Below are 57,671 nucleotides of genomic sequence, written 5' to 3' on the forward strand. Positions count from 1 at the left end.
CGAACACAGAAGTTAAGCCCACCAGCGCCGATGGTACTGCGAAAGCGGGAGAGTAGGTCGCCGCCAGTCTTTTTTTTAAAGCTCCTTTATCTGATGATAAAGGAGCTTTTTTTGTTATATACTTTTTTACTTTATAAAAAGTAAAATAAAACTTCAATACTTAAAAGTACTAATGGTCATCATTCCGTATTTAAAAATGCGAGATCCTGAATTTTATTTCTGGGAATGACCGTACGGTTAAAAATTCGGTACTGCAAAATCAATTGAACATTAGAAAGTCATCAACTGTTATATTTGTTCATAACGAACGGGTAGCTGGAAGAAACGATTTGCTTTTAGCATTATATAGTAAGCTTGAAGTCAAAAACCTGGCTGCCGAATATTGGCTTAACCAAAATAGTATGACTGCCTGGTTTTTCTTAGCCCGGATCGCAGTGGCATCCTTTTTTGTTCACTGGAAAATGCAAAGACAACAAAAAAGATACAGCGAAGAACCGGAAACAGCTCCTGATTATTAAAAGGAATGACTGAAAGATTAAAAGTTCAGCTTTATAAAATCAAAATTAGAAATTAAAAACCTTCAGGAATTAAATATTTGTTCATAACCGTTAGCTGGAAGAAATTGAAAGATGAAGTGTAAAAGTTCGAATGAGATTAATATGTTTTTTAATAATAAGAATGTGAACCAGAAAATATAATTTCTACCTGTAACTTAGAGGATCTCTCTAAACAAAAACAGAAATTAAATGAATTACAAACGTTAAACGGCTTAGGCTTCTGTTGCTTTAGTGTCCCTTCTTACAGATCCTTAGTTATTCAATAGTAAAGTGAAAAAATTGATATAAGAAATAAAAATCCCGGCACTCAGATTTTTTAAGTGTCGGGATTTTTTAATGTAAAAGCAATTTACTTCAATGAAAACTTCACTTTCGTTTTGATCGCATCTGAAGAATTTCCGATTTGTGCTTCAAAATCGCCTGGCTCTGCAACCCAATCATGTTTATTTGCATCATAAAAACTTAAAGCAGTTTTATCAATCGTAATGCTTACTTCCTTTTCTTCGCCCGGATTTAAAAATACTTTTTCAAACCCCTTTAATTCCTTCGTTGGTCTCGGAACAGATGACTTTAGATCGCTGATATACAATTGTACTACTTCTGCTCCCGCTTTTTTACCCGTGTTTTTTACCGTAACCGTAAATGTAATTTTATCGTCCTGACCAATAATTATTTTATCGGCTTTAGCCTTCCCGAATTCAAAAGTTGTATAACTTAAACCATGACCGAAACTGAATAAAGGTTTAATTTTTTTCGTGTCATGCCAACGATAGCCAACAAAAATACCTTCATTGTAAGTAATATTGATCGGGTTTTTCTGATCTTTACCTTTTCCGGCAGCCAGTTCTTGCTTGTTTCCAGGGTATTCTCCCATTGCATGAGCGGCATTATCTTCAAGTTTTACAGGGAAAGAGAACGGCAGTTTTCCTGAAGGATTTGCATCACCTGCCAGAATAGAAGCAATAGAATTTCCTGCTTCCGAACCTAAATACCAAGCCTGAAGAACTGAAGGGACATCTTTGATCCACGGCATTGCAACTGCATTTCCAGAAACCAAAACTACCGCAAAGTTTTTATTAGCTTTTGCCAAAGCAGCAATCACACTATCCTGATTGTATGGTAATCCATAACTTTTTCTGTCATTTCCTTCACTGTCCTGAAAGTCAGATTTATTTAAGCCACCAACGAAAATTACGTAATCAGATTTTTTTGCCAATTCAACAGCCTCATTCAGCAATTCATTGGCAGAGCGGTTGTCTTTTAAATCCTGACCAGATTTTACACCATTATATTCTCCGCCGGTATCACCTACATAACCTCTTGCAAATTGCACATCTGCCTGTTTTCCGAATCTGGTTTTGATTCCGTCTAGAGGTAAAGTTTCATATTTTGCTTTTAAAGAAGATGAGCCACCACCAACGGTCATTATTTTGATCGCATTCTCACCAATGACAGCAATTTTTTTAGCTTTATTTAAATCAATTGGAAGTACATTTCCCTGATTTTTTAAGAGAACAATTCCTTCTTCACCGATTTCTTTAGCAACCGCTTTATGTTCTTCAGAAGCCACATTTCCGAAAGGTTTTTTCGTATTCATCGTGGTTTTATAAGCCAGATTCAAAAGTCGTGTTACTTTATCATCCAGTTCTTTTGTTCCTACTTTTCCTGATTTAATTAAATTTAAATAAGGCTGAGCAAGATAATAGTTGTCATAGGCGTTTTTTGTTCCGGCAGAAAGTCCGTTGGTCCAGCTCCCGAATTCAAGATCCAGCCCGTTATGGATGGCTTGCTCGGTATTGTTCACTGCGCCCCAATCGGAAACTACGACACCTTTGTAACCCCATTCTTTTTTCAGAATATCATTTAATAAATATTGGTTTTGACTTGCATATTGACCTTTATACATATCATAAGCTCCCATGATTGTCCACGAGTCTCCTTCTGTGACTGCTGCTTTGAATGGCGGAAGGTAAATTTCGTATAAAGTTCTTTCATCAATATTGACATTGCTCGTATGACGAAACATTTCCTGGTTGTTGAGTGCATAATGTTTTACGGAAGTGGCAACACCGTTTGACTGTACCCCTTTGATGTAAGGGACAACCATTTTTGAAGTCAAATAAGGATCTTCACCCATGTACTCGAAGTTTCTTCCGTTGAGGGGAGTTCTGTAGATGTTGACTCCGGGTCCGAGGAGAATATCCTTTTTCCTGTATCGTGCTTCTTCCCCCAAAGCTTTACCGTAATTCCATGACATTTTTTTATTCCAAGTTGCAGATAAAGCGGTCAAAGCAGGATAAGCAATGATGGAATCGTTCGTCCAACCGGCTTGATTCCATTCGTCCCACATTACCTCCGGTCGCACTCCGTGAGGTCCGTCTGTGGTCCAGAATTCTGGAATTCCCAATCTTGGGACTCCGGGAGAACTGAATTTTGACTGTGCATGAAGCATTGCCACTTTTTCCTCCAAAGTCATTCTCGAAAGTGCGTCTTGCACACGTTGCTCTACGGGTTTTGATTCATCAAGATAAATTGGTAGAGTAGTATTTTGAGCCATAGAATGAGCAGATATTAGTGTGAACAAACCTACAATGGCAGTTTTCTTTAGCATAAAAACCTTTTTATTGATTATAAACAAAAGTAGTAAAATTATTTATTATCTCATATTGAGAAAATAAATTTTGGTTATTAAATGGTTATCATGTGCAATTCAATAACTCATTTATTTATACTTAAAATGTTTACTTTTTATTCTAGTGACAATGCAAATTTATTTCAAACAGCCAAAATTTAGTTGAATTTTAAAACGACTTAGAGAGGACTGATTTTTTGCAACTCATTTTAGAACTACCCGTTTTTTCTTCGAAATCTACCCATCCAGTTTTCTACTTTGCTATTAAAATCCTTTTACAGCACCTCCTTTAAAGATTTCATCTGCTTTTTTTGCAACTTCTTCAGACTGATAAGCTTTGAGAAAATTCTTCACTTTTTCGTCATTTTTATTATCTTCTCTTGAAACCACGACATTCATGTAAGGTGAGTTTTTATCTTCTTTAAAAAGTCCATATTGATTGGCATCAAGTCCGGCTTGCGCTGCAAAATTATTGTTGATGATAGCAATCACCACTTCCTTATCATCCAAAACTCTTGGCAATTGTGGTGCTTCTATTTCCAGAATCTTCAGTTGTTTAGGATTTTCTGTAATATCGGTAACTTTTGGTAGTAATCCGACACCATCTTTTAATTTTAATAATCCATTTTTCTGAAGAAGAAGCAAAGATCTTCCCCCATTCGTTGGATCATTGGGTATTACAATTGTGCTTCCATTCAGTAACTGCGCAATGCTTTTAATTTTCTTTGAATAAGCGATAATTGGATAAACAAAAGTATTTCCGATAACGGCCAATTTATATCCACGTTGCTTCGATTGTTCCGTTAAATAAGGAACGTGCTGAAAAGCATTTGCATCAATATCACCATTATTCAGAGCTTCATTGGGAATTACATAGTCGTTGAAAGAAATCAGTTCAACTTCAAGATTATATTTTTCTTTGGCTACTTTTTTCGCTGTTTCGGCAATTTCCTGTTCAGGACCTGAAGTGATTCCCACTTTAATGTAATTCGGGTCATCTTTTTTGGGTGAATTACATGCGCTCAATGATAACAAACCTGCTGCTACAAAACTTAGAATTTTTATTTTTTTCATTGTAAATTATTTTTTAAAACTGTATACTATTTAACTGTGAAACTATTTAGACTCAACGGTGATCAAACCTCTTCGCCAATCGATCCCCTGCAAACTGAATGATAAACACCAAAGCGACAAGAAGACCAAGAACCAAATTCATAATCACAGCATCATAACCGATATATCCGTACTGATAACCGATTTGTCCCAATCCGCCTGCACCGACTGCTCCTCCCATTGCAGAATATCCCACCAAAGTAATCAGCGTAATACTTGCATTGTTGATGAGCGATGGCAATGCTTCCGGTAATAAAACTTCTCTGATGATTTGAAACGGACTTGCTCCCAAAGCTCTTGCAGTCTCAATCAAACCCTGCGGAATCTCAAGCAGACTGTTTTCAACCAATCTTGCGATAAATGGAGCTACACCGATACTTAAAGGAACCAGAGCGGCATTCACCCCGATTGAAGTTCCTGCTAAAGATCGTGTAAACGGAATCATCCACACAATCAAGATGATAAAAGGAATGGATCTGAAAATATTGACCAAAACAGAGAAAATCCTGTTGTAAATAACATTTTCTAAAAGCTGACCCTTTTTCGTCAGAAATAAAAGAATCCCGACCGGTAACCCTAAAACAAATCCGAAAAATCCGGATGCAAAAGTCATAAATATCGTCTCCCAAAGTCCTTTAGATAAAAGGGAAATCACGTTTTCATTAAGCATATCCTCTTAAAGTATTTTGAATTTTATTCTGGTTAAAATAATAGATCGCTTTTTGATTTTCTTCATATTTTCCTTTTAAATGAAGCAGCAGTGTTCCGATGTTTGCGCTTCCCAAATATTCTACATCAGCTTTCAAAAGCTGATATGGGATTTTATATTCGTCGTATATTTTTGAAAGCAGCTGTTCAACGCTGATGTCTTCGTTAAGTTCAATTTCAACCAACGGAAATAGGCCGTCCTGCGGTTCTTTCTGAAGTGTTCTTGTGAATTCCTGAGGTATTGTCATATTTCCTGAGTTTATAAATTGTTTGATGATCGGATGATCTCTGTTTGAGATAATTTCCTTTAGTGTTCCTTTTACGACCAGCTTTCCTTTGTCGATGACGGAAACGTGGTTGCAGATGGCTTTAATAACATCCATTTCGTGGGTAATCAGCAGAATGGTGATTCCCAGACGGTGATTGATATCTTTTAAAAGTTCCAAAATGGATTTTGTTGTAGCGGGATCGAGTGCGCTTGTCGCTTCGTCACAAAGTAGTAAATACGGATCATTGGCTAAAGCTCTCGCAATGGCCACCCTTTGTTTTTGTCCGCCCGAAAGACTTTTAGGATAATCATTCGCTTTGTCTTCCAGTCCGACGATTTCTAAAAGTTTATTGACTTTTTCGCGGATCTGATCTTTTTTAAGCTGATCCAATTCCAGAGGAAGAGCTACATTCTCAAAAACTGTTCTTGAAGAAAGCAGATTAAAATGCTGGAAAATCATCCCGATTTTTTTGCGCTCTTTTGCCAGTTGTTTCGAATTTAATTTTGTGAAATCTGTCCCATTAATGATGATTTGTCCCTGATCTGGTCTTTCCAACAAATTGACGGTTCGGATCAATGTACTTTTTCCGGCTCCGGAAAACCCGATGATTCCTACAATGTCGCCTTGTTCAATAGTAAGGCTCACATCATCCAAAGCCTTAAAAGACTGTTTCTTCTGATGGAATGTTTTTGATATGTTTTTAATTTCTATCATTATTTATTTTATTACATGGGTTGATAAGGTCTGCTGATTCTGCTAAACTGTCTGACTGTTCTTCTGATTTTTGCTTTTGACCGTTTAGAAAGTTTAAAATATTTGGTAACGTTTGTTAAAAGAACTCCGATCAGTATGATAAGCAATCCATACAATTGATTTCCGTTAATGGTCTGATTAGCAATAATAAATCCTGCAATAACAGTAACAATCGGATTGATATAAGTATGCGTACTGACAATGGCTGCAGGTTTTACCGATAAAAGCCAGATGTACGAAATATAAGCGATGATAGATCCAAAGAAAATCAAAAACAGCAAACCCAACCAAGCCGAAACCGGAACTGCTGTGATTGAAAAACCTGCCCATTCATTTCTGAAAAGTGCGACTAAAAATGAAGCAAGACCTGCAACGATCAACTGTTGAGAAATATTCATAAAAGTTGAATGATCAGCCGGATTTTTCTTTGAATATAAAGATCCCAAAACCCACGCAACCGAACTTAATGCGAGAACAATAAAGGCGATTATTCTCAATGAAGCATCTATATTTGCAGTGTGCGTATTCACACTTCCGTTTAAAAATAAAATCAGTCCGGCAAATCCTAACAGTAACCCAATCGAAATAAATTTGTCTGAAAAGTAATAGTTCCAGTTCTTTTTATCGATGGCAATGAACCAAAACGGTCCGGTTGCAATTGCGATTGCAGCTTCCGATGCAGTAACGTATTGCTCACCCCAAGCAACAAGACCTGTTCCTCCGGTCAGAATCAGAATGCCTGTGACTGCATTTTTCCGCCAGTTTTTCAGGGAATTGGTTTTTTCACCTTTTACGGTTAAATAAACGATGAGTAAAATTCCGGCAGCAAAGAATCTGAATCCCGAAAGTATAAAGGGCGGAAATCCTGTCAGCCCGAATGAGATAGCGAGAAAAGTAATTCCCCAGATGATATAAATATTAGCAAAGGCTACAGGAACCAGCCATTTGTTTTTAAAATCAGTTGTTTTCATATTGTTTTTATTTACTGGTTTTTTCAAATAAAAAAGGCTCTACAACGTGGTAAAGCCTTTAAAAAATATGTCATAATAAAAGTAAGGTCATCCACTAAAATTCATATATAAAGGCATACAGCAATACATCATCATGTGCATGATGTTGATCTTCTTCATTGAATTGTATCTGAATTTTGTTTTCATTTTCATTTCCAAACCTGATTACGGTTGCAAATATAGAACATATATTTTTATTAGTCTACTTTTTTAGTAGACTTTTTAATGATTCATATTTAAGCATTTGATTTTTAGATATTTATTTTTTAATTAAAATAATATTTCTGTTTTTATTTAAATTAAATTACTTTTAAAAAATGAAAATTCAGATCATCAGCGATTTGCATCAGGAATTTGGCTTTACTGATTTGTCTTTTGATAACGCAGATGTTGTTGTGTTGGCAGGAGATGTCAATTTAGGAACGAAAGGAATTGAGTGGATTAAAACTAAAATCCCTGATAAACCTGTTATTTATGTTCTTGGAAATCATGAATATTACAAAGGTTCTTATCCGAAAACTTTAAACAAAATTAAAGAAGCAGCAAAAGGTTCTAATGTATTTTTGCTCGAAGATTCTTTTGTGGATATTGAAGATATACGATTTCATGGAGCTACTTTATGGACGGATTTTTCGTTGTTCGGAAGTCCGATGGCTTATGGAAGTCTTTGTCAAACTCAGATGAATGATTATAAACTGATTAGAAGAGATCCTTCTTATTCCAAAATGCGGAGTATTGATACTTTTAAAATCCATCAGTTCTCAAGGCAATGGCTGAAAGAAAGTCTGGAAAACTCAAAAGGAAAGAAAAATGTTATTGTTACTCATCACGCACCGAGTTTACAGTCAGTTCCCGAACACTTTAAAAATGATCCTGTAACTTCTGCATATGCTTCAAACTTAGAAAATTTTATCGAAGAACATCAGCCAATCTATTGGATTCATGGGCATATTCATACGCCTTGCAAATATAAAATTGGTGAAACAGAAATTATCTGCAATCCTCATGGCTATGTTACTGAAAAATATAATGGCTATGAGAAAGAACTGATTGTTGAACTGTAATCTTTAAAGTTTATACTCAATATTTTTGATATTCCTAAACTGATAAATCCAAAAAAAATCCCGAATTTTGCACCCCTTTCCATAACCCGATTATTCATGAAGCTTTGTATTGCCGAAAAACCCAGTGTTGCCAGAGATATTGCCAAAGTATTGGGCGCAACCATGCCAAAACAGGGTTATATGGAAGGAAATGGCTATTGCGTGACATGGACGTTTGGACATCTTTGCACTCTTAAAGAGCCGCACGATTACGGTCCGCAATACAAATCATGGAATCTGTTTTTGCTGCCAATCATTCCAAAAAATTTCGGGATTAAATTAATTCCAAACAAAGGCGTTGAATATCAGTTTAAAGTGATTGAGAGACTGGTTGCCGAATGTGATGAAGTCATCAATTGCGGGGATGCGGGACAGGAGGGAGAGCTGATCCAGCGTTGGGTTTTACAGAAAGCAAAATGCGACAAGCCGGTACAGCGCCTTTGGATTTCTTCCCTTACCGAAGAAGCAATCAAAGAAGGTTTTGAGAAATTAAAACCCGCTGAAGATTACAAAAACCTCTACCTCGCAGGAAATGCAAGAGCGATTGGAGACTGGTTGTTGGGAATCAATGCAACCCGACTTTTTACTAAAAAATTTGGCGGAAATAAAGCAGTTTTGTCTATCGGAAGAGTACAGACTCCGACTTTGGCGATGCTCGTTCAGCGTCAGAAAGAAATTGATGCGTTCTCAACCGAAGAATATTGGGAGCTCAAAACCAAGTATCGTGACGTTATTTTCAACGCGGCAATTGACCGATTAAAAACGCTTGACCGCGCAGAAAAGGGTTTGGAATATTTAAAAGTCAACCCTTTTGAAATCCTTTCGTTTGAAATAAAGGAAGGAAAAGAGAAAAATCCAAGACTTTTCGATTTGACCGGACTTCAGGTGGAAGCCAACAAAAAATACGGATATTCTGCAGACAGCACGTTAAAATATATCCAAAGTCTTTACGAGAAAAAGCACGTCACTTATCCTCGTGTTGATACGACCTATCTATCCGAAAGTTTATATCCGAAAATCGGTGGAATTCTTCAAAGCATGGTTATTTACAAAGATTTGATTTCTCCTTTATTGGAAAAGCCGATTCCAAAGTCTAAAGCGGTTTTTGATGATGCTAAAGTTACTGATCACCATGCGATTATTCCAACTGAAATTCCGCCGACTCAGAATTTAATCAGAGAAGAAAAACTGATTTATGATCTGATTGCGAAGCGTTTTATTGCCGTTTTTTATCCTGAATGTAAAATTTCAAATACAATAGTGGAAGCGCAGGTAGGAACAATTCCGTTTAAAACAAGTGGAAGACAGATTCTTGAGCCGGGTTGGAGAGCGGTTTACGCTAAAGATGCAAAAGAAGAATCTTCAGAAAAAGATAAAGACGAGGAACAAAACATTCCTGAATTTAAAGTGGGAGAAACAGGACCGCACGAACCCATGATTCATCAGGGAAAAACTTCACCGCCAAAGCCTTACACCGAAGCAACTTTACTTCGTGCCATGGAAACTGCCGGAAAACAGGTCGATGATGAAGAACTTCGTGAAATGTTGAAGAATAACGGAATTGGAAGACCTTCAACCCGTGCCAACATTATCGAAACACTTTTCAAAAGAAAATATATTGAGAAGAAAAGAAAAAATCTCATCGCCACACAAACCGGAATTCAGTTGATCGACACTATTGAAGATGAATTGCTGAAAAGCCCTGAACTGACAGGAGAGTGGGAACTTAAACTTCGTAAAATTGAAAGCGGGGAGTATGAAGCCAATCAGTTCAAAGATGAATTGATCCAGATGATCAGGGAACTTACCAAAAAAGTAGTTGACGGAAAAGCAAAAGCCTTCACTTTGCACGAAGAGAAAGAAGAAGTTAAAGAAAAGAAAAAACGTGAACCAGCCGTAAAAAAAGAACTACAATCCTGGGAAGAAACAAAATGCCCCAAATGTAAAGAACATCATCTGATGAAAGGGAAAACCGCAGTCGGATGTTCCGATTTTAAAAACTGTGGCTTCAAAGTTTCATTTGATATTTTCGGAAAAAAACTTTCCGATAAACAACTGATGGATTTGGTTTTAAAAGGTAAAACTTCAAAATTAAAAGGTTTTACCACGCATCCGGAAAGTTTAAGCGAAGGTATAATCTCATTGTCTCCAGAATTTATTATCAACCTGAATTCATAAAGTTTTTTTCGTTCGCAGGAATTTCGGCAATCCATTAATTAAGCTTAGATTCATCCGGAATGATAAAATGCTGTTATAGCCATCAAAAAGTTCTAATTCTAAAGGATTATTAATTGATAATATGTTTTTCTACATTTGCCGTTTCAGCACATAGTTTGTCATTCCGGAGGAATCTCAACAACGCATAAAAAACAGTTTATATTCCTCCGGAATGACAAACTATGTGGAGATTTAAGAATTATCAATAATTATTTCAAATATAACCTCATTCTCGCTTCATATTCAGGTTTTGTCTTGAGAAATTTCCAAATCTTTTTATCATCGGGATTGCTCACCCTGTAAAAAATAATTTTATCCGCAGAATATTTAAAATAAGGATGATTTTTCAGCCATTCTTCAGGGGCATCAACCAATGAATACCGTTCCACTTTTGAATTGTCGAGCGGAGCAATACTTAGTAATTTCTGAACCAGTTCTTTGTCAATATTATAGGTTTCTAAAATCTGCTCCTTTGTTATAAAACCACCTAGCTTTTTTCTAAATCCTATCATTGAACCTGCACTTTTTTCATCTAAACCAAATTCCAAAAGCTGTCGGAACGTAATAGAATTCATGTCAATTTTTGAGAAATCTGTCTTTTCCTGTTTTACTTCAGGTTTTTTAGATTCAGCGCTTTTCATGGTTGCCGGATTTAATCTGATGTAAGGTTTCAATTCCGCAAATTTTTCGGGAGAAATCACAAAGCAATTCTGAATATCTTCTAAAGTTTTAAAACTTCCTTTTAGGTTTCTGTCACGATAATTTACGATCACATTGGCTTGTTTTTCTGTAAACCCTAAAGCCATCCAACCATTGACATCCAAAACATTCGGATCGAAAGTTGTTTGCGGAGTTTTGTTTTTAAACGAATTAGATTTTCCAGCATACGCAATAAAATCAGCAGGAGTTTTTGCTGGTAAAAGTAGATATGGTGCAAGTTTTTGATAATTTTCATCATTAATGATAAAACATTCTTTGAATTTTTCTTTGCTGACAAAGCTTCCGCCTAAGTAATTTTTATATTTTAAAATTGCAGCTGACTGCTTCTCAGAAAAGCCCATCTTTTCCCAATCATTTTGAGAAAGTTTATCAGGATTAAATTTCCCTGAAATATTCAGAGAAGTTTTTTCAAATTGTTTGAAATTATAATGACTTGATTTTGCATCTTTATTGCTTTCCGGGAGTAAAATAAAATCCTGCAGTTGAGTAAATTTTTCATCAGAAACTGCATAACATTTTTTAAACTGTTCTTTTGAAAGAAATTTTCCGCCTACAATTTGTTTGTATTTGAGAATGGTTGCGGTTTGTTTTTCGGAAAAGCCTAATTTCAGCCATTGATTTTCATCGAGATCATTTGGGTTAAATTCCGCTAAAACGTTTGTAGGTAAGCTCTCAGAAATGAATTGTACTTCAGGGAAATTTTCTTTTTCCTTATCGGTATATTTCTGAAAACCAAAAAGAATAAGCAACAGTAAACCAAGAACTGCTATCTTTTGATAGTAATTTTTTTTCATCATTTTGTAAAATTAAAAATAAAATTTAATTATGAAAATGATTTTCCGAAAAAATTAAACTTATTTTGTTCTCTTGTTATGAATGAAGAGCTGTACAAGAGAACCTGCGGATAAACCAATAAGAGCACTCATCACAATAGTATTGGCTTCAAAAATAAAACCCATAGTCAGCAGAGCTATTGTGACACCAATCATGATAATAAGGTATTTCCGTTCGATTTTTATCATTGAAATTATATTGATTCACTATCTTTTTCAACCAAAGAATCTTTCAGTTTAAGCAATTCTGCTTTCACAAATTCTAATCGGTCGATGAGAGAAATTGTTTCAGAAATTTTTGAGTTTGTAGTCAGTGCAACACGGGCACCGTCCAAAGTATAGCCTTTTTCTTTCACCAAATGATAAATGATCTTCAGATTTTTGATGTCTTCCGGCGTGAAATAACGGTTTCCCTTTTTATTTTTTTTAGGTTTTATGATGGGGAATTCCTGTTCCCAATATCGTATCAATGAAGCGTTTACATCGAATGCTTTGGCAACTTCTCCTATCGAATAATACAGTTTGTCGGGTAAATTTGTCTTCATTATAGCTGATCCTGAAAATTCAAAGATAAATATTTTTTAAACTACTTCGCAAATCGTAAATTGTCGGCTTTAAATAAAAAGAATGAAAAGGATATTGAATTTAGGTCTTGTTGGTTTGGTTTTGGCATTCCTCAGTTGCAAATCACAAAATTACAATGCTATGTTTGATAATACCGAACCAAAATTAGTTTCAGACCAATTTACTTTTACAGAAGGACCGGCAGCTGACAAAGCCGGAAATGTCTACTTCACCGACCAGCCGAACGATAAAATTTATGTCTGGGACTGGAAAACCAATAAAATCACAGAATTTCTCGATAAAACCGGACGTGCCAACGGAACTTATTTTGACGAAAATGACCATCTGATTACCTGCTCAGATAAAGAAGGCGAAATCTGGAAAATTTCAAAAGATAAATCTGTAGAAGTTTTGTCTAAAGGTTTTGAAGGGAAAAGATTAAACGGTCCGAACGATCTTTGGTTAGATGGAAATGGCGGAATTTATTTTACAGATCCTTTGTATGAAAGAGATTACTGGGAAAATTTTAAAGTGGAAATTCCTGAGAAAAATCTGTATTACAGAAATAAAGACGGCAAAATTTCAAAATTAGAAACTTTTGTGCAGCCGAACGGAATCATTGGAAGTACAAAATTAAAGAAACTCTACGTCTCAGATATTAATGCCGGAAAAACTTATGTCTACGATATTTTAGGTGACGGAAAACTTTCGGAAAAGAAATTATTTTGCGAAATGGGATCAGACGGAATGACACTTGATAAAGAAGGAAACCTGTATATAACAGGCAATGGTGTTACAGTTTTTAATAATAAAGGAGAAAAGATTCACCATATCAAAATTCCGGAAGATTGGACTGGTAATGTAACTTTTGGCGGAGAAAATAAGAATGTTTTATTTATTACCGCTTCAAAATCAGTCTATACTTTGACGACTAAGACAAAAGGATTGAGGTAGATTGAGGGTAAAGCAAAGGTTAAGGTTGAAGTTTTCAGCCTTAACCTTTACCTTAATTTTAATAAGCAACCTCCATTTTCACTTTCTTGCCCTTCAATTTTTCAGTGCTCAGTTTTTTCAATAACTCTCTAACTTTAGTTCTTGAAACGGCAACGTAGGAAGTCGTATCTTTTACTTCAATCAAACCTAAATCTTCTTTCTGCAATTCACCCTTCTTCAATAAATATCCTACGATATCTACTTTATTCACCTTATCTTTTTTTCCGGCGCTGATGTATAAAGTCTGAAATGGCGGATTAGCGGGAACTTTAGAAAATTCTTTTACAGATTCTTCAGGCGTATCTTTTTTGATGAATGGGAATTTTTCTTCTTCAGTCATCACCAGATAAGCAAAACCTTTGGCATTCATTCTTGCAGTACGTCCGTTTCTGTGAATAAATGCATCTTCTGTTGTCGGCAATTGATAATGAACAATCGATTCTACTTCAGGAACGTCTAATCCACGTGCAGCAAGATCTGTTGTGATCAAAACTCTCGCTGTATCATTTCTGAATTTCAGCAAAGCACGTTCTCTTTCGTCCTGTTCCATACCTCCGTGGAAAGTTTCTCTTGCGATGCCTTTATCTAAAAGCAGATCAGCAATACGATCAACGGTTTCTCGGTGATTACAGAAAATCAGCGTTCTTTTATTTCCTATTTTACAAATCAGATGAAATAATGTATCAAGTTTTTCCTCAGAAATCGTCATCACTTTTCTTAACTGAATATCAGGTTTATTTTCACCTAATTTTAAGAAATCAACTATTTTTTCATCTTTCAGACCCGTAAACTTCGGAATTTCATCCATAGAAGTTGCTGAAGTCAGGATTCTCTGAAAAAGGTTGTACATATTCTCAATAATGTATTCCATATCATCATGAAAACCAAGTTCTAAAGCTTTGTCGAATTCATCAAGTACAAGGTTTTTAATCGTTTTTACATCAAGATTTTTATTTCTCATATGATAGGCAATCCTTCCCGGAGTTCCGATGAGTACTGCAGGAGCTTCCTTAAGATTATTCATCTCAATCTTTTTATCGTGACCGCCGTAGCAAACCGTAACTTTGAAATCAGTTCCCATTGATTTGAAAACCTGCTCAATCTGTAAAGCCAGTTCTCTTGCCGGAACCAGAATTAACGCCTGAATTCCTGTAGATTCTTTCTTAAGATTTCTTAGAACAGGAAACAAAAAAGCTAATGTTTTCCCAGATCCTGTAGGCGAAAGTAATACAACATCTGTGTTGTTTTCCGTAGTTTTGTATGTAGATTTCTGCATCTGATTCATATCCTGAATCTGCAGTTTTTTATAAATAGATTCTAATTCCATTTTGCAAAGGTAAGGGATTTTGGAAATTCAACCTATTTTAATGAGATCTTGACTTTTGATTTATTGCTTTGGTAATATTAAAACCGTGGGCAAAAAATTTTATTTTAAACACAATAAGGCATAGAATTAAGTTGCCTTTCCTGGACTAATTTTTATCGGTTTAATATTTTCATAAGGTTCTTTTTCATGTGCGAATTGTAAATTATCAAAAGCAATTGCAGATTTACCTTTATTTATTTCTGTATTTACTATTTTTTCTAAAAATCCAATTCCCATTAATGAAACACCATGATAATCAAAAAGAATAGTATCATTTTTTTCGAAAAGTGCTTTTATAGCAAGAGCCTTTTTATTGTTAAAACTTAAATGCTCATACTTTTTATCTGGACTCAATTTCAGTTCTTCAATAATCTTTATTGCATTTACTTTATTGATTTTCATTACATTAATTAAGTATTTGTTGACTGTCAACGGATTGAAAAATGCCATAAAAGTGTTTTGCTGGTAATTTTTTGCCCAAGGTAAATTAGCTTTTTCTTTCTGGAATCGTTTGATTAATTCTATAGTCAAGTCAAAACCTAACGAGTCATTTTCGTCATTAAAATTAGGAATATATATTCTTATTATGTTCCCACTTCTAAGTTCAAATTCAGGGATTTTAATTCCATTAATTGTAAAATTTTTACTGTGAAAGGTATTTTTTTGCATTTTTATTATTCAATATTGAATCTAAACAATTAAACATAGCTAAAGTATTTATTGCAGTTGAGGTGTAAAAGTGATTATAATGAAAATTCAAAATATTTTAAAGAAATTTGCATAACCAATAACCAATAACCAATAACCAATAACCAATAACCAATAACCAATATTCTATGACTCCCGAGAAAAGAAAACTCATGACCGACAGTTTCAGCCGCTCAGAAACGTTGAAATTTTATAACGCAGAACTTCTTGAAGTAGAAACCGATTTTGTCTCTATCAAAATTCCAAAAATGGAAATGATGACCCGAACCGCCGGAATGTTCAATGGCGCAATGATCGCTTCATTGGTTGATGTTTCGTCTGGTTACGCAGCAGTGAGCCATTATCCGGAAGACTGTTATGTGGTAACTGTCGAGTTAAAAGTGAATTATCTGCGTCCTGCGATTGGCGATGCGTTGGTTTCTAAAGCTTATGTGGTGAAGGGTGGAAGTAAAATTAGCGTGATCAGAACAGAAATTTATACAGTAAACGAAGATCATACTTCAGAAAGCCATGTTGCAACTTCGTTGGTTACAATGATGAAGATAAAATAATTGGATGCAATCGGGATTAATACATTTTCTTATGAATTGGAATGAGTTTTGTTAAATAAGGATAACATAAAAATAAAATACTATGAACTTAATTATTCGACTATTGATCACTGCTGTTGTGGCGTTTTTACTCACAAAAATTTTGCCGGGCGTAGAATTCGCCGGTTTTGGATCAGCAATTATTTTTGCAATTGTTTTAGGATTACTCAATTTATTTGTAAAACCGATTCTCAGTCTTTTCGGATTACCGCTTACCATTATTACTTTAGGGTTATTTGCTTTGGTTATCAACGCAGCAATCGTTCTTATCGCAGATTATTTTATTGACGGAATGGTTGTCAACGGTTTCTGGTGGGCATTTATATTTAGTATTCTGCTTACAATTGTTACTTCGTTGGCGAATTCTATGTTTTCAGATGAAAATTAAATATAAACCATTTATATTAATCTAATCGTCAGTTTCAGCTGGCGATTTTTTATTTGGTGATATTTGGAAAAAGATTTTCATGGCTTACTACATCAAATCTTTGATTTGTATTTAAACAAAACTGTTAATTCTTTCGTTGATTTTTATTTAAAATATTAACTTTGGCAACCTTGGATTTAATAAGAATGTATAAGTTTTTGTTTGATTTATATGTTCACTAAATGAATTTTTTTATGAAACTTAAATATAGTCTGCTTGCTTTGGCAACTCCGTTTTTAATGAATGCACAACAATTAATGACACCTGAAATTCTCTGGACTCTTAAAAAAGTCGGAGTACAGGCAGTTTCACCGGATCAGTCTTCACTTATTTATAAAGTCGGACAGGTTGATCTTAAAACAGAAAAAACAAAGAACGAAAACTATTTCCTGAATGTTCTTAATAATCAGTCTTCTAAAATTGATTTAGGCAAAAAAGCATTGATTCAATGGGATAAAAACGGAATTTACGCTCAGGAAGGCGACAATATTTTTCTCTCAAAAGATAACGGAAAAAGTTGGACTGAATTTTATGCAATCGGTGAAGCCGATAATATTGTAATTTCTCCCGACGGCAAAAAAATAGCTTTCAGTAAACAGGTTTCAGTAGAAAAACTGATGGGGAAAGATAAATATGCTGATACTCCAAAAACTACTGCACAAGTATACACAGATCTGAATCACAGACATTGGGATTATTTTAACGAAGGAAAATACAATCATGTTTTTGTAGTGGATATCTCAGATAAAGTTGATTCTGCAAAAGATCTTCTGGAAGGAAAAACCTGGGATTCTCCTCAAAGACCTTTCGGTGGAGCAGAAGATTTCATCTGGAGTCCTGATTCTTCTCAACTTTTATATGTTACAAAACCCAAAAGCGGAAAAGAATATGCAACAAGTACAAATACAGATATTTTTGCTTACGATTTAGCTTCAGGAACAACTAAAAACTTAACTGAAACAAACAAAGGTTATGATGTAAATCCAAAATTCAGTCCCGATGGAAAATCTCTGGCTTGGCAGAGTATGGAAAGAGACGGATATGAAGCCGATAAAAACGACATCAAACTGATGGATTGGAAATCTGGGAAAACTTCAAATCTTACAAAAGCTTGGGACGAAAGTGTTTCTGGTGATGTCTTCTGGAGTGGAGATTCTAAATCAATTTATTTCACAGCAGCTTTCAGAGGAACGAAACAAGTGTTTTCTTTAGATGCAAAATCCTCAAAAGTTCAGCAGATTACAAAAGGTGATTTTGATGTTAATGAAATTTTTGCTGACCAGAAAACGGCACTTTTGGTTTCAAAAACAGATATTAATCATGCTTCAGAACTCTATTCTGTAAATCTTAAAAACGGAGAGTTGAAGCCGGTTACAGAAGCCAATAAAGAGATGTATTCTAAGTTAGCTCAAGGTAAATCTGAATTAAAAATGGTAAAAACTTCAGATGGAAAAGAAATGGGAGTTTGGTTTCATTATCCGCCCAACTTTGATCCGAATAAAAAATATCCAACTTTAGTTTATTGTCAGGGAGGTCCGCAATCTGCTTTAACTCAATTTTTCAGCACAAGATGGAATTTTGCTTTAATGGCAGCAAACGGATACATCGTTGTTGCGCCAAACCGTCGCGGAATGCCGGGTTGGGGAACAAAATGGAACGAAGAAATTTCAAAAGACTGGGGCGGGCAACCCATCAGAGATTATTTGGCGGCAACAGATTTTGCTAAAACTTTACCCTATGTTGATGGTGACAGAGTTGCAGCTGTAGGCGCAAGTTATGGTGGTTACAGCGTATTTATGTTGGCAGGAGTTCACAACAACAGATTCAAAACATTCATCGCTCACGACGGATTATTTGACATGAAATCTTGGTACTTAACTACGGAAGAACTTTGGTTTGCCAATTGGGATTTGGGTTCGCCTTGGGAAAAGCCACTTCCAAAAGCATACACAGAATTTAATCCAAGCAATTTTGTTGACAAATGGAATAAACCGATCATGATCGTGCAAGGGGGAATTGATTTCCGTGTGCCTTATGAGCAGGGTCAGGAAGCTTTCCAGGCTGCAAAATTAAGAGGATTAAAATCAAAATTAGTCTATTTCCCGAATGAAAATCACTGGGTTCTTCATCCTCAAAACGGATTGGTTTGGCAAAGAGAATTCTTTGACTGGCTCAAAGAAACTTTATAAAAAACTTCCTCTCATAATTAATCTTCTTTGGAGGGTGGCGGAAATTCAAAGAATTTTTGACGGGTGGTTTAATATTTCAAAGTTTACACATTTAAAAAAAACAACACAAATACAAGCGGGCTTTAGCCCGTTTTTTGTTTAAATACATCAGGGTTTAACCAAAATTATAAATTTGAGTCATGCAAAACAGAATTTCTTCATTCCCTCCAGTCATAGATAAAAACTCTAGAATCTTAATTTTAGGTTCGATTCCCGGCGTGAAATCTTTAGAAAAACAACAATATTATGCACATCCTCAAAACAAATTCTGGAAAATTATTTTTGAACTGTTTCACGAAGAGTTTACAGAAGATTACAATGAAAGAATTCAAATTTTAAAGAAGCATCATGTTGCACTTTGGGATGTCATCGATTCGTGCGAAAGAAAAGGAAGCTTAGATTCTGAAATTAGGAATGAAGAAGCCAATCAGATTGCAGAACTTTTAGAAGAATATCCAAATATCAAAGCAATTTTCTGCAATGGCGGAAAGTCTTATAAAAACTTGCAGAAAATTTTAGGTAAAAATTTCAGAATTCCGATTTATTTATTGCCATCAACAAGTCCTCTTCACACCGTTTCTTTTGAAAAGAAATTAGAAGAATGGAAAAAGATTTTAGAATATATAAATGAAAATCAAGTATAATTTTTACTAATAATCTTTGCCATTCCGCAGGAATCTAATACTGTTTGAAATTCAATATTCTGTGGATTGCTCGAAACGACAAAGATTCTTTTTGTTTTACATTATTTACAATAAAAAGTGATGATGCTAATTTGCTTTATATAGCTTAAATCTACTTTTCCACAACATATACTTCCTCATATGGCTGTATCAAAACCCATCCATTACCTGAAAACTTCATTTGAAATTCTTCACCACTTCCTCTTCCGATTAAACTTTTGAAAGAAACATTTGTTTTCAGTTCCGGACTTAAATTTCCAGACCATGCAACGGTAGCGTTCGGATCTGTAAATACAGGAGCGTCGGGAGTTACCATTAAAGTCAGTGGTTCACCGTGAGTAGTGATTGCGATATGACCTGTTCCTGAAAGTTTTACCTGGAAAAGTCCTCCAGACATCATTCCGGCAATGCTTTTCAACATTGTAATGTCACTTTTAACACTTTGTTCGTGCGCTAGAACATCATTTCCATTCACGAAAAGAGTTTCGTTGTTTAAATATAAGATTCTAACCTTTTTCCCTGAATCGGCAACGTATAATTTGCCGGTTCCTTCTGCTTTCATCAGTTTTGCACCTTCTCCGCTTATGGCCTTTTTCAAAAGATTTCCCAGTCCGCCGGAAAGCATTCCCTGTCTTTCAAAATTGATACTTCCTACATAACCGACCATACTTCCGGTTTTTGTCCAGACTGCCTGATTATTGAGATTGATTTCTAAAAGTGCCGGTTTTTCCAGCTCAAAATAGTCTCTTTCAAGAGGATTTTCTTTGGTTTCTTTTACGAATTCTTCTAAAGAATATTTGCTCATAGGTGTAATTTTAATCTGACTAAAATACTCTTTTTTTGCTGTATAATTTCATTAAATAAAAAAATGTGGCACTTTATATTCCCTGCCAGTACCGATTGTAAAATAAAGACTTGACAAAGGGGTATTGAATGTTGTATATTTGCAGTCCGAAAAATTACATCCGTAATTTTTGTATAATTTTTAAACCGTAATTTAAAAAATGAAGACATCCGATTTTAATTTTGATCTCCCTGAAGAATTATTGGCAGAGCATCCATCAGAACATAGAGATGAAGCAAGACTAATGGTTCTTGACAGAAAAACTCAGACCATTGAACATAAATTATTTAAAGACGTTGTAGATTATTTTGATGAAAAAGACCTGTTCATTTTCAACAATACAAAAGTTTTCCCTGCACGTCTCTACGGAAATAAAGAAAAAACAGGAGCCAAAATCGAGGTTTTCCTTTTAAGAGAGCTTGATAAAGAAACCCGCGTTTGGGATGTTTTGGTAGATCCGGCAAGAAAAATCAGAATTGGTAACAAGTTGTTTTTTACTGAAGACGAATCTTTGGTTGCAGAGGTGATCGACAATACAACATCAAGAGGCAGAACTTTAAGATTTTTATTCGATGGTTCTTACGAAGAATTCAGAACCAAACTGAAAGAATTGGGAGAAACTCCACTTCCAAAATATATCAAAAGAGATGTAGAGCCGGAAGATGCTGAAAGATATCAGACGATTTATGCTAAAGTTGAAGGGGCTGTAGCTGCACCTACTGCGGGTCTGCATTTCTCAAGACATCTGATGAAAAGATTGGAGATCAAAGGAATTGATTTTGCTGAGGTAACGCTTCACGTAGGTTTGGGAACATTCAACCCGATTGAAGTAGAGGATCTTTCTAAGCATAAAATGGAATCTGAAGAGATCATCATTGATGAGAAAAATGCTGAGATTATCAACAGAGCGGTTCAGGAAAACAGAAAAGTTTGTGCTGTAGGAACGACCACGATGCGGGCAATTGAAACTTCGGTTTCTTCAAACAGAAAAATTTCTGCATTTCAGGGTTGGACAAATAAATTCATTTATCCACCTCATGATTTCGGGGTTGCAAATACGATGATTACCAATTTTCACACTCCAAAATCTACACTGCTAATGATGATTGCAGCGTTTGCAGGAAAAGATTTTATCATGCATGCATACGAAGAAGCCGTTAAAGAAAAGTATAAATTCTATTCTTACGGAGATGCAATGCTTATTTTGTAATTAATTTTAAAATTATAGATTATAAATTTTAGATTGAATCCTGATTTTTAAAGGGTTATAATCTAAAATTTATAATTTAAAATCTATAATAAACAATACTTTGAAAGACATCCGTACATTATCACTCGATCAGCTTAAAGACTATTTTGCTTCTTTAGGAGAAAAACCGTTCCGTGCGAAGCAGGTTTACGACTGGCTGTGGAGTAAAAATCTGCATTCGATTGAGGAGATGACGAATCTTTCAAAGCAGCTTCGGGACAAGATTTCCGAAGAATATACCATCAATCCGGTTTCCGTAGATCAGCTGCAGAAAAGCTCAGACGGAACCATTAAAAACGGGGTTAAGCTTCACGATGGTTTAATGGTTGAATCTGTTTTAATTCCGACAGAAACCAGAACAACAGCTTGTGTTTCTTCGCAGGTCGGTTGCTCATTAAATTGCGAATTCTGCGCTACAGCAAGACTTAAAAGGATGAGAAATCTTGAAGTCGCTGAAATCGTAGATCAGGTTGCATTGATTGATAGCCAGAGCAAAATGTATTTCAACAGACCGTTGACCAACATTGTTTTTATGGGCATGGGTGAGCCGATGATGAATTACAAAAACGTGGTGGAAGCCATAAAAAAAATCACTCAGCCGGAAGGTTTGGGAATGTCGCCAAGAAGAATTACCGTTTCTACATCCGGAATTCCGAAGATGATCAAAATGTTGGCAGATGACGAATTGCGTGTGAAATTAGCATTGTCTTTACACTCGGCGATTGAATCTAAGCGTAACGAAATCATGCCGTTCTCAGATAAGTTTCCATTGACGGATATTATGGAATCACTTCAATACTGGTACAAAAAAACAGGTTCTGTAGTTACTTTTGAATATTGCGTTTGGAAAGGTATCAATGATGGAGATGAAGATATTAAAGCTTTAATTAAATATTGCAAACAGATTCCTTCTAAAGTAAACTTGATTCAGTACAACCCAATCGGTGACGGGAAATATGACCAGTGCAACAAACAGGCGGAAGAAAATTACGTTCGTCAGTTAGAAAACGCAGGAATTACCGTAATGATCAGAAAAAGTCGTGGTGGCGATATTGATGCCGCTTGCGGACAGTTAGCGAATAAAAACGCTGAATAAGTATATAAAGATCAATGCGTCATAATGGCTTGATCAATCTTAACGATCAGTTTACACTTAAAATACTATTTTTGCAGAATGAAAAAAACCATTCTGCTTTTAATCATTTGTTTTTCTCAAATTGCTTTTTCTCAGCAGGCAGAAATTTTTAAGCTTAAAAAATTCAGAGTTTCAGTTTTAAACGATTCGATCCAAGAAACTTCTGGGCTGAACTTTTTTGACGGAAAATTATATACTTTCAATGATAGCGGAAATTCTGCAGAATTATATGAAATTGATAAAATTTCAGGAAAAATTCTCAGAGTGTTAAAAACAAGTGCAGAAAACAAAGATTGGGAGGCTTTAGCCAATGACGGACAAAATTTTTACATCGGAGATTTTGGTAATAATTCAGGAACCCGAAAAGATTTAAAAATCTATAAAATTCCTTTTCAAAATAACGAATTGCAGAATAATTTAATGAAAGTCATTTCTTTTTATTATCCTGAACAAAATGATTTTACTTCAAAAAATATTTCTACAGATTACGATTTGGAATCGATGATGTATTTAAACGGAAAAATTCACATTTTCACCAAAGAATGGGCTTCAAAATCGACAACGCATTATACAATTGATCCTGAAAATTATGAAAATCAGGCTGCTCAGAAAATAGAATCTTACAAAACGGGTTTTGTGGTTACAGATGCTTATTATCATGAAAAGAAACTTTATGTTGTAGGGTATACCAAGAAAACTGAGGTTTTTTTAGATGTTTTTAATGAAACAGATCCAGGAATTTTTTTCAAAGAAAATCCAAAACATCTTTATTTAGGAAGTGCATTGACCATTGGACAGATCGAAGGAATTGCCGTTGACGAAAAAGGAATTTATATTTCAGGAGAAAAATTCTATTCACCGATCAAGAAAACCAACCCGTTTTTTTATTTTATCCCTAAAGAAAAGCTCAAACTTTAATTCTGTTAAAATTGGCTGAAAAACCTGTGATAAAACTTTCTTTTATCTACATGGATATAATTTTGGATTTTCCATCTGACCTTTTAAAAAAAATTAGAAATAAACAGATGAAAAAAATTATCTTTGTGAGAATTAATAAATACTCACCCATCATTCTCAGATAGTGGCCAATATTGTAGAAGAAATCAAACGACCGATCAATGAGGAAATGAAACTTTTCGAACAGAAGTTTTATGAATCCATGCAGAGCAAAGTCGCTTTACTCGATAAAGTTACCCGTTTTATTGTTACCACAAAAGGGAAGCAGATGCGTCCGATGTTTGTATTTCTTTGTGCAAAACTGATCGGGAGTGTCAATGAAAAAACCTATCGTGGTGCTTCAATGATTGAGTTGATTCACACGGCAACTTTGGTGCATGATGATGTTGTGGATGAGAGTTTTAAAAGACGTAATTTCTTTTCTATTAATGCTTTATGGAAAAATAAAATTGCTGTTTTGGTAGGTGATTTCTTACTTTCAAAAGCGGTTTTACTTTCTACAGACCATAAAGATTACGATTTGCTTTCCGTGATTTCAAGAACCATCAGAGAAATGTCTGAGGGTGAACTTCTTCAATTGGAAAAAGCCAGAAAACTGGATATTACCGAAGATGTGTATTACGAAATCATCCGCCAGAAAACAGCTACTTTAATTGCTGCTTGTTGTGAAATCGGAGCTTTATCAAATGGAGCCGATGAAAACTTAGCCAAGAAAATGATGGAGTTTGGAACGTACACGGGAATGGCTTTTCAGATCAAAGATGATTTATTCGATTATTTAAGTTCAAACGTGATCGGAAAACCGGTTGGAATTGATATTAAAGAACAGAAAATGACGCTGCCTTTAATTCATACTTTAAAAATTGCCAGCGAAACTGAAAGAAAATACTTTTTCAACACCATAAAACGTTACAACAATGATCAAAAACGTGTAAAAGAACTTATTGCTTTCGTGAAAAGTTCAGGCGGTTTAGATTATGCAATTCAGATGATGAAAGATTTTCAGCAGAAGGCAAAAAATATTCTTGATGAATTTCCTGATTCTGAAGTGCGAAAATCTCTGCACATGATGTTGGATTATGTGATCGAAAGAAAATTTTAATTACAAATTCTGCATCAAAATTTCAATGTTAATTTAAAGAAAACAAAAAAACAGGAATTTTAATCCATTATTGTCGTTGTTATAATAATCACAGCTACAATAATACAAAATAAAGCGATTAAAAATAAATAATCCGCAATACTCTCGTATCTATTCCCCAGACTTTCTTTTCTGGATCGTATCGACATAAAGGAAAATAAACTGCTGCATGCAAAAAACACACATGCAATCCCCGCAAACTCGTCTAAAAATGTATGATGGCTTGTTTTGGTGATTTTTAATGAGGTGATAATGATCATCGAAAATCCCAAAAGATTAGACGATGCATTGAGAATATGTGTAGATTTTTTTTCCATATTACAGAGTTTTATTCAAAGTAAATACATTTTTTTTCATTATCAAATTTTTAAAAAACATTCTTGAAAATTAAAATTAATATAAAAAGTGTATATTAGCAAAATACTTCAGAATTAAAAAATATTTAATATTTGGCTATGCAGACAACCTATATTGAAACTCAGCAGATTTCTTTTCAAGACTTTAAAAATCAGATACTTGAAGATTATAAATTAGGAAGAATCTCTCGTGAAATGTCTTATCTGGGCAGAAGAGAAGTGCTTACCGGAAAAGCGAAGTTCGGAATTTTTGGAGACGGAAAAGAGTTGCCGCAATTAGCAATGGCGAAAGTTTTTAAAGACGGAGATTTCCGTTCAGGATACTACAGAGATCAGACTTTTGCATTGGCTATCGATGCTTTATCGGTTGAAAGTTTCTTTGCACAGTTATATGCGGATACAAGTGTTGAAAGAGAACCTGCATCTGCCGGAAGACAGATGAACGGTCACTTTGCCACAAGAAGTTTAAATGAAGACGGAAGCTGGAAAGATTTGATGGCGCAGAAAAATATTTCTTCTGATATTTCTCCGACTGCCGGACAAATGCCGAGATTATTGGGCTTAGCACAAGCTTCAAAAATATATAAAACCGTAAAATTTGATGGTTCAGAAAAATTCTCCAACGAAGGAAACGAAATTGCTTTCGGAACAATTGGTGATGCCTCAACTGCTGAAGGTCATTTCTGGGAAACTTTAAACGCTGCTTGTGCACTACAGGTTCCGATGATTGTTTCAATCTGGGATGATGGTTACGGAATTTCGGTTCCTACCATGAAGCAGAGAGCAAAAGCTGATATTGCTGAAATGTTAAGCGGATTCCAAAGGAAAGAAGGTGAAAATCAGGGTTGTGAAATTATTCAGGTGAAAGCCTGGGATTATCCGGCTTTGTTGGATGCTTATGCAAAAGCTGAACATTTTGCGAGAACAGAATCTGTTCCTGTGGTTGTTCATGTGATTGAAGTAACCCAGCCTCAAGGTCACTCAACTTCAGGTTCTCACGAAAGATATAAAAATGAAGACCGTTTGTCTTGGGAAGCAGATTTTGACGGATTACTGAAATTTAGAGAATGGATTTTAAACTATTCAATCGAAATTGAAGGTAACGAAGAGATCATTGCAAGTGTTGAAGAATTGGATGCAATCGATGAAGAAGCAAAGAAAAAAGTGAAAGCTGGACAAAAATCAGCTTGGGAAAACTATCAGAAAACGCTTACTGAGTTGGCTTTTTCAGTTTTACCTTTAGTTGAAAACCTGAAAGGACAGAATTCTGAAATTGAAGTGTATGTTAATCAATATAATAAGTTGGTTTCAAAAGCTAAAAAAGATGTTTTCCATTTGGTGAGAAAATCTTTGTTGGCAACAAGAGGAACAGATTCTGCTGAGAGAACTCAATTGATGCAGAAATACAATGATATTTTTGAGGTTGAAAAAGACAATTATTCTTCTCACTTATATTCTCAGTCTCAGTGGAAAGCTGAAAATATTAAAGAAATCAAACCTGTCTATTCTGAAACTTCCGAAGATGTCGACGGAAGAGTAGTGGTGCGAAACAATTTTGATAAAATATTTGAAAAATATCCTCAAACTTTAGTCTTTGGTGAAGATGCCGGAAATATCGGTGACGTAAACCAAGGATTGGAAGGAATGCAGGAAAAATACGGTGATATTCGTGTTGCTGATACCGGAATTCGTGAGGCGACCATTCTTGGTCAGGGAATCGGAATGGCGATGAGAGGTTTAAGACCCATCGCTGAAATTCAGTATTTAGATTATATTTTGTATTGTTTACAGGGAATGAGCGATGATCTGGCGACAGTTCAGTACAGAACAAAAGGCGGTCAGAAAGCTCCTGTAATCATCAGAACGAGAGGTCACAGATTAGAAGGAGTGTGGCATTCAGGTTCGCCAATGGCGGGGATTTTAAATCTTTCTAAAGGTATTTTGGTTTTAGTTCCAAGAAACCTGACAAAAGCTGCCGGATTCTATAATACTATGCTTCAAAGTGACGATCCAGCTGTTATTGTTGAATGTCTGAACGGATACCGATTAAAAGAAAAACAACCGGATAACTTAGGTGAATTTACGGTTCCTGTCGGAAAAATTGAAGTGACCAAAGAAGGAAAAGACGTGACTTTGGTGACTTACGGTTCGACCTGGAGAATTGTGATGGAAGCAGCAGAAGAATTAGAAAAACTAGGGATTTCTGCAGAAGTTATTGACGTTCAGTCATTAATTCCTTTCGACTTAACGCATGAAATTGCTGAGAGCGTGAAGAAAACCAACAGATTGGTCGTAATCGACGAAGATGTGCAAGGCGGAACTTCAGCGTTTATTCTTCAGCAGATTTTAGAGAAACAAAAAGCGTTCAGATATTTAGATTCTGATCCATTGACGATTGCTGCAAATGATCACAGACCTGCATATGCAAGTGACGGAGATTATTTCTCTAAGCCATCTTCAGATGATATGGTAGAAAGAATTTATGCCTTATTTAATGAAACAAATCCTGAGAAATATCCAGCGATATTTTAATTGAGATTTTAGATAAATTTTGAAACCGCTTTCTTTTTGGAAGCGGTTTTTTTAGATTTTTTTTGAAAACTATAACTCTGTTTAAAATATAATTAATAAATACAGTTTGTCATTCCGTAGGAATCTAAATATATATTTTAAAACGAAAACTTAGATTCCTACGGAATGACAAAAAACTGTTAAACTTGAACTGGAAATTACAAAAAAACCACTTCAAGAAAAAATCTCAAAGCGGTCTATTAACAAGCTTAAAAATATCTAAAATTGTCAGAATAATGACAATAATGATTTCCTACAAAATTGTTTTCTAATGTTTTTTGGAATGGCATTTTATGAACCAAAATTGCAGTTGATTTGTACTATAAGGTTTTGTTACATACAAATAACCTTCAAAATCGTTGGTAATACCCCAAGAATTTTTCACCATATAATATTCTTTTTCGGTTTGATCTTTTTGTCAATCCTACCATACAATTTGCACTCCGTGGTTATCGGTAGTTGTATGGTTGTTTAAAAGTATGTAGTGTTCAGTGTTTTTAGAGTGAGTGATTGGATGATTTTATTTATCGGAAAATAATCAATGAACAATATTCCTTATTTTTAGAGAAAGTTTACAAATGTTTCCAACCTTTCTGAAATTTCGTGCATCTATAAGAGTATAAAGCCTGACTATGGAAAGAGAATTACTGTTAGAATGCCAACGGAACGACCGCAATGCTCAGCGGAAGGTCTACGAGAAAATGGGCGGCAAACTGTACACAGTCTGCAAACGCTATCTGAAAAACGACGAAGATATTGAAGAAGTATTGGCAGATACTTTTTATAAAATTTTCACAAAGCTGAATCAACTGCAGAACCACGATATTTTTGAAGCATGGGCAAAAAAAATTGCTGTCAACGAATGTTTGCAGAAATTGAGAAGCATGAAAGTTCTCGACATTTCTTTAGAAGAAGAGCTGATAGAATCAACGGGTTCACCAACCGACAGCATTTCTTTCGAAAAAGACATTCTGAAGCTGCTCAATTTTCTTCCGGAAGGCTGCAGAGCAATTTTCAATCTTTTTGCGATTGAAGGTTATCCGCATAAAGAGATTGCCACAATGCTTTCTATAAGCGAAGGAACTTCAAAATCTCAGCTCAATTTCGCGAGAAAAAAACTTCAGGAACTGCTGGTAAATCACAACATTTAAACTTTTACACAATGGAAAACAATCACGATATAGATAAAAAATTCAATGATGCTTCTCAGTCAGTAGAAGAACCTGCGACTTTTCCGGGTTTTGACAAAGTCTGGGCAAAAGTGGAAGAGAAATTAGATAAGAAAGAAGAGAAGAAAAGAGTTGTTCCTGTTTGGTTCCCTTATGGAATTGCAGCGAGTTTAATTATTGGTTTGGGAGCGTTTTATTTTATTAATAAAAAAGAAGTTGTAGATATTTCAAAACCTCAGATTGCTCAAAATACGGTTTCACCAAAAGTGAGTCCTAAAGTTCAGGTAATTGATAGTACTGTGAAATCTAATATTGAGAAGGAAATCAATTTGGTAATTTCAAACGAACAACAAAAGAAAGAAAATTTAACTTATAATGAATCGAAAATTTTCATTGGCAATAAAATTAGCGGTTTCCGAAAAGATCTTATTTTAAAACAAACTCCTGTCAGTAATTATTTTAAAGAATTTAATGATGGTAAAATTTCACCTCAATTTATTGACACTATTTTGAAAGAAAAAGATATTGAAGAAGTTGTAGTAGTGAATTTAGGGTATGCAAAAATGAAGAAAGAAGATGTTAGAGATATTAGAATTTCCAAATCTCATAAAAGTGAAAATACTTCAACAAGTATTGTTCAACAAGCGTTGGTTGGTAAACTTGCAGGTGTAGATATCTCGTTTGGTTCAGGTCAGCCTGGTTCCTCCAATTTCAAAGATGATGTACGTGGGACTTCTACAATTAATAATAGCAATGCACCATTGTATGTTTTGGATGGAGTCCCTATTTCAGCTAGTGCTTTTCAACTATTAGATCCAAATTCATTTAAAGAAATAGCAATTATTAGGGATTTTGCTACAGCTACTCAGTATGGAGCTTCTGGAAGTTCGGGAGTCATATTATTAAAAACCAAAAAACTTTCAAGAAAAGAAAGAAAACCCCTTAAGCAAATTCAAAAAATTCAGGACAGGATTTCAAAATCAAAACAAATTCAGCAATACAATTCTGAAGAATACGATGCATTTGTAGAAAACCCTTTTGAACTGACGAAAAACCAATCTGTTTCAACATTTTCAATTGATGTCGACAAGGCAGCGTATTCCAATATCCGAAGAATGATTAACAATGGTGAAGTTGTGAATAAGAATGCAGTGAGAATCGAGGAAATGATCAATTATTTTAAATATGATTATCCACAACCGAAAAATGAACAACCATTTTCCATAAACACAGAATACAATGATGCACCGTGGAATCCTAAACACAAATTACTGAAAATAGGTCTTCGGGGAAAAAATATTCCGATGGATAAATTACCAAGTTCAAATTTTGTTTTTCTGATTGATGTTTCGGGTTCAATGGATGCTGCGAATAAATTACCATTATTAAAATCATCTTTCAAAGTTCTTTTGGATCAATTAAGACCACAAGATAAAGTAGGAATTGTAGTTTATGCAGGAAATGCTGGAATGGTTTTGTCTCCGACTTCAGCGAAAGAAAAAGATAAAATTATCGACGCATTAGACAAACTTCAGGCAGGTGGAAGTACAGCCGGAGGACAAGGAATCGAACTGGCGTACAAACTTGCTCAGGAAAATTTTATTAATGGTGGAAATAACCGTGTGATCATTGCAACCGATGGTGATTTTAATGTGGGAGCTTCTTCAACAGGTGATCTTCAGACATTAATCGAAGAAAAAAGAAAATCAGGAGTTTTCCTAACGTGCTTAGGTTTTGGAATGGGCAATTTCAAAGACAACCGCATGGAAACTTTGGCCAATAAGGGCAACGGAAATTATGCCTACATTGACAATATGCAGGAAGCCAACAAGTTTCTCGGAAAAGAGTTTGCCGGAAGTATGTATGCAATTGCGAAAGATGTGAAAATTCAGATTGAGTTTAATCCAAAATTTGTAAAATCTTACCGTCTGATTGGTTATGAAAATAGAAAATTGAAGAATGAAGATTTCACTAACGATAAAATTGATGCCGGAGAATTAGGAAGCGGACATACCGTTACAGCTTTGTACGAAGTGATTCCAAGTGATGTAAATTCTGAGTATTTACCTAAAGAAACCGATTTGAAATATACCAATAATACAAGTTCTGAAAATTTCGGAGACGAGATGGCAACCGTAAAGTTCAGATATAAAAAACCTGACGGAGATACAAGTTCAGAAATTATTCAGGTGGTAAAAAATTCAAATGAATCAATTTCTTCGGCGAGTGACGATTTTAAATTTGCCTCTTCGGTCGCTTGGTTTGGTTTGGTTTTAAGAAATTCAGATTTAATTAAAAACAAAAATCTAGTGGATATTGAAAAACTTTCTAAGAAAGGAAAAGGAAATGATGAAGAAGGTTACAGGTCAGAGTTTGTAAGATTATTGGAAACTTATAAAACCATTCAAAAATAATATATCGTCAAAAAGAAATTTCTTCGGAGATTTCTTTTTTTTCTCTATTTTTAGAAATATTATTACAGATGAAGAAAATTTATGTATTGCCTTTGTTATTTGTGATTCAGATCGCTTTTGCGCAAAATTCTCAGCTTTATTACTCAGGTAAATTTTTAAATGAAAAGAAAAAACCGCAGAATTTCCTGAAGGTTTTAAATAAAAATTCCGGAGTTTATGAGCTGACCGATGAAAGAGGTTTTGCCATTCTTGCAGCAAAAAACCATGACACTTTAGTCTGGAATAACGGGAAAAATACTCAGGTTGTATATGGCGTGAGAGAACTGAAGTCTATTCTTGAAAGTGAAATTAAAAGCGAAAATGTAAAAAATATTTACAGCAAAGATTACGACAGCTTAACAGCCGTTGACGAAAAAGATCAGTTCAGCATCGGAGAAAAAAATATTTACAGCAAAGATTACGACAGCTTAACAGCCGTTGACGAAAAAGATCAGTTCAGCATCGGAGAAAATCACGACTCGATCACAAAGAAATCAGACCGGTATTTTTCTTCGGTAAGAAAATTGCAACTTCAGAAAGATTCATTTTATAAAATTAAAGCTCAGCCTAAAAAGTATCTTGCTTTCAATGGAAGTTTCAGCACTTCGGTTGATGTTAAAAACAGAAATCAAATTCCCAAAACTCAAAGCAGATATGTTCAGGGAAGGTCGCAAAACGGTAATTTGGTTTGGAGAGGTCCTGAAACGGATGAAATGTTTAGTTTTGGTCCGGATATTTCTACTTTAGAATTTGATAATCAACCCTATGAATACGACCAGAACGGAAGATTGGTCAATTTCTCAAACGGACTAAATCCGGCAAAGGTGTACGATAATAATCTTTTTAAAACCACAGTCGGATACAGCAATCATCTGACGATCAATGCGGCACTAAAAAAATATAGTGAAGATCAGTTTCGTTTGTCTTTAGATTTTGGCCAGGAAAAAGATCAGATGTATTTCATCAATCAGTTTGATATCGGAAATGTTTTTAAAGCTAAAATTTATTCTAAAATATTAAAATTTGATGTGAATGCAGGTTTTAATTATGAAGAAAATAAAGCGACAAATACCAACAGAATCGGACTTTTCAACAGAGCATATCAAAATTCTCTGCTCACTTCGGTTTCTTTTTCAAATCTGCAGAATGCGTACCTTCAAAATGATTTACAACGTAGCTACAGCCGATTTGCAGACAATCCTCAATTTTTATTTGATCAAAATCAGAAATACAATTATTACGACAGCAGAAGACAGTTCAACTTTGATCTGAGCAGAAAATGGGATGATTTTAAGCTAAATATTAGTCAGTCCTACGATAATGAAGATTTTTTGAACACTGATCATTATAAAATTTCCACTTACGGTTTTGAAAATGGTTTTTACAACAGGAGAACACAGAAAAACCAGCTTTACAACTCAAATATTTTGGCATCTTATGAATTGGGAGATTCAGATTTTAAAAATATTTTTGGTTTAAATTATATTTTAAACAACAGAAAAGTGAATGTGAATCACAGTTCAGACAGAAATTATCTCTATCAGAGAACTTCACAGGATTATATTTTTAATTATAACATGGAAATTGATGATTACTCAGATTTCCGATTGGGCGTGAATCTTGGAAATTCATTCTATGTTTCAAACACTTCACTGAAAAATAATTATTGGTTGCCAAAAGCTAACGCTTATTTTACTTTTTTAGACATTTTTAATTGGAACAACATCGATTTACAATTCTTGGGAGCTTACACACATCTGAGTGCAGAACCGGAAATTGCCAAATCGTATTCTTCTTATACTACAACACGTTTTTCTGCGCAGAATTCTTCTCAATATCTTCCGTTAAAAGAGGTTGAAACGTTTCAGAATCTTTCAAATATCAATATAAAAGAATGGAAAGCGGGTTTTAAATTCAGTTTGAGTTATAAAATGAATTTTGTAGCAGAATATTTTAGCAGAAAAATGTTTGATGATGTTTTTCCGGTTTATGAAGGGAATAATCTTGTGCTGAAAAATCTTGCAGATCACACTTACAACGGCTATGAAGTCAATTTCAATTATGATAATGTTTTTTTGGGAAGAGACTTCAGAATGAGCAATAAATCTTCGTTTTTCAAATACAGAGATGTTGTTGACAGAGTAAATTCAGGATACAACAATCTTGCGATTTCAGGTTTTGCGGATATTTACAAAACATTGTCTGAAGGTCAGGTTTTAGGTGCGGTGATGGGAAGTTACTTTGAAAGAAATGCTGATGGAAAGTTAATTATTGATGAATTCGGCTATCCCATAAAAGCTTCAGGGTTAAAAATAATTGCAGATCCTACTCCCGATTTTGTAGTAAAATTTACGCACAGTTTCAGTTATAAAATGTTGTCTTTAGACATCAATTGGGAATGGAAAAAAGGCGGACAAGTCTGGAACGGAACTCAGGCTGTTCTCGATTATTATGGGAGATCTCAAACTTCTGCCGATCAGAGAAATATCAAAAATTATGTTTTCGATGGAGTGAATTCTAATGGAACTATCAATCAGATTCCGGTTGATTTTTACAATCCAAATCTGGATGTAACAGAAAATCGTTGGTCGCGATATGGTTATTTGGGTGTTGCTGAAGATTATGTACAAAAATTTGATTATGTGAGGATTAATGATATTTCGTTAACTGCAAAATTCACCGTAGGTTCTTTTCAGAGAGCTTTGGGTGTTACTTTGTACGTCAACAATATTTTTCTATGGCAGGCAAATAACGGAGTAGATTCTAATCAGAATTTCTATGATTTTGATAACAGCCGTGGTCTTGATTTTTTCAATTTGCCATCTTACAAAACTTTCGGTTGTTCGGTTTCTTTTAAATTTTAATATTATGAATTTCAAATATTTATCCTCGATTATATTGCTTGCTTTTTCATTTCTAAGTTATTCTCTGAAGGCTCAGAATCAATTTAAGGATTTTGAAAAAGAAAAAGTCTACGTACAGACCAATCATGTTTTTTACAAGCCGGGTGAAGAAATGTATTTTAAAATTTATGCAGTTCAGGGAGCAAATAATCTCCCGGTAAACCAAAGTAAAGTGATGAATTTTGAATTGATTGATCCGAGCGGAAGTGTGGTAAAAAAATCAAAATATACAATTACAAACGGTCACGCCGAAGGTTTCATCTATTTCGATGATGAAATGAAAGGCGGAATTTATAAAATAAAAGCTTACACCAACTGGATGCAGAATGAAGAAGGAAAAAATGCTTTTGAAAAGGAAATTACTTTGCAGAAAATTGTTTCGCCAAGAATTTTAATGAAACTTGATTTTCCAAAAAAAGGATATGGAGCAGGAGATGAGGTTTTAGCCGATTTTTCGATGAGGAGCTTAAGTAATTTGCCGATTCCTTTTTACGAGGCAGATTTTACGGTGATGCACAACGGTGAAAAAATCAATGAAGGAAAGCTGATTACCGATAAAGAAGGAAAATATCTTTTGAAATTTAAACTGCCGCAAGTTTTAAAATCTTCTGATGCTTTGCTAAATATTAAAGTGAATTTTGATGGTTTTACAGAATCTATCTCAAGAAATATTCCGATTGTTCTCAATCATCTTGATGTGAAATTTATGCCGGAAGGTGGAACTTTCATCAACGGAATTGAGCAGAATATTGCATTTAAAATTTTAGATGAATTTGAAAAACCTGTCGATGCAGTTTTGGGAATTTATAATCAGAACAATCAGAAGATCACTGAAGTTTCAGCTTACAATTTTGGAATGGGAAGTTTCCTTTTTACTCCCCAAAATAATGAAACATATCATGCAAAAGTTTTAAAACCAGAAAATATAAAATCTGTTTACCAGCTTCCAATCGCTAAAAATGAGGGAATTGTTTTTAATCTTAAAAAAGAAAATCAGAAGGTTGTTTTAAAAATTACTTCAACAGGTGAAAAATTGGTTTTGATTACAGGAAGTTTCCGTGAAAAGGAAATTTATAACAGATCGATTTTATTAAAAAATGGTTTAAACGAATTTGAAATTGACGAAAAAGAACTTCCAATTGGTATTTGCAGATTTACCGTTACAGAAAATGAAATTCCTCTTGCAGAACGCATTGTATTTGCGAATGAAAATAAGCAGATGAATGTCAAAATAACACCTTCCAAAAAGAATTATCTGCCAAGAGAAAAAGTGACTGTCACTGTAGAAACAACTGACGAAAACGGGAAACCAATTCCTGCAAATCTTGCAATAAGCGTTGTAGATGATAAGTTGTGGACGTATGCAGATGACAAACAAAATCACATTATTTCCTGGCTTTTAATGGATTCTGAATTGAAAGGCAAGATTGAAAGACCACAGTTTTATTTTGACAAAAAAGAAGAAAAAGCACAGAGAAGTCTGGATTTGGTAATGTTGACGAATGGCTACCGTTATTTTGAGATGATTCCTGAAGTCAAGAACAGTTCTAAATACAAATATCTTCCCGAAAAGAAAAATCCGATCTACGGAATCGTTGAAGATGAAAACAAAAAGCCTGTAAAAGCTGAAGTTTATCTGGTGGAAGGTGATTCTAAAATTCTGAAACAGATCACAACTGAAGGCGGATTGTTCTACTTTTCGGATCTGAATAGCCATTTTTCTTACAGAATTGTAGCAAAATCTCTACAGCCGAAGCAAAAAATCAATGTAAGAATCTTATCTTTTAAATTAAATATCAATCCCTTAGCAAAACAATCTCTCAGTAATATTGATATAGAAGAAATTGTAAAGGAATCTGAAATAAAAGAAAAAAGACCGTCTATTTCTCAAGGTATAGAAAATATTTTAAAAACATTGCCAAATGTAAGTCGATCAGATTCAGCAAATATGGAAAAAAACATTGAAGAGGTTGTTGTTTTGGGTTATAATATGGTAACTGTGAAAAAATCTCTATCATCTATTACTACTGTTTCTTCAGAAACTTTAGAAAACAGACCAAATGTTTCTGTTTTACAATCTTTACAAGGTCAAGTCGCGGGATTAGACATTTCCTCTTCTTCAGGAACACCTGGTTCAGCAAAAATTAATGTACTTATAAGAGGAACTTCTACCATCTCATCTCATTCTGATCCACTCTATGTTGTTGATGGTTATATTTCCAATTCTTCAGAATTCAGGAAGCTAAATTCTAATACTATTGAAAGCATTTCAATTTTAAAAGATGCTGCTGCGACTTCCATCTACGGAAACCGGGGTTCAAATGGGGTTGTAATTATCAATTCAAAAAGAAACAGAAATTCGCAAATAAAATTTGACATCACACCTCGATCGTACTATGCTGTTTTGCCGATTCAGAGGGATAGTTTGGTTACTTATGCTTATTCCAAAAGCTTTTCTTACCCTAGATATGAATCTACAAATACTGCCTATCGTCATGATTACAGAGAAACCATCTATTGGAATCCCATTGTAGAAACCGATAAAAATGGAAAAGCAAAAGTGGAATTCTATAATTCAGATGCCAATTCTGCGTTCAGAATTATGACGGAAGGAATTTCTTCTTCAGGATTGATTGGTCGTGATGAAACTACATATTCTGCGCAAAGCCTGATTTCTATTGATGCGAAAATTCCGCAATATCTGACGAGAACAGATCAGATGACGATTCCTGTGGTGATTAAAAATAATTCTTCCCAAACCAGAAAAATGATTATGAATGTCATTGTTCCGAATCATGTTAAATTGATGGAATATGACAGTTTGATCACTTTAAAACCATTAGAATCCGGAAGATTATTTGTGAAAATGCAGACGGATCATATTGCTGCATCCAACATTCAGTTTACCGTAAAATCGGATGATTTCCGCGAAACAATGATTCTTCCTTTCAACGTTGAAGAAAAAGGATTTCCGCATCATTATTCGATTATCAATAACAAATCTGAAAATTTAAAAATCAATATTCCGGATTATATCAATGGAAGTTTGCTGTCTTCTTACTACGTTTATGAAAATTCTGCCTTGCAGCTGTTTGAAGATTTGGAAAGATTAAAAAGAGAACCTTTCGGATGCTTCGAGCAGCTTTCGTCAACAGTTTATCCTAATATTTTCATTTTGGATTATTTAAAATCTGTAAAAAAGATAAATTATGTTACAGAAAATGAGGTAATCAGAAATATGAAAAAAGGGTATCAGAAAATGTTGAGTTATAAAAATAAAGACGGCGGATTCGGGTATTTCAATAATGCAGAATCTGATGTTTCTTTGTCTGCTCTCGCTTTGCTTGAATTTAAAGCTCTGAAAAAATATGTAAATGTAGACGCAAAATTAATTCAGAATCTGTCAGCTTTCATTCTTTCAAAGAAAAATACAAACGGACAGTTTGAAGTGAGAAGAACTTATGAAATGAAATATCCATATTCAGATCATGCTTGGGCGAGAAATATGTACGTTTTATTTGCTTTGTCTAAAGTGGGTTTTAAAAATGAAATTCAGGATGCTTACAACGTAAATCTGAAAAGAGTTTTGGCGACAAAAGATTCTTATCAGTTGGCTTTGATGGCAAATACTTCTGCAAATCTCGGAAAAATCGAAGATTATAAAACATTGATCAATCTATTAAATCAACAGTATGAAAGTAAAAATGTAAAAACGGAAACTACATTTACAGGCTCCGGAGGAAGATCTGCGAATGCTGAAACTTTGGCTTTATACATGATGGCATTGCAGAAAGATGAAAAAATACATCAGTTGGAAATTGCAAAAGTGGCAGATGAACTGATCAATTTAAATGGTTATTATGGTTTCGGTTCTACACAGGCAACTGCTTTGGCTTTGGAAACATTATCAAATTTCTTTGCTAAAAATGAAATGCTCTACGGAACTGAAAAACCAAAAATCAAGGTAAACGGTGCGGAAATTACCCCAAACAATAGTTTTGCTTCAGCTTTTAAAACCGGAGAAAACGAAATCTCCGTTGATTATGCTGCTAAAAAAGGTTTGCCTTACAAATTAGACTATAATTATTACACCTTGAAAGCTCCTGAAAGTCAAAATATACCTGTAACGTTAGAAACAAAACTGAAATCTGACATTTCAAAAGTGGGAGAGACCAACAGAATGACCGTTACTGTAAAAAACAAAATCAACGGACAATTGGCAATGACAACCGCCAAAATCGGAATTCCGGCAGGATTGACTCTGCAAAATGCTTTGCTGAAAGATCTAATTGACAAAAAACAGATTTCTTATTTTGAAATTTTTGATAATTATCTGGTTTTGTATTGGGAACATTTTGATGCTAATGAAACGAAGGTTATTAACTTAGACTTAAAGGTGGAATTTGCAGGAGAATATACCGGAAAAGCCAGTAATGTTTACCTCTACTACATGCCGGAAGCAAAATTCTGGAATGAGGGAATTTCTGCTAAAATTGAACCTTAAATTAAATTTTACTGAAACCTTTGTAAATTTTTGCATCTATACAATAGAATGAATGTGTTTAAAATATTTTCGAAAAAAATAATGAATATGAAAAAATTATGTATTACAACATTGGCTTTGGCTTTGTTAGGAGGTTGCAAAACCAAAAATGTTCCCGATTCTACAGCAGAATCTCAAAAATTAAGCATTAAAAAAGATAAAGATCAGGACGGTCTGAAGAACAGCCGTGATAAATGCCCCGAAATTGCTGGACCTATTGAAAATAAAGGCTGTCCTTGGCCAGATTTAGACAACGACGGTGTTCCTGATAAAGATGATTCCTGCAAAGATATTGGAGGACCAGTTGAAAATAATGGTTGTCCATGGCCGGAAACTGACGGAGACGGCGTGATTGATAAAGATGATGCGTGTCCTACCGTTGCAGGACCTGCTGAAAACAATGGCTGTCCTTGGCCGGATACAGATGGAGATGGAATTTTAGATAAAGACGATGCTTGTCCCACAGTTCCCGGTTTACCGGAATATAATGGTTGTCCAAAACCGAAAACTATGGTAGCAGAAGAAATTTCTATGGAATATTCTATGCGTACTGTTGCAGGAAACAGACCACGCAATTCAAATTCAAAACCCGTAAAACAAGCCAAATCTGCAACAGATAAAAAAAATTATGGTAAAAAGATCACGACTACAAAAGGAAAGAAAGGAGTACAACCCATCAGTAATACCGATGAAGAGTACAATTCATTAGTTGAAAATCCTTTTGAACTGGCAAAAAATCAGTCTGTTTCTACATTTTCGATTGATGTTGATAATGCTTCATACTCAAATATTCGAAGAATGATCAATTACGGAAGTGTAGTCGACAAAGACGCTGTAAGAGTTGAAGAAATGATGAATTATTTTAAATATAATTATCCTCAACCTGAAAACAAGCAACCTTTTTCAATCAATACAGAATACAGCGATTCTCCGTGGAATCCTGATCATAAACTGTTAAAAATAGGTCTTCAGGGAAAAAATATAGGCATGGAAAATCTCCCGAATTCCAATATAATTTTTCTGATTGACGTTTCAGGATCGATGAGCGACCAAAATAAACTTCCGCTTTTAAAATCTTCATTTAAAGTTTTGTTGGATCAGCTAAAACCACAAGACAAAGTCGGAATTGTTGTATACGCAGGAAGCGCAGGGATTGTTCTGGAGCCGACTTCTGCAGCGGAAAAAGTAACAATTTTAAAAGCTTTAGATCAACTTCAGGCAGGAGGAAGCACTGCCGGAGGAGAAGGAATTGAGTTGGCTTACAAATTAGCTAAAGAAAGCTTTATCAAAGGCGGAAATAATCGTGTAGTTTTGGCGACTGATGGAGATTTTAATGTTGGAATTTCATCTGAAAAAGATCTTGAAAGTTTGATTGAGGAAAAAAGAAAAACAGGAATTTTCCTTACTTGTCTAGGTTACGGAATGGGAAATTATAAAGACAACAGACTCGAAACTTTAGCAGACAAAGGCAACGGAAATTACGCTTACATCGATAATTTGCAGGAGGCAAATAAGTTTTTGGGAAGAGAATTCGCAGGAAGTATGTATACAATTGCTAAAGATGTGAAAATCCAGATTGAGTTTAATCCGAAATTTGTAAAATCATACCGATTGATTGGTTATGAAAACAGAAAATTGAGAAACGAAGATTTTACCGATGATAAAATTGACGCAGGAGAATTGGGAAGCGGTCATACTGTGACAGCTTTGTACGAAATCATTCCTGTAACTGTAAATTCAACATTTGCTCCGAAAGAAAATAAACTGAAATATTCTACTACCACGGCTTCTCAAAACTTTGGAGATGAATTGGCAACAATTAAGCTCCGTTATAAAAAACCTGACGGTGACAAAAGTACTGAGATCACAAAAGTGGTAAAGAATTCTGAAGAATCTTTGGCGCAATCAAGTCCGGATTATAAATTTGCATCTTCCGTCGCTTGGTTCGGCTTGGTTTTGAGAGATTCAAAATTGATTAAGATAAAAGATTTAGATAAAATTGAAAATCTGGCAAAAGAAGGAAAAAACAAAGATGAAGAAGGGTATAGATCTGAATTTATACGATTGGTTGAAAGCTATAAGGCAATTCAGAAATAAAATACAAAACAGGCATTCAAACGGATGTCTGTTTTTATTTAAAATAAACTTTCAAATATTATTGAAAATTCAAAAACTATGATTATCTTTGTAAGAGTAAAACTGAATTAACTGCAAAACATATTAACTAAAAAAATGAAACTCTCAGAAGCCAAAGAAAAATACATTCAGACTTGGGGAACATTTGCCACGAGTTGGGGAATCAACCGCACAATGGCACAGGTTCATGCTTTGCTTTTGGCAAACGGAAAGCCGCTTTCTACCGATGAGGTTATGGAAATGCTTGAAATTTCCAGAGGAAACGCTAATATGAATCTTCGTGCTTTGATGGATTGGGGAATTGTAAAAAAAGAGTTTATCAAAGGTGACCGAAAAGAATATTTCATTGCAGAAAAAGACGTTTGGTTTTTGTTTAAACAAATTACCAAAGAGCGAAGAAAAAGAGAAATAGAGCCGGTTGTAGCATTTCTTGAAGAGCTAAAAAATATTGAAGACAACAATTCTGATGAAGCCAAAGAATTTATCAAATTGATGGACGATTTTAGCAACGTCACAAGCAAAATCAACAATATTATGGATCTCGCCATCAAAAGTGATGATCATTGGCTGGTCGGAAAGATCACCAATTTATTAAAATAGAAAGGACTTCAAAAATCCTTTTTTATTTCAAATTAACTTTCAATAATTACTGAAAATATTATAATTATGAAAAACTTAATCATTCATTTAGTTCTTATTTTTTATTTCGGAGGAAAAACAAAACGAATAAACTTTTAAAATTATTGCCATGAAAACTTTCATAAAAATCGATTATTACATCCAAATGGTTGTTGCTTTAAGCTTTATAATACTTTTAATAACAGATATTGCTGTGTTTGATAGTGGTTACAGTTGGATAGGATATTTTGTGATGGCTGCTTTCCACACGGTCAGTTTTATAATCAAAATATTCTCAAAAAATTATTCCAAAAGCATCGGATTCAAAATGTATTCATTTACTAGTCTTACAATTCTTATCTCATTACTCATTGTCATTGTGTTTGAAGAGATAGAGTGGGTGACGAATTTTGTAGGGTTTATTTTAATGTTTGGAATTCCTCTTACTCCAATTTTAGCGATTTTTTATTTAATTATTGTTTATACAGATTATCAGGAATCTTTAACACAAAATTCTTAATCCATTAAAACTAAAGAGATGAAAACACTACAAAATCACACCCTCATCTACGACAACGAGTGCCCAATGTGTAACATCTATTCAAAAGGTTTTATCAAATGTGGAATGTTGGATGAAAGCGGAAGAGAAGCCTTTACAGAACTGACTTTCAAAAATAAAGATTTAATAGATTTCAACCGTGCAAAAAACGAAATTGCCCTAGTTGACCACAATCAAAACAAGGTGATTTACGGTTTAGACAGTTTATTGTTAATCATTGGAAATTCCTTTCCGTTATTAGAAAAAATTGCCAGAATACGACCTCTGTATTGGATTTTCAAAAAACTTTATTCTTTTGTTTCGTACAATCGGAAACAGATTATTCCTTCTGCAAAAGATCAAACGGAAAAAGCATGTATTCCTGATTTTAATATAAAATACCGAATTGCTTACATTGCATTAGTTGCTATTTTTTCAGGATATATTTTAAGTGTTTTTTCAGCTAAATTAGGTTTAGGCGTGAAGGAAAACTTTTTAAGAGAATTTGCCATTTGCTTAGGGCAGATTGTCTGGCAAACATTATTTTTAAAATCATATTTAAAAGAAAAACTCTGGGATTATCTCGGAAATATGATGACGGTTTTAATAATTGGAACTTTACTTTTAATCCCGGCTTTATTTTTAAATCTAAATTCAATTTCATCAATTATTTACTTAGGAACTGTAGTTTTCATCATGCTTTTGGAACACTTGAGAAGATGTAAAATTTTAAAATTAAATTATCTTCCAACAATTTTTTGGATGATTTTCAGAACATTGGTACTTATCACATTAATATTTTTATATGTCTAAAATTCATTTAAAAACCATCATCAAAGCCGATATTCACAGAGTTTTCGATTTGGCAAGAGATATTGATTTGCATCAAAAGTCAACTTTTAAAACAGGCGAAAAAGTAATTGCCGGAACGATTTCGGGCTTGATTGAAGCGGGTGAAACGGTTACTTGGCGGGCAAAACATTTAGGCTTTTATCAAATTTACACTTCAGAAATTATTGAGATGCAAAAGCCATATCAGTTCACGGATGTCATGTTGAAAGGAACGTTCAAGTCATTAAAACATCAACATATTTTTTCTCAAAAAGGCGAAAACACAATCATGACCGATATTTTCGAATTTGAATCACCATTCGGAATTATCGCAAAACTTTTTAACAGATTTTTCCTTAAAAATTACATGACGAATTTTCTAATCGAAAGAAATAAACTCATCAAAAAAACAGCAGAGTTATCTGATTGAAAATTAAATATTTAACCAATAAAAAATTATTTCATCTTAAACAATTCAAAAACAAAAATTATGAATTTCCTGAAAGCCGAATGGCGAAAATTAGCAATCATCAATTACGAAATAGATCCCGAAATATTAATAAAATATCTTCCAAAATGAACTGAACTCGATTTCTATAAAGGCAAATGTTATGTGAGTCTCGTAGGTTTTATGTTTTTAAATACCAAATTATTAGGACTTCCAATTCCTTTTCACAGAAATTTTGAGGAGGTAAATCTTAGATTTTATGTTAAGAAAAAAGAAGGAAATGAGTGGAAAAGGGGAGTAGTTTTCATCAAAGAAATTGTTCCGAAACCTGCATTAAGTTTTGTGGCAAACTCAATTTACAGAGAAAATTATCAGACAATGCGTATGAAAAATCATATTCAGCATAGCAAAAATGATTTCATGATCAAATATTCCTGGAAAGACAAAAGTTGGCATTCTATCGAAATAACTGCCGACAATAAAGCATTACCGATGGAAAATGATTCAGAATTTGAATTTATCACGGAACATTATTATGGTTTTACAAAAGGATCCAACAAAACCTCAGAATATGAAGTCTGTCATCCAAAATGGGATTGGTACAAAGTCAGAAATCATCAGCTCGAAATCTGTTTCAACAAGATTTACGGAAATGATTTTGAATGTCTAAATCATCAGGAACCCCTATCGGTCATGCTTGCAGAAGGATCTAAAATTATCGTGAAAACGAAAAAGTATTTAGTTTAGAAAAATTAAATAAAAGTCAGAAAGCCTGCTGAAATTTATTTTGTCTAAAATATTTTAATTCAAAAATCATTTGCTTATGTGTTAAAAAATGTTTGTTGCTTTTGTGGTTAAAGATTAAATTAGCAAAAACTAAAAACTTTATGGTAAGTAAAAAAACGAAAACCCTGTTTTTCTCGTCACTTTTACTCTCATCTACTTATTTTTCACAGGCTCACAATGTTTCGGAGGGTTACCAGAAACCGACAGATCCGCTCGTAATTCAAAATCTGGAAAACTGGCAGGATTTGAAATTCGGACTGTTTATGCATTGGGGAACCTACAGCCAGTGGGGAATTGTGGAGAGTTGGAGTCTATGCCCTGAAGATGAATCCTGGACACAAAGAAAACCGGAATACGGAAAATCTTACTACGAATATGTGAAAAACTATGAAAATCTTCAGACGACTTTTAACCCGACTCAGTTTAATCCACAAAAATGGGCAGATGCAGCAAAAAAAGCCGGAATGAAATATGTGGTCTTTACCACAAAGCATCACGATGGTTTTGCAATGTTTGATACTCAGCAATCTGATTATAAAATTACGTCTTCAAAAACACCTTTTTCCAAAAACCCGAAAGCGGATGTGACAAAAGAAATTTTCAAAACATTCCGAAAAGAAGGCTTTAAAATTGGGGCTTATTTTTCAAAACCCGACTGGCATTCTGATGATTATTGGTGGTCCTATTTTCCGCCAAAAGACAGAAATGTGAATTATGATCCGAAAAAATATCCCGAAAGATGGGAAAATTTTAAAAAATTCACATTTAATCAATTAAATGAAATCACTTCAAATTATGGTAAAATCGATATTCTTTGGCTGGATGGAGGTTGGGTTCGTCCATTTAATACTATTGATCCAAAAGTAGAATGGCAGAGAACCATCAAGGTCGAACAGGACATTGATATGGATAAAATCGGGACGATGGCTCGGAAAAACCAACCTGGAATTATCATTGTAGACCGCACTGTTCCTGGAAAATGGGAAAATTATGTGACGCCGGAGCAGGCCGTTCCCGAACATACTCTGTCAATTCCATGGGAAAGTTGCATCACGATGGGAGATTCTTTTTCGTATGTGCCGAATGATAATTATAAGTCGTCTCAAAAGATTATTGAAACTTTAATTAAAATCATTTCGAGAGGAGGAAATTATCTGATGAATATCGCGCCCGGTCCCAATGGAGACTATGATCCGATTGTCTACGAAAGGTTAAACGAAATTTCTGACTGGATGGATAGCAATCAGTCGGCTGTTTTTGCAACAAGAAGTATAGCGCCTTACCACGACGGAAATTTTTATTATACTCAAAGCAAAGACGGAAAAACGATGAATATTTTTCATATTGATGAAAAGACAGATTATCAGTCCCCATCGGCTTTAAATTTTTCTATTCCTGAAAATTTTAAACCAAAATCATTGAAAATTCTAGGATTAGCAGATAAAATTCAATGGAAAAAAACAGGAAATTCTATTGAAATTAATTTGCCTAAAGAAAGAAATCAATTAAAATATGCAACCGTAATTCAAATTACACAATAACTATAAACTGTCTTTAAAACGACCTAGGAAATCGCAGCGTTAAGAAAATTAAAACTTAATCCGTTAAGAAATTCCCATTGTTTGAAGCGCGACACAAATATTGAACCGAAGAACGAATATTGAATTCGCGCAATTTTTGGGAATTTTAGGATTAAATTTTAATTTTTAGCGGAGAGTTCCAAGTCTTGAATTTTTGGTTCTTTTGTTTCAAGACAAAAGAACAATAATTAAATCAAATTATTTATGTGCTTTAAATTTCGTTTTAAAATCATAGCAATTTCATTATTGAGTTCTATATTCATCTCAGCTCAAAAACCGTTATACAAAGATCCGAAACAGCCTGTAGAAGCCAGAGTTCAGGATTTACTGAAAAGAATGACGCCGGAAGAAAAATTCTGGCAGTGTTTCATGATTCCCGGAGATTTGGATAACGTTCCGAAAGGTCAGTATTCCCACGGAGTTTTCGGTTTGCAGGTAAGTGCGGGAAATCAGAGCGGTGGAGCTGCCGGACAAATGTTGACCTATAATGCCAATGAAGATGCGGAAAGATTAGCCAAAAAAATCAATGCGATCCAAAAATATTTTGTGGAAGAATCCAGATTGGGAATTCCGATTATCCCTTTTGATGAGGCTTTACACGGATTAATGCGAGAAGGAGCAACGGCTTTTCCACAGGCGATCGGTTTGTCTGCAACTTTCAATCCGGAGTTGATGAGGGAAGTTTCGTCGGCCATTGCAAAAGAATCGAAGCTGAGGGGAATTCGTCAGATTTTGACGCCGGTTGTGAATTTGGCGAGTGATGTTCGATGGGGAAGAACCGAGGAAACGTATGGTGAGGATCTGTTTTTAACTTCTGTGATGGGTGTAAATTTCGTCAGTTCTTTTGAAAATCAGGGAATTATTACAACTCCGAAGCATTTTTTAGCGAATGTGGGCGAGGGCGGAAGAGATTCGTATCCTATTCATTGGAGCAAAAGATATTTGGAGGAAACACATTTGATTCCTTTTCAAAAAGCCTTTAAACAAGGGAAAAGTCGTTCTGTAATGACTTCTTATAATGTGTTGGACGGAAGACCTTCCACGGCGAATCATTGGTTATTGACCGAAAAATTAAAAAACGAATGGAATTTCAAAGGTTTTGTCATCAGTGATGCAAGCGCGGTGGGTGGTGCAAATGTGCTGCATTTTACAGCAAAAGATTACGATGATGCTTCTGCACAGGCGATCAATGCTGGGCTTGATGTGATTTTCCAGACAGAATATAACCATTATAAATTGTTTATTCCGCCGTTTTTGGATGGAAGAATTTCTCAGGAAAGAATTGATGATGCGGTTTCGAGAGTTTTACGGGCGAAATTTGAACTCGGTTTGTTTGAAAATCCTTACGTTTCTGATGCAGCTATTTCGGAATTAAAAAAATTAAATCACAAACCTTTAGCCGAAAAAACAGCTATTGAATCTTTTGTTTTGCTTCAAAATAATAATCAGACACTTCCGATTTCAGGAAATATTAAAAAGATTTTGGTGGTTGGAACTGATGCAGTTGATGCAAGATTGGGTGGTTATTCGGGACCGGGAAATAAGAAAGTGAGCATTTTGGATGGAATTAAAAATTTCGTTAAAAATAAAAATATTGAAGTGAATTATTCAAAAGGAATTGACTGGAATTTGAAGAGTTTCACGACAGTTTCAGCTGAATTTTTATCTTCTGAAAACCAAAAAGGACTAAAAGGAAACTATTTTTCCAATTCTGATTTAAAAGGAAATCCCGCATTTGAAAAACAGGACGAACAGTTGAATTTTAAATGGACTTTATATTCTCCAAATCCTGAAAAATTACAATCGGACAATTACAGTGTTCGCTGGACAGGAAAATTAGAAGCTCCAAATTCTGGAAAATATCAATTGGGACTTCGTGGAAACGATGGTTTCAGATTATATTTAAATGGAAAATTAATGATCGACAATTGGGAAAAGTTGAGTTATTCAACCAAAACGGTTGATATTGATTTTATTAAAGGTCAAAAATATGATATCATTGTTGAGTTTCATGAAAACAGGGGAGAAGCAAACATCGAATTGATCTGGAATTATGGTTTAAATGATGGGCAAAAAGATTTTAATGATGCTTTGCAACTGGCTCAAAATGCAGATTATATCATCATTACAGCCGGAATTCATGAAGGGGAATTTCAGGATCGTTCTTCGTTGAGCCTGCCAGGAAATCAGGAAAAATTTATTCAGGAAATTTCAAAATTGAATAAAAAGATTGCGGTTATTTTGGTGGGTGGTTCTGCCATTAAAACTACTGATTGGAAGGACAAAGTCGGAGCCATTTTAGATGTTTGGTATCCCGGAGAAGAAGGTGGGAATGCCGTGGCAAAAGTGCTTTTCGGGGCAGAAAATCCATCAGGGAAATTGCCGGTTACGTTTCCGATTGAGGAAGGTCAGTTGCCTTTGACCTACAATCATCATCCGACAGGAAGGGGAAATGACTATCACGATTTGAGTGGTGAACCATTGTATCCTTTTGGTTTTGGTCTGAGTTATACGACTTTCGAAATATCTGATTTACAATTAAATAAAATAAAATTTACTGAAAACGAAACGATTGTAGCTACAATTATGGTTAAAAATACAGGCTCAAAAACGGGACGAGAAGTGGTTCAGTTATATGTAAAAGACTTGCTGGCTTCCGTTTCAAGACCGATTATCGAATTGAAAGGGTTGAAAAAAGTTGAGTTAAAACCTGGAGAATCAAAGCAAATTTTGATTGAAGTTCCGGTTCAGGAATTGAAGTTTTTAAATGAAAAAATGAATTGGATCGTCGAAAAAGGAACCTACAGAATTATGGTCGGAAACTCATCAAAAAACCTTCCTTTAAAGCAGAATATTGAAGTTGAATAAAACCTCTTCATAATGTGGTATGATATATGTAATGTTTAATATGAATCTGAATGAAATAATTTAAATCATTCAAAAAATAAAATGTCATGAAAAAATTATTAATATCAACCGTATTGTTATTTGGATTATCAATAAGTGTATATGGACAAAGACGTCCGCCTGCTCCGCCACATCCGTCAAAAACGGAACTGACAAACAGTAAATCCAGAGAATTGCAGAAAAGATACAATGCAGAGAAAAAGCTGATCATGAATCATCCGGTGGCTACAAAAAAAATGAAGCAGGAGCAACTGAAAGCTTTGAATTTAAGATATCAGAATGAAAGAAAACTGCTTAATAGTACAAGGTAAATAATCAATCTTATGATTTGATTTACTAATCAGAAAAATCTTATTTTAAATAAATCGAATGAGAGAATGCATTTTTGCGTTCTCTTTTTTGTTTAAAATTAAACTGTAAAACTTTGTTTCTCATGAAAGCTGTTATGAAGCTTTAAAGGAATAGTTTTTGTTCGTGAAATGTAGAAATTTCAATAATCTATCAAATCACTCAATAAAATTTATGAAAAAATTTATTCTACCTATTTTACTCGCAATTGTTGTAAGCTGTAAAGACAAAAAAAGTTCAGAAAATATGAAAACAGACGAAGTAAGAACGGAAACCGATACTTTGCAGTTGCCTGCTCCGGACGAAAAAAGTGCTAAAAATAAATTTAGTAACGTGATCGGATGGCCATCGGGAAAAACTCCGGTTGCTCCTGAAGGATTTACGGTAACAAGATTTGCAGAGAATATTAAAAGTCCACGAAATATGATTCAGGCATCTAACGGAGATATTTTTGTTGTACTTTCCAATTCTGAACGTACCGCAAAAGAAAAGATCAAAAACGACATCAGCGGAAAAAGCGATGCTGAAGTTGGCGGAAAATCAGCCAACAGAATTATTCTTTACAGGGATGCAAATAAAGACGGGGTTGCAGAATCTTCTTCTGTTTTTCTTGATAATTTAAATCAACCATATGGAATGTTGATTATTAAAGACCAATTTTATGTAGCAAATACCGATGGACTTTGGGTTTATCCTTATAAAGAAGGTGAAACAAAAATCACAAAACCGGGTAAGAAAATCGTCAATCTTCCGGCAGGAGGTTATAATAATCACTGGACGAGAAATTTAATTTCAAATAAAGATCAGTCGAAAATTTATATTTCTGTTGGATCAGGAAGCAACGTTGGAGAAAACGGAATGGAGTATGAAGTGCGAAGAGCTAATATATTAGAAGTAAATCCTGACGGAAACGGAGAAAAGATATTTGCAGCAGGACTCAGAAATCCTGTGGGAATGGGCTGGAATCCTGTAACCGGAGAATTATGGACTGTCGTGAATGAAAGAGATGAATTAGGTGATGAGCTAGTTCCAGATTATTTGACAAGTGTAAAAAGAGATGCATTTTACGGATGGCCTTATGCATATTTTGGAAAGCATGAAGATCCGAGAAGAAAAGGAGAAAAACCAGATTTGGTTGCAAAAACAATCGTTCCGGATGTTCCATTGGGAGCTCACACCGCATCTTTGGGACTGACTTTTTATACAGGTCAACAGTTTCCGGAAAAGTATAAAAACGGAGCGTTCATCGGACAGCACGGATCATGGAACCGTTCTTCGTTAGCAGGTTATCAGGTTGCTTTTGTACCATTTAAAAACGGGAAAGCTTCAGGAGGTTATGAACCTTTTCTGACAGGTTTTATTGCAGATAAAGATAAAGGAGATGTGTATGGAAGACCGGTCGGTGTTTTACAGATTGCAGACGGTTCTTTACTCGTAGCAGATGATGTCAGCGGAATTGTCTGGAGGGTTTCCCAGAACAAGAATAAGTAAAAAATAGGAAAAGCAACTTGATAAGGTTGCTTTTCGTTTTCGTCAATATTTTTCCTTAAATTCGCATAAAAATTTTAAGCTAATGAATTACGATATTATTGTCATCGGAAGTGGTCCTGGTGGATATGTTACAGCAATCAGAGCAGCACAGTTGGGTTTCAAAACCGCAATTATCGAGAAAGAAAGTTTAGGAGGAATCTGCCTTAACTGGGGATGTATTCCAACGAAAGCTTTGTTGAAGTCGGCTCAGGTTTTTCATTACATCAATCACGCTGAAGATTATGGTTTAAACAAAGTGGAAGCGAGTTTTGAGTTTCCGAATGTGATCCAGAGAAGCCGTGGTGTTGCTTCTAAGATGAGCAAAGGAATCGAGTTCTTGATGAAAAAGAACAAAATTGATGTAATTCTTGGTACAGCTAAAGTTCAGAAAGGTAAAAAAGTTTCTGTAACAGATAAAGAAGGTAAAGTAACCGAATATTCAGGAACAAACATCATTATTGCTACTGGAGCTCGTTCAAGAGAATTGCCAAACTTGCCTCAGGACGGTAAAAAAGTAATCGGATACAGACAGGCATTATCTCTTCCTGAGCAGCCAAAATCTATGATCGTTGTAGGTTCCGGAGCTATCGGAGTTGAGTTTGCTGATTTCTATAATACAATGGGAACAAAAGTAACTGTTGTTGAATTCTTACCAAATATTGTTCCTGTGGAAGACGAAGAAATCTCAAAACACTTAGAGAAATCTCTGAAAAAATCAGGTATCGAGATCATGACCAACGCATCTGTTGAAAGCGTAGACACAAGCGGAAACGGCGTGAAAGCGACGGTGAAAACAGAAAAAGGAAACATCACCCTTGAAGCTGATATTTTATTATCTGCTGTGGGAATCGCTGCAAACATCGAGAACATCGGTCTTGAAGAAGTGGGAATCCAGACAAATAAAGGTAGAGTTTTGGTTAATGAATGGTACGAAACTTCAGTTCCTGGTTACTATGCAATCGGAGATATCATCCCGACTCAGGCTTTGGCACACGTTGCTTCTGCTGAAGGAATCACTTGTGTAGAAAAAATCAAAGGCTTGCACGTTGAAAAAATCGACTATGGCAATATTCCGGGATGTACTTACTGTCACCCAGAAGTGGCTTCTGTTGGTCTTACTGAAAAACAGGCTAAAGAAAAAGGTTACGAGATCAAAGTTGGTAAATTCCCTCTTTCTGCAAGTGGAAAAGCGACTGCAAACGGAAATACAGACGGTTTCATCAAAGTGATTTTTGATGCGAAATATGGAGAATGGTTAGGTTGTCACATGATTGGTGAAGGAGTAACCGATATGGTTGCAGAAGCTGTTGTTGCCAGAAAACTGGAAACTACAGGTCACGAAATCATCAAATCTATTCACCCGCATCCAACGGTTTCTGAAGCCATTATGGAAGCTGCTGCTGCTGCATATGGTGAAGTGATTCACATTTAATTTTTTTGCTTTGACAGAGGTGTAGATCTTTTGACAAAGTTTAACAATATCAAAACCACAGATTTTTTTCTGTGGTTTTTTGTTTTTCTTAAATATTTTTTATGGTTTTATTTCGCTTATTTTCTTAATTTTATTCATATTAATAAACTACAAATTAAAATTAAATTATGTTTAAAAAATTAGCTGCAGAAGCTTTAGGATTAGGAGATATAGGTAAAATTATTCCTTCCCAGGATTATGATAAAGTAGATTCTGATGATTACATTCTTTCGGAAGATCAGGAAAAAATTTTCTTCCTGATTAAATCTAAAAGAGATGAGTATTGCTTTACCAACAGAGCATTGATCCATATTGACGGAGCTAGTGCAATTGACCGAAAGAGAATTTTGAGAAGATATGAATACTATCAGTTTCCTTTCTCGAATGTAGTGTTGCAGACTGCAGGAACAATTGACCTGGATGTTGAAATATCATTTAATATCGGAAATGTTCCTTTAATGATCAGTGTTGCAAAAGGGCAGGTTGATCAGCTGAAAGATTTATACAAAGCACTCTTGGCAATTCAGCAGGTGGTTCATCACAATCATTCACTGTTGAATTTTTCAAATGACAGTTTGCAGAAAGCAATAACAACTGTAGCATCAGGAAAGCAGGAAAACGTTTCGAAAAGTCAGGAATTAAGAACAATTAACGAATATATTTTCGCCTGGAATACAACCAGTTTTGATAAATATACCCAAAAAGATTTCTCTAAAATTTTTGAAAAGTATATCAATAATTAGAATTTAATTCTGAAAGTTATCAATAAACCACAGATTTTTTGTCTGTGGTTTTTTTTTTTTTCATGCAATAAAAATTATTGGTAATGCATAATATTTAACGTCATTATTACTGTTTTTCCAGAGAGTTTTCATTAAATTTATTCAATGAATTTTGAAAAAACAGGATTGGTTTTATCGGGAGGCGGTACAAAAGGTATTGCTCATGCAGGGGTTTTAAAATTTCTGAGCGAGAAAAATATTGACATTGATATTCTGTCATGTTGCAGTGCAGGATCCATTGTCGGCTGTCTTTATGCAATCGGGAAAAAGCCTGAAGAAATTTTAGATTTCTTTCAGTCCATCTATTTTTTTAACTGGAAACATTTTACGTTTAATCAACCAGGATTGGTTTCCTCCATTATTTTTGCCAATTACCTTAAGCCAATTTTTCAGGATATGAAAATTGGTGATTTAGATAAAGAAGTGCGAATTGTTGCTACAGAACTAGTTTCAGGAACGGAGAAAATATTTGATAAAGATTTTAATGTAATCGATGCAATGATTGCTTCGTGCTCAATTCCCGGAATTACAACGCCTTATATTTTGGGTGAAGAAATGTATTGTGATGGGGGAGTTCTCAATAACTTTCCGGCAGATATTATCAGAAACGACTGTGATAAATTGATCGGAGTATTTGTTTCGCCGCCGCATGATATTAAAATTACTGATCTTAAAACCATTAAATCTATCGTTTCCCGCTCTTTCGATCTGTTTTCCTACAGAGTTGAAAAAGTAAAATTTGAATATTGTGACTGGCTTATTTCTTCAAAAGATCTTTCCGCTTTCGGAAATTTTGAAAGAAAAAAAGATCGTCTCGAGCAAATTTATAACATCGGATATGAAGCTGCCAAAAGCAGTTATTCGGAAAATGATTTTATGAAGGCGTTGAAAAACTAGGGTTATTTTACAAAAATATCCGTAAACTCAAAACTTTTACCGTTAAACAATCCTTTATCGCTTAGTTTTAATTCAGGGATAACCAAAAGTGCCATAAAAGACAAACTCATATAAGGAGCTCTCAACTTACTTCCCAATTCTTTAGCTCTTCGGTCTAATTGGATATATAATTCTGCAACTTTTTCGGCTGGAAGATGGGTCATAATTCCTGCAATTGGCAATTCCAAAACCAATTCTTCAGTTTCTGTAGCCAATGAAATTCCTCCTTTTGCTTTGATTACTGCATTGACCGCTTTACAAATATCCTCATCATTCGTTCCTACGACAACGATATTATGACAATCGTGGGCGACACAGGAAGCGATCGCTCCACTTTTTAAACCAAAATTTTTAATAAATGCTACTGCAACAGGCGCGTCATTGTAACGATTGACAACGGCAATTTTCAGAATGTCTTCCTCGATGTTTGATTCAGCAAATCCATCAATGACTAAAGTTTCTTTTTGAATTTCATGGGTAATTAATTGTCCGTCTAAAGCTTCTATTACCCGAGTTTTTTCACCTTCACTTTTAATTTTAAAGTCAGAAGGCTGTTTCAGGTTGCAATTAAAATTATTCACAATCGGTGCTTCAACAGATTCAATAAATGATTTTCCGTTCTCTGCAACCAGTTCTCCGTTGATGTATGTTTTTAAAATATTAAAATCATCAATATTATCAACCTCAATAAAATCTGCATTGTCACCAACCTGCAATAGTCCTATAGGTAAATTATAATGTTTTATGACATTGTAAGAAGCTGCACGTAAAACGTCATATACATCGTGACCTTTTTTTATTGCACGTTTCACATGCTCGTTGATATGAGATTCGATCAAATTATCGGGATGTTTGTCGTCACAGCAAAACATAATCTGCTCCGGGAAATCTTTTAATAAAGGAATTAATGTATCAAAATTTTTGGCAGCACTTCCTTCTCTGATCATTATTTTTACGCCATGCTTCAGCTTTTCGAGAGCTTCAGTGTAACCAAAACATTCATGATCGGTAGTTATTCCTGCATCAAAATAAGTTTTCATTCCTTCGCCCATCAATCCGGGAGCATGACCGTCAATAGGTTTTTTGTGTTTTTTTGCAGAAGCAATTTTCTTTAAAACGTCTTCATCATTATAAATCACACCCGGAAAATTCATCATTTCAGCGAGATAAACAATTTCATTTCTGCTTAATAGTTGATCAATATCATTAGGATCAATGACTGCTCCCGCTGTTTCAAAATTGGTTGCGGGAACGCATGAAGGAGCTCCAAAATAAAAGTGAAACGGAACTTTCTGAGCATTATCAATCATATAATCTACACCGGAAATTCCCAAAACATTGGCGATCTCATGAGGATCGGAAATCGTTCCCACAGTTCCGTGCTTTACAGCAATACGCGCAAATTCTGAAGGAACAAGCATACTGCTTTCAATATGAACATGAGCGTCTATAAAACCGGGTAAAATGTATGTATTTAAAGATTCTTCAATCCTTTTGATTGAGACAATTTTTTTATTGGAAACAATAACTTTAGCAGGGTAATTTTCCCTTGAAATAATGTCTATTAGATTGGCTTTAACTGTAAATGTCATTGCGTTTTTATTAAAATGAAAAATTCCTAATTGCGAAAATTAGGAATTTATTATTTGATTTTTTAATTAAATTTAATTTTTTACAATCTTACCATCTTGTTTTACCACAGTTTTTCCGTCAATATCAGTTACAACCAATGTGTAAGCGGGTTTTGTTGCAGAATCACTCAGATAATTTCTGTAGACTTTATAGCTGTAATTATTATTGTTGAATTCGTAATAATAATTCCCTCCGCTTCCGTCAGGAATGAGTTCTCCATCAGAAATGATCATGCTTGGTTTTGCAGTTATTTTTGTATTGGCACCCCAAGATTGGTAAAGATAATTTCCGTTGGGTTGTTTGTCGATTCTTATTTTAAACTTTTTAGTTTTAATGATAACTGTTTTCGGAACTTTTTCCTGATCTTTTTTCCCTCTGTTATTCTTGATTTCTTTAGGTAAATCAGAAATATTATCATCTTTTATCACATTTGCAAAAGATAAAAAAGGTGCTAAAGTTGCATACAGTATAATTTTCTTAATCATTTTGTCGATATATTTTAAGATTATTGTACCGGAATATTATCAAATTTAGAGCCAATTACAAAATATTTTCAGTCTGTGTATAACTCGCAAAAGCTTCTTCTAAGCTATCAAATTTACCTTTAAACTCTTCGATTGCGCAATCTTGTAAAATATTTCCTTTGTGAATCAAAATCACTCGTGAACACAATGCTTCAACTTCCTGCATAATGTGCGTGGAAAGCAAAACCGTCTTTTCTTTACCAATTTCCTTCACCACATTTCTGATTTCAATAATTTGATTGGGGTCTAAACCGTTTGTCGGTTCATCTAAAATCAATAAATCCGGTTGATGAATAATCGCCTGAGCCAAGCCGACTCTCTGTTTATAACCTTTGGAAAGCTGACTGATTTTCTTTGATTTTTCCGGAGTAATTCCTACCAATTCAATCACTTCATCTACTCTTGCTTCAGAAATTTTGTGAATATTTGCTACAAACTGCAGATATTCCTTTACATACATTTCCAGATACAACGGGTTGTTTTCAGGCAGGAAACCGATGTTTTTTTTACTTTCAATCTCATTTTCCGAAATGTTTTTACCATTAAAAATGATTTCACCCTCATCAATTTTCAGAGCACCGACAATCGATTTCATCAGCGTAGATTTTCCTGCTCCGTTGGGACCGAGAAGACCGATAATTTCGTTTTTTTCAATAGAGATATTAATGTTATCGAGAGCAGTTTGCTCAGCAAATTTTTTGGTGAGATTGATTACTTGAAGAGACATAATTTAATGATAATCTTTTCACAAAAATAAAAATAAAAAAACTCATTCGATGAGAATGAGTTGAGTATTATTAAAAAAAATAAAATTATTTTCTTGATTTCTTTTTAGTGGTTGTTGGTTTTGTAGCGGCAGGTGTTTCGTTTGTGTAGGTTTGTTGTGTATTCGCTACATTAGAAGCTGCGGTTGTTCTTTGTGCCGGTTTATTGTACAAAGCCGCTTTTGAAGTACCGATCCCGAAAATTTTATCAATCTGCTTTTTATTCAGAAACTGTGATTTTCCAACATATTTTCTGTTTTTATTGATAAACTGAATGAATTGTACTGTCGGCTGACCATAGTTTTTTTCATAATGAAGTTCGATAATATCATTAGGAAGCTCTAAAGTCACATTTCCTACTGGTTCGTCGATAAAACCGTCAGTAACAAGTTTGTAAAGCCCCATTACATCACCATTGACGTCTAGAAATGAAAATGATCTGAAGGTATTCAGATTACTGGTATTGATATCCTGATAATTAAAAGTAAACCTGTTTTCTTTTTTATAAAGACCTACCGAGTTTTCTTTGCCGATTTCCACCAGAGTTTCATTCTTCAGAACTTTAATTTGTGAAAAAGCACCAATGCTGAATATGCAGGTGAATAGTAGAATTATTTTTCTCATGTATTTTATTTTAATAATTGTGATATGGTCTTGCTAATTTAATTATTCTACCATAAACAACAATTTTTTCTGGGACAAAAATAATATTTTTTTTTGACATCGTTATTTGCATTATTAAAATTCAGGATAATTTAATTTCTTATTAAAAATAAAAAAAACCGCTCTTTAAAGCGGTTTTAGAATAAGTGACCTCGACAGGACTCTATTCAAATCATCTATTGGCAGATATAGATAGTATTTTGAAGGTACTAAAGGGTATTTAGAATATACTTCAATGCGAAAAATTTAAATAAAAAATCTCTGTTTTATATGATAATATCCGGTTAAAAAAATATATAATCATATCTTCTTCTCATAAATGTGTTTGAATTGATGGGTACATTAAATATATTGTTACCTACTAAGATCAAACTGTTTTTTA

44 protein-coding genes, 1 rRNA gene and 1 pseudogene are annotated in these 57,671 nt (G+C 34.5%); 31 read left to right on the plus strand and 15 right to left on the minus strand.

What is annotated here, in order from left to right; genetic code table 11:
- Together rrf and AC4FQ5_RS00010 are read left to right on the plus strand one after the other, a co-directional pair.
- Nucleotides 1-69 (plus strand): 5S ribosomal RNA (gene rrf / locus AC4FQ5_RS00005); the annotation flags it as partial.
- Nucleotides 70-263: 194 nt separating this feature from the next.
- Complete coding sequence (locus tag AC4FQ5_RS00010) at nucleotides 264-518, plus strand: hypothetical protein (protein ID WP_491140448.1); 255 nt, start codon at nucleotides 264-266, stop codon at nucleotides 516-518.
- Nucleotides 519-906: 388 nt separating this feature from the next.
- Here the strand turns inward: AC4FQ5_RS00010 and AC4FQ5_RS00015 are convergent, their stop codons facing one another.
- The 5 genes from AC4FQ5_RS00015 to AC4FQ5_RS00035 form a co-directional block, all read right to left on the minus strand.
- Nucleotides 907-3,168 carry a glycoside hydrolase family 3 C-terminal domain-containing protein gene (locus AC4FQ5_RS00015; RefSeq protein WP_491140449.1) on the minus strand — a complete coding sequence of 754 codons (2,262 nt, stop codon included), beginning with the start codon at nucleotides 3,166-3,168 and terminating at the stop codon, nucleotides 907-909.
- A 285-nt stretch (nucleotides 3,169-3,453) separates the two neighbouring features.
- Nucleotides 3,454-4,263, minus strand: coding sequence for a methionine ABC transporter substrate-binding lipoprotein MetQ (metQ, locus tag AC4FQ5_RS00020; protein ID WP_491140450.1), 810 nt, complete (start codon nucleotides 4,261-4,263; stop codon nucleotides 3,454-3,456).
- A gap of 52 nt (nucleotides 4,264-4,315) precedes the next feature.
- On the minus strand, nucleotides 4,316-4,972 hold the full coding sequence (gene metI / locus AC4FQ5_RS00025) for a methionine ABC transporter permease MetI (RefSeq protein ID WP_491140451.1): 657 nt from the start codon (nucleotides 4,970-4,972) through the stop codon (nucleotides 4,316-4,318).
- Nucleotides 4,965-5,993, minus strand: coding sequence for a methionine ABC transporter ATP-binding protein (locus AC4FQ5_RS00030; RefSeq protein ID WP_491140452.1), 1,029 nt, complete (start codon nucleotides 5,991-5,993; stop codon nucleotides 4,965-4,967). Before AC4FQ5_RS00030 ends, metI begins: the two co-directional genes overlap by 8 nt.
- Before the next feature lie 11 nt (nucleotides 5,994-6,004).
- A complete protein-coding gene (locus tag AC4FQ5_RS00035) occupies nucleotides 6,005-7,003 on the minus strand; it encodes an EamA family transporter (protein ID WP_491140453.1) in 999 nt (332 codons plus the stop codon).
- 356 nt (nucleotides 7,004-7,359) lie between these two features.
- Between AC4FQ5_RS00035 and AC4FQ5_RS00040 the strand changes: the two genes are divergently transcribed.
- On the plus strand, nucleotides 7,360-8,106 hold the full coding sequence (locus tag AC4FQ5_RS00040) for a metallophosphoesterase (RefSeq protein WP_491140454.1): 747 nt from the start codon (nucleotides 7,360-7,362) through the stop codon (nucleotides 8,104-8,106).
- 96 nt (nucleotides 8,107-8,202) lie between these two features.
- Nucleotides 8,203-10,323, plus strand: a complete 2,121-nt coding sequence (locus AC4FQ5_RS00045) for a type IA DNA topoisomerase (RefSeq protein WP_491140455.1) — start codon at nucleotides 8,203-8,205, stop codon at nucleotides 10,321-10,323.
- Between the two features lie 248 nt (nucleotides 10,324-10,571).
- On the opposite strand, the gene AC4FQ5_RS00050 is transcribed toward AC4FQ5_RS00045, so the two are convergent.
- Complete coding sequence (locus tag AC4FQ5_RS00050) at nucleotides 10,572-11,879, minus strand: helix-hairpin-helix domain-containing protein (protein WP_491140456.1); 1,308 nt, start codon at nucleotides 11,877-11,879, stop codon at nucleotides 10,572-10,574.
- Between the two features lie 230 nt (nucleotides 11,880-12,109).
- Nucleotides 12,110-12,460: a MerR family transcriptional regulator gene (locus tag AC4FQ5_RS00055; protein WP_491140457.1), complete on the minus strand. Its 351-nt coding sequence runs from the start codon at nucleotides 12,458-12,460 to the stop codon at nucleotides 12,110-12,112.
- Between the two features lie 82 nt (nucleotides 12,461-12,542).
- Here AC4FQ5_RS00055 and AC4FQ5_RS00060 point away from each other — a divergent pair, with 82 nt between their 5' ends.
- Nucleotides 12,543-13,433, plus strand: coding sequence for an SMP-30/gluconolactonase/LRE family protein (locus AC4FQ5_RS00060; RefSeq protein WP_491140458.1), 891 nt, complete (start codon nucleotides 12,543-12,545; stop codon nucleotides 13,431-13,433).
- Nucleotides 13,434-13,491: 58 nt separating this feature from the next.
- On the opposite strand, the gene AC4FQ5_RS00065 is transcribed toward AC4FQ5_RS00060, so the two are convergent.
- Both AC4FQ5_RS00065 and AC4FQ5_RS00070 read right to left on the minus strand, forming a co-directional pair.
- A complete protein-coding gene (locus tag AC4FQ5_RS00065) occupies nucleotides 13,492-14,799 on the minus strand; it encodes a DEAD/DEAH box helicase (protein ID WP_491140459.1) in 1,308 nt (435 codons plus the stop codon).
- Between the two features lie 126 nt (nucleotides 14,800-14,925).
- Complete coding sequence (locus tag AC4FQ5_RS00070) at nucleotides 14,926-15,507, minus strand: hypothetical protein (RefSeq protein WP_491140460.1); 582 nt, start codon at nucleotides 15,505-15,507, stop codon at nucleotides 14,926-14,928.
- Nucleotides 15,508-15,698: 191 nt separating this feature from the next.
- Here AC4FQ5_RS00070 and AC4FQ5_RS00075 point away from each other — a divergent pair, with 191 nt between their 5' ends.
- The 4 genes from AC4FQ5_RS00075 to AC4FQ5_RS00090 all read left to right on the plus strand — a co-directional run bounded on the left by AC4FQ5_RS00075 (nucleotide 15,699) and on the right by AC4FQ5_RS00090 (nucleotide 19,435).
- Nucleotides 15,699-16,097, plus strand: a complete 399-nt coding sequence (locus AC4FQ5_RS00075; protein ID WP_491140461.1) for a PaaI family thioesterase — start codon at nucleotides 15,699-15,701, stop codon at nucleotides 16,095-16,097.
- An 82-nt stretch (nucleotides 16,098-16,179) separates the two neighbouring features.
- Nucleotides 16,180-16,524, plus strand: a complete 345-nt coding sequence (locus AC4FQ5_RS00080; RefSeq protein ID WP_491140462.1) for a phage holin family protein — start codon at nucleotides 16,180-16,182, stop codon at nucleotides 16,522-16,524.
- Nucleotides 16,525-16,757: 233 nt separating this feature from the next.
- Nucleotides 16,758-18,752 carry a S9 family peptidase gene (locus AC4FQ5_RS00085; RefSeq protein ID WP_491140463.1) on the plus strand — a complete coding sequence of 665 codons (1,995 nt, stop codon included), beginning with the start codon at nucleotides 16,758-16,760 and terminating at the stop codon, nucleotides 18,750-18,752.
- A gap of 179 nt (nucleotides 18,753-18,931) precedes the next feature.
- Nucleotides 18,932-19,435 (plus strand): DNA-deoxyinosine glycosylase, encoded by a 504-nt coding sequence (locus AC4FQ5_RS00090; protein ID WP_491140464.1) that lies wholly within the window; start codon nucleotides 18,932-18,934, stop codon nucleotides 19,433-19,435.
- 151 nt (nucleotides 19,436-19,586) lie between these two features.
- Here AC4FQ5_RS00090 and AC4FQ5_RS00095 read toward each other — a convergent pair whose 3' ends face one another.
- On the minus strand, nucleotides 19,587-20,279 hold the full coding sequence (locus AC4FQ5_RS00095; RefSeq protein WP_491140465.1) for an AIM24 family protein: 693 nt from the start codon (nucleotides 20,277-20,279) through the stop codon (nucleotides 19,587-19,589).
- A 199-nt stretch (nucleotides 20,280-20,478) separates the two neighbouring features.
- Here AC4FQ5_RS00095 and queA point away from each other — a divergent pair, with 199 nt between their 5' ends.
- The 4 genes from queA to AC4FQ5_RS00115 all read left to right on the plus strand — a co-directional run bounded on the left by queA (nucleotide 20,479) and on the right by AC4FQ5_RS00115 (nucleotide 24,761).
- On the plus strand, nucleotides 20,479-21,528 hold the full coding sequence (queA, locus tag AC4FQ5_RS00100; RefSeq protein WP_491140466.1) for a tRNA preQ1(34) S-adenosylmethionine ribosyltransferase-isomerase QueA: 1,050 nt from the start codon (nucleotides 20,479-20,481) through the stop codon (nucleotides 21,526-21,528).
- A gap of 100 nt (nucleotides 21,529-21,628) precedes the next feature.
- On the plus strand, nucleotides 21,629-22,663 hold the full coding sequence (gene rlmN, locus AC4FQ5_RS00105) for a dual-specificity RNA methyltransferase RlmN (protein ID WP_491140467.1): 1,035 nt from the start codon (nucleotides 21,629-21,631) through the stop codon (nucleotides 22,661-22,663).
- Nucleotides 22,664-22,741: 78 nt separating this feature from the next.
- Entirely contained in the window at nucleotides 22,742-23,620 is an 879-nt protein-coding gene (locus tag AC4FQ5_RS00110) for a hypothetical protein (RefSeq protein ID WP_491140468.1), read from the plus strand.
- A gap of 163 nt (nucleotides 23,621-23,783) precedes the next feature.
- Entirely contained in the window at nucleotides 23,784-24,761 is a 978-nt protein-coding gene (locus AC4FQ5_RS00115; RefSeq protein WP_491140469.1) for a polyprenyl synthetase family protein, read from the plus strand.
- A 59-nt stretch (nucleotides 24,762-24,820) separates the two neighbouring features.
- On the opposite strand, the gene AC4FQ5_RS00120 is transcribed toward AC4FQ5_RS00115, so the two are convergent.
- A complete protein-coding gene (locus AC4FQ5_RS00120) occupies nucleotides 24,821-25,117 on the minus strand; it encodes a hypothetical protein (RefSeq protein ID WP_491140470.1) in 297 nt (98 codons plus the stop codon).
- 138 nt (nucleotides 25,118-25,255) lie between these two features.
- Between AC4FQ5_RS00120 and AC4FQ5_RS00125 the strand changes: the two genes are divergently transcribed.
- From AC4FQ5_RS00125 to AC4FQ5_RS00210, 18 genes and pseudogenes are all read left to right on the plus strand, one after another.
- A complete protein-coding gene (locus AC4FQ5_RS00125; protein WP_491140471.1) occupies nucleotides 25,256-27,688 on the plus strand; it encodes an alpha-ketoacid dehydrogenase subunit alpha/beta in 2,433 nt (810 codons plus the stop codon).
- Nucleotides 27,689-28,359: 671 nt separating this feature from the next.
- Nucleotides 28,360-28,878, plus strand: coding sequence for an RNA polymerase sigma factor (locus AC4FQ5_RS00130; protein ID WP_491140472.1), 519 nt, complete (start codon nucleotides 28,360-28,362; stop codon nucleotides 28,876-28,878).
- A gap of 11 nt (nucleotides 28,879-28,889) precedes the next feature.
- Nucleotides 28,890-31,310 (plus strand): vWA domain-containing protein, encoded by a 2,421-nt coding sequence (locus AC4FQ5_RS00135; RefSeq protein ID WP_491140473.1) that lies wholly within the window; start codon nucleotides 28,890-28,892, stop codon nucleotides 31,308-31,310.
- 68 nt (nucleotides 31,311-31,378) lie between these two features.
- Nucleotides 31,379-34,213, plus strand: coding sequence for a TonB-dependent receptor (locus tag AC4FQ5_RS00140; protein WP_491140474.1), 2,835 nt, complete (start codon nucleotides 31,379-31,381; stop codon nucleotides 34,211-34,213).
- A gap of 4 nt (nucleotides 34,214-34,217) precedes the next feature.
- Entirely contained in the window at nucleotides 34,218-38,756 is a 4,539-nt protein-coding gene (locus AC4FQ5_RS00145) for a TonB-dependent receptor plug domain-containing protein (RefSeq protein WP_491140475.1), read from the plus strand.
- A gap of 87 nt (nucleotides 38,757-38,843) precedes the next feature.
- A complete protein-coding gene (locus AC4FQ5_RS00150; protein WP_491140476.1) occupies nucleotides 38,844-40,892 on the plus strand; it encodes a vWA domain-containing protein in 2,049 nt (682 codons plus the stop codon).
- Between the two features lie 135 nt (nucleotides 40,893-41,027).
- The gene (locus AC4FQ5_RS00155; RefSeq protein ID WP_491140477.1) at nucleotides 41,028-41,531 is read left to right on the plus strand and encodes a GbsR/MarR family transcriptional regulator; all 504 of its coding nucleotides are present in this window, start codon (nucleotides 41,028-41,030) and stop codon (nucleotides 41,529-41,531) included.
- A gap of 148 nt (nucleotides 41,532-41,679) precedes the next feature.
- Complete coding sequence (locus AC4FQ5_RS00160; RefSeq protein WP_491140478.1) at nucleotides 41,680-42,069, plus strand: hypothetical protein; 390 nt, start codon at nucleotides 41,680-41,682, stop codon at nucleotides 42,067-42,069.
- 18 nt (nucleotides 42,070-42,087) lie between these two features.
- The gene (locus tag AC4FQ5_RS00165) at nucleotides 42,088-42,900 is read left to right on the plus strand and encodes a DCC1-like thiol-disulfide oxidoreductase family protein (protein ID WP_491140479.1); all 813 of its coding nucleotides are present in this window, start codon (nucleotides 42,088-42,090) and stop codon (nucleotides 42,898-42,900) included.
- Nucleotides 42,893-43,348 (plus strand): SRPBCC family protein, encoded by a 456-nt coding sequence (locus AC4FQ5_RS00170; protein ID WP_491140480.1) that lies wholly within the window; start codon nucleotides 42,893-42,895, stop codon nucleotides 43,346-43,348. The genes AC4FQ5_RS00165 and AC4FQ5_RS00170 overlap by 8 nt, the downstream gene beginning before the upstream one ends.
- A 162-nt stretch (nucleotides 43,349-43,510) precedes the next feature.
- Nucleotides 43,511-44,113, plus strand: a pseudogene (locus AC4FQ5_RS00175) (YqjF family protein); the annotation flags it as partial.
- Nucleotides 44,114-44,253: 140 nt separating this feature from the next.
- Nucleotides 44,254-45,693: an alpha-L-fucosidase gene (locus AC4FQ5_RS00180; protein WP_491140481.1), complete on the plus strand. Its 1,440-nt coding sequence runs from the start codon at nucleotides 44,254-44,256 to the stop codon at nucleotides 45,691-45,693.
- Between the two features lie 243 nt (nucleotides 45,694-45,936).
- Nucleotides 45,937-48,600, plus strand: coding sequence for a beta-glucosidase (locus AC4FQ5_RS00185; protein ID WP_491140482.1), 2,664 nt, complete (start codon nucleotides 45,937-45,939; stop codon nucleotides 48,598-48,600).
- A gap of 86 nt (nucleotides 48,601-48,686) precedes the next feature.
- A complete protein-coding gene (locus AC4FQ5_RS00190; RefSeq protein ID WP_491140483.1) occupies nucleotides 48,687-48,950 on the plus strand; it encodes a hypothetical protein in 264 nt (87 codons plus the stop codon).
- Nucleotides 48,951-49,161: 211 nt separating this feature from the next.
- Nucleotides 49,162-50,478 (plus strand): PQQ-dependent sugar dehydrogenase, encoded by a 1,317-nt coding sequence (locus tag AC4FQ5_RS00195; protein ID WP_491140484.1) that lies wholly within the window; start codon nucleotides 49,162-49,164, stop codon nucleotides 50,476-50,478.
- Nucleotides 50,479-50,560: 82 nt separating this feature from the next.
- Nucleotides 50,561-51,949, plus strand: a complete 1,389-nt coding sequence (lpdA, locus tag AC4FQ5_RS00200; protein WP_491140485.1) for a dihydrolipoyl dehydrogenase — start codon at nucleotides 50,561-50,563, stop codon at nucleotides 51,947-51,949.
- Between the two features lie 167 nt (nucleotides 51,950-52,116).
- Complete coding sequence (locus tag AC4FQ5_RS00205; protein ID WP_491140486.1) at nucleotides 52,117-52,731, plus strand: PH domain-containing protein; 615 nt, start codon at nucleotides 52,117-52,119, stop codon at nucleotides 52,729-52,731.
- Nucleotides 52,732-52,875: 144 nt separating this feature from the next.
- Nucleotides 52,876-53,667: a patatin-like phospholipase family protein gene (locus AC4FQ5_RS00210; RefSeq protein WP_491140487.1), complete on the plus strand. Its 792-nt coding sequence runs from the start codon at nucleotides 52,876-52,878 to the stop codon at nucleotides 53,665-53,667.
- Nucleotides 53,668-53,669: 2 nt separating this feature from the next.
- On the opposite strand, the gene ade is transcribed toward AC4FQ5_RS00210, so the two are convergent.
- From ade to AC4FQ5_RS00230, 4 genes are all read right to left on the minus strand, one after another.
- Nucleotides 53,670-55,298: an adenine deaminase gene (gene ade / locus AC4FQ5_RS00215; RefSeq protein ID WP_491140488.1), complete on the minus strand. Its 1,629-nt coding sequence runs from the start codon at nucleotides 55,296-55,298 to the stop codon at nucleotides 53,670-53,672.
- 72 nt (nucleotides 55,299-55,370) lie between these two features.
- Nucleotides 55,371-55,823: a hypothetical protein gene (locus AC4FQ5_RS00220; protein WP_491140489.1), complete on the minus strand. Its 453-nt coding sequence runs from the start codon at nucleotides 55,821-55,823 to the stop codon at nucleotides 55,371-55,373.
- Between the two features lie 55 nt (nucleotides 55,824-55,878).
- Entirely contained in the window at nucleotides 55,879-56,589 is a 711-nt protein-coding gene (locus AC4FQ5_RS00225; RefSeq protein ID WP_491140490.1) for an ABC transporter ATP-binding protein, read from the minus strand.
- An 85-nt stretch (nucleotides 56,590-56,674) separates the two neighbouring features.
- Nucleotides 56,675-57,250: a hypothetical protein gene (locus AC4FQ5_RS00230; RefSeq protein WP_491140491.1), complete on the minus strand. Its 576-nt coding sequence runs from the start codon at nucleotides 57,248-57,250 to the stop codon at nucleotides 56,675-56,677.
- Between the last annotated feature and the right edge of the window lie 421 nt (nucleotides 57,251-57,671).

It is taken from the genome of Chryseobacterium sp. DT-167 (assembly GCF_058310155.1).

Coding starts and splice junctions, on each gene's coding strand:
- AC4FQ5_RS00085 (WP_491140463.1), top strand. CDS start 16,758: ATGAAACTTAAATATAGTCTGCTTGCTTTGGCAACTCCGTTTTTAATG.
- AC4FQ5_RS00135 (WP_491140473.1), top strand. CDS start 28,890: ATGGAAAACAATCACGATATAGATAAAAAATTCAATGATGCTTCTCAG.
- AC4FQ5_RS00120 (WP_491140470.1), bottom strand. CDS start 25,117: ATGGAAAAAAAATCTACACATATTCTCAATGCATCGTCTAATCTTTTG.
- metQ (WP_491140450.1), bottom strand. CDS start 4,263: ATGAAAAAAATAAAAATTCTAAGTTTTGTAGCAGCAGGTTTGTTATCA.
- AC4FQ5_RS00055 (WP_491140457.1), bottom strand. CDS start 12,460: ATGAAGACAAATTTACCCGACAAACTGTATTATTCGATAGGAGAAGTT.
- AC4FQ5_RS00125 (WP_491140471.1), top strand. CDS start 25,256: ATGCAGACAACCTATATTGAAACTCAGCAGATTTCTTTTCAAGACTTT.
- metI (WP_491140451.1), bottom strand. CDS start 4,972: ATGCTTAATGAAAACGTGATTTCCCTTTTATCTAAAGGACTTTGGGAG.
- lpdA (WP_491140485.1), top strand. CDS start 50,561: ATGAATTACGATATTATTGTCATCGGAAGTGGTCCTGGTGGATATGTT.
- AC4FQ5_RS00140 (WP_491140474.1), top strand. CDS start 31,379: ATGAAGAAAATTTATGTATTGCCTTTGTTATTTGTGATTCAGATCGCT.
- AC4FQ5_RS00035 (WP_491140453.1), bottom strand. CDS start 7,003: ATGAAAACAACTGATTTTAAAAACAAATGGCTGGTTCCTGTAGCCTTT.
- AC4FQ5_RS00150 (WP_491140476.1), top strand. CDS start 38,844: ATGAAAAAATTATGTATTACAACATTGGCTTTGGCTTTGTTAGGAGGT.
- AC4FQ5_RS00050 (WP_491140456.1), bottom strand. CDS start 11,879: ATGATGAAAAAAAATTACTATCAAAAGATAGCAGTTCTTGGTTTACTG.
- ade (WP_491140488.1), bottom strand. CDS start 55,298: ATGACATTTACAGTTAAAGCCAATCTAATAGACATTATTTCAAGGGAA.
- AC4FQ5_RS00045 (WP_491140455.1), top strand. CDS start 8,203: ATGAAGCTTTGTATTGCCGAAAAACCCAGTGTTGCCAGAGATATTGCC.
- AC4FQ5_RS00180 (WP_491140481.1), top strand. CDS start 44,254: ATGGTAAGTAAAAAAACGAAAACCCTGTTTTTCTCGTCACTTTTACTC.
- AC4FQ5_RS00040 (WP_491140454.1), top strand. CDS start 7,360: ATGAAAATTCAGATCATCAGCGATTTGCATCAGGAATTTGGCTTTACT.
- AC4FQ5_RS00225 (WP_491140490.1), bottom strand. CDS start 56,589: ATGTCTCTTCAAGTAATCAATCTCACCAAAAAATTTGCTGAGCAAACT.
- AC4FQ5_RS00155 (WP_491140477.1), top strand. CDS start 41,028: ATGAAACTCTCAGAAGCCAAAGAAAAATACATTCAGACTTGGGGAACA.
- AC4FQ5_RS00160 (WP_491140478.1), top strand. CDS start 41,680: ATGAAAACTTTCATAAAAATCGATTATTACATCCAAATGGTTGTTGCT.
- AC4FQ5_RS00170 (WP_491140480.1), top strand. CDS start 42,893: ATGTCTAAAATTCATTTAAAAACCATCATCAAAGCCGATATTCACAGA.
- AC4FQ5_RS00165 (WP_491140479.1), top strand. CDS start 42,088: ATGAAAACACTACAAAATCACACCCTCATCTACGACAACGAGTGCCCA.
- AC4FQ5_RS00130 (WP_491140472.1), top strand. CDS start 28,360: ATGGAAAGAGAATTACTGTTAGAATGCCAACGGAACGACCGCAATGCT.
- AC4FQ5_RS00065 (WP_491140459.1), bottom strand. CDS start 14,799: ATGGAATTAGAATCTATTTATAAAAAACTGCAGATTCAGGATATGAAT.
- queA (WP_491140466.1), top strand. CDS start 20,479: ATGAAGACATCCGATTTTAATTTTGATCTCCCTGAAGAATTATTGGCA.
- AC4FQ5_RS00210 (WP_491140487.1), top strand. CDS start 52,876: ATGAATTTTGAAAAAACAGGATTGGTTTTATCGGGAGGCGGTACAAAA.
- AC4FQ5_RS00220 (WP_491140489.1), bottom strand. CDS start 55,823: ATGATTAAGAAAATTATACTGTATGCAACTTTAGCACCTTTTTTATCT.
- AC4FQ5_RS00145 (WP_491140475.1), top strand. CDS start 34,218: ATGAATTTCAAATATTTATCCTCGATTATATTGCTTGCTTTTTCATTT.
- AC4FQ5_RS00015 (WP_491140449.1), bottom strand. CDS start 3,168: ATGCTAAAGAAAACTGCCATTGTAGGTTTGTTCACACTAATATCTGCT.
- AC4FQ5_RS00230 (WP_491140491.1), bottom strand. CDS start 57,250: ATGAGAAAAATAATTCTACTATTCACCTGCATATTCAGCATTGGTGCT.
- AC4FQ5_RS00190 (WP_491140483.1), top strand. CDS start 48,687: ATGAAAAAATTATTAATATCAACCGTATTGTTATTTGGATTATCAATA.
- AC4FQ5_RS00095 (WP_491140465.1), bottom strand. CDS start 20,279: ATGAGCAAATATTCTTTAGAAGAATTCGTAAAAGAAACCAAAGAAAAT.
- AC4FQ5_RS00110 (WP_491140468.1), top strand. CDS start 22,742: ATGAAAAAAACCATTCTGCTTTTAATCATTTGTTTTTCTCAAATTGCT.
- AC4FQ5_RS00075 (WP_491140461.1), top strand. CDS start 15,699: ATGACCGACAGTTTCAGCCGCTCAGAAACGTTGAAATTTTATAACGCA.
- AC4FQ5_RS00205 (WP_491140486.1), top strand. CDS start 52,117: ATGTTTAAAAAATTAGCTGCAGAAGCTTTAGGATTAGGAGATATAGGT.
- AC4FQ5_RS00030 (WP_491140452.1), bottom strand. CDS start 5,993: ATGATAGAAATTAAAAACATATCAAAAACATTCCATCAGAAGAAACAG.
- AC4FQ5_RS00195 (WP_491140484.1), top strand. CDS start 49,162: ATGAAAAAATTTATTCTACCTATTTTACTCGCAATTGTTGTAAGCTGT.
- AC4FQ5_RS00060 (WP_491140458.1), top strand. CDS start 12,543: ATGAAAAGGATATTGAATTTAGGTCTTGTTGGTTTGGTTTTGGCATTC.
- AC4FQ5_RS00090 (WP_491140464.1), top strand. CDS start 18,932: ATGCAAAACAGAATTTCTTCATTCCCTCCAGTCATAGATAAAAACTCT.
- AC4FQ5_RS00070 (WP_491140460.1), bottom strand. CDS start 15,507: ATGCAAAAAAATACCTTTCACAGTAAAAATTTTACAATTAATGGAATT.
- AC4FQ5_RS00080 (WP_491140462.1), top strand. CDS start 16,180: ATGAACTTAATTATTCGACTATTGATCACTGCTGTTGTGGCGTTTTTA.
- AC4FQ5_RS00185 (WP_491140482.1), top strand. CDS start 45,937: ATGTGCTTTAAATTTCGTTTTAAAATCATAGCAATTTCATTATTGAGT.